52 protein-coding genes and 1 pseudogene (1 of these 53 running past the window's edge) are annotated in these 57,299 nt (G+C 62.5%); 19 read left to right on the plus strand and 34 right to left on the minus strand.

Features of this window, described 5'->3' with window-relative positions:
• The 4 genes from NOV72_RS32575 to NOV72_RS27420 all read right to left on the minus strand — a co-directional run.
• A partial coding sequence (locus NOV72_RS32575) for an FAD-binding protein (protein ID WP_146150052.1) occupies window positions 1-110 on the minus strand: 110 nt, incomplete at its 3' end.
• On the minus strand, window positions 107-652 hold the full coding sequence (locus NOV72_RS27410; RefSeq protein ID WP_106857672.1) for a DUF2889 domain-containing protein: 546 nt from the start codon (window positions 650-652) through the stop codon (window positions 107-109). The genes NOV72_RS32575 and NOV72_RS27410, both read right to left, overlap by 4 nt.
• Window positions 652-1,482 (minus strand): HpcH/HpaI aldolase/citrate lyase family protein, encoded by an 831-nt coding sequence (locus tag NOV72_RS27415; protein WP_106857673.1) that lies wholly within the window; start codon window positions 1,480-1,482, stop codon window positions 652-654. Before NOV72_RS27415 ends, NOV72_RS27410 begins: the two co-directional genes overlap by 1 nt.
• Before the next feature lie 34 nt (window positions 1,483-1,516).
• Entirely contained in the window at window positions 1,517-2,428 is a 912-nt protein-coding gene (locus tag NOV72_RS27420) for an HTD2 family dehydratase (RefSeq protein ID WP_106857674.1), read from the minus strand.
• A gap of 85 nt (window positions 2,429-2,513) precedes the next feature.
• On the opposite strand from NOV72_RS27420, the gene NOV72_RS27425 reads away from it, so the two are divergent.
• From NOV72_RS27425 to NOV72_RS27440, 3 genes are all read left to right on the plus strand, one after another.
• Complete coding sequence (locus NOV72_RS27425; RefSeq protein ID WP_181291172.1) at window positions 2,514-3,338, plus strand: SDR family NAD(P)-dependent oxidoreductase; 825 nt, start codon at window positions 2,514-2,516, stop codon at window positions 3,336-3,338.
• A 394-nt stretch (window positions 3,339-3,732) separates the two neighbouring features.
• Window positions 3,733-4,482: an electron transfer flavoprotein subunit beta/FixA family protein gene (locus tag NOV72_RS27435; protein WP_106857677.1), complete on the plus strand. Its 750-nt coding sequence runs from the start codon at window positions 3,733-3,735 to the stop codon at window positions 4,480-4,482.
• Window positions 4,483-4,498: 16 nt separating this feature from the next.
• A complete protein-coding gene (locus tag NOV72_RS27440) occupies window positions 4,499-5,443 on the plus strand; it encodes an electron transfer flavoprotein subunit alpha/FixB family protein (RefSeq protein ID WP_106857678.1) in 945 nt (314 codons plus the stop codon).
• Between the two features lie 40 nt (window positions 5,444-5,483).
• Here NOV72_RS27440 and NOV72_RS27445 read toward each other — a convergent pair whose 3' ends face one another.
• The 16 genes from NOV72_RS27445 to NOV72_RS27520 form a co-directional block, all read right to left on the minus strand.
• Complete coding sequence (locus NOV72_RS27445; protein WP_106857679.1) at window positions 5,484-6,035, minus strand: nuclear transport factor 2 family protein; 552 nt, start codon at window positions 6,033-6,035, stop codon at window positions 5,484-5,486.
• Between the two features lie 151 nt (window positions 6,036-6,186).
• On the minus strand, window positions 6,187-6,915 hold the full coding sequence (locus tag NOV72_RS27450) for a GntR family transcriptional regulator (protein WP_245933174.1): 729 nt from the start codon (window positions 6,913-6,915) through the stop codon (window positions 6,187-6,189).
• 110 nt (window positions 6,916-7,025) lie between these two features.
• Window positions 7,026-7,826 carry a GntR family transcriptional regulator gene (locus tag NOV72_RS27455; RefSeq protein ID WP_106857681.1) on the minus strand — a complete coding sequence of 267 codons (801 nt, stop codon included), beginning with the start codon at window positions 7,824-7,826 and terminating at the stop codon, window positions 7,026-7,028.
• A gap of 82 nt (window positions 7,827-7,908) precedes the next feature.
• On the minus strand, window positions 7,909-9,090 hold the full coding sequence (locus NOV72_RS27460) for a CaiB/BaiF CoA transferase family protein (protein ID WP_106857682.1): 1,182 nt from the start codon (window positions 9,088-9,090) through the stop codon (window positions 7,909-7,911).
• Between the two features lie 41 nt (window positions 9,091-9,131).
• Window positions 9,132-9,881, minus strand: coding sequence for an SDR family NAD(P)-dependent oxidoreductase (locus NOV72_RS27465; RefSeq protein ID WP_106857683.1), 750 nt, complete (start codon window positions 9,879-9,881; stop codon window positions 9,132-9,134).
• 78 nt (window positions 9,882-9,959) lie between these two features.
• The gene (locus tag NOV72_RS27470; RefSeq protein ID WP_106857684.1) at window positions 9,960-11,117 is read right to left on the minus strand and encodes a CaiB/BaiF CoA transferase family protein; all 1,158 of its coding nucleotides are present in this window, start codon (window positions 11,115-11,117) and stop codon (window positions 9,960-9,962) included.
• Between the two features lie 12 nt (window positions 11,118-11,129).
• Window positions 11,130-12,323: a CaiB/BaiF CoA transferase family protein gene (locus tag NOV72_RS27475; RefSeq protein ID WP_106857685.1), complete on the minus strand. Its 1,194-nt coding sequence runs from the start codon at window positions 12,321-12,323 to the stop codon at window positions 11,130-11,132.
• A gap of 70 nt (window positions 12,324-12,393) precedes the next feature.
• Window positions 12,394-14,046 (minus strand): acyl-CoA dehydrogenase family protein, encoded by a 1,653-nt coding sequence (locus NOV72_RS27480; protein WP_106857686.1) that lies wholly within the window; start codon window positions 14,044-14,046, stop codon window positions 12,394-12,396.
• Between the two features lie 18 nt (window positions 14,047-14,064).
• The gene (locus NOV72_RS27485; protein ID WP_106857687.1) at window positions 14,065-15,282 is read right to left on the minus strand and encodes a CoA transferase; all 1,218 of its coding nucleotides are present in this window, start codon (window positions 15,280-15,282) and stop codon (window positions 14,065-14,067) included.
• 58 nt (window positions 15,283-15,340) lie between these two features.
• Entirely contained in the window at window positions 15,341-16,129 is a 789-nt protein-coding gene (locus NOV72_RS27490) for an enoyl-CoA hydratase/isomerase family protein (RefSeq protein WP_106857688.1), read from the minus strand.
• 25 nt (window positions 16,130-16,154) lie between these two features.
• Complete coding sequence (locus NOV72_RS27495) at window positions 16,155-17,366, minus strand: acetyl-CoA C-acetyltransferase (protein ID WP_106857689.1); 1,212 nt, start codon at window positions 17,364-17,366, stop codon at window positions 16,155-16,157.
• Window positions 17,367-17,378: 12 nt separating this feature from the next.
• The gene (locus NOV72_RS27500; protein ID WP_106857690.1) at window positions 17,379-18,542 is read right to left on the minus strand and encodes an acyl-CoA dehydrogenase family protein; all 1,164 of its coding nucleotides are present in this window, start codon (window positions 18,540-18,542) and stop codon (window positions 17,379-17,381) included.
• Window positions 18,543-18,575: 33 nt separating this feature from the next.
• A complete protein-coding gene (locus tag NOV72_RS27505) occupies window positions 18,576-20,549 on the minus strand; it encodes an AMP-binding protein (protein WP_106857691.1) in 1,974 nt (657 codons plus the stop codon).
• A gap of 4 nt (window positions 20,550-20,553) precedes the next feature.
• Window positions 20,554-21,075: a MaoC family dehydratase gene (locus NOV72_RS27510; RefSeq protein ID WP_106857692.1), complete on the minus strand. Its 522-nt coding sequence runs from the start codon at window positions 21,073-21,075 to the stop codon at window positions 20,554-20,556.
• 30 nt (window positions 21,076-21,105) lie between these two features.
• Window positions 21,106-21,993: an HpcH/HpaI aldolase/citrate lyase family protein gene (locus NOV72_RS27515; protein ID WP_245933175.1), complete on the minus strand. Its 888-nt coding sequence runs from the start codon at window positions 21,991-21,993 to the stop codon at window positions 21,106-21,108.
• Window positions 21,994-22,070: 77 nt separating this feature from the next.
• The gene (locus NOV72_RS27520; protein WP_106857694.1) at window positions 22,071-22,853 is read right to left on the minus strand and encodes an SDR family oxidoreductase; all 783 of its coding nucleotides are present in this window, start codon (window positions 22,851-22,853) and stop codon (window positions 22,071-22,073) included.
• A gap of 385 nt (window positions 22,854-23,238) precedes the next feature.
• Between NOV72_RS27520 and NOV72_RS27525 the strand changes: the two genes are divergently transcribed.
• The 4 genes from NOV72_RS27525 to NOV72_RS27540 all read left to right on the plus strand — a co-directional run bounded on the left by NOV72_RS27525 (window position 23,239) and on the right by NOV72_RS27540 (window position 28,611).
• The gene (locus NOV72_RS27525; RefSeq protein ID WP_245933176.1) at window positions 23,239-24,546 is read left to right on the plus strand and encodes an MFS transporter; all 1,308 of its coding nucleotides are present in this window, start codon (window positions 23,239-23,241) and stop codon (window positions 24,544-24,546) included.
• A gap of 203 nt (window positions 24,547-24,749) precedes the next feature.
• Window positions 24,750-25,931 (plus strand): porin, encoded by a 1,182-nt coding sequence (locus NOV72_RS27530; protein ID WP_106857695.1) that lies wholly within the window; start codon window positions 24,750-24,752, stop codon window positions 25,929-25,931.
• A 68-nt stretch (window positions 25,932-25,999) separates the two neighbouring features.
• A complete protein-coding gene (locus tag NOV72_RS27535; protein WP_106857696.1) occupies window positions 26,000-27,022 on the plus strand; it encodes a zinc-dependent alcohol dehydrogenase family protein in 1,023 nt (340 codons plus the stop codon).
• Between the two features lie 89 nt (window positions 27,023-27,111).
• Window positions 27,112-28,611, plus strand: coding sequence for an aldehyde dehydrogenase family protein (locus NOV72_RS27540; RefSeq protein ID WP_106857697.1), 1,500 nt, complete (start codon window positions 27,112-27,114; stop codon window positions 28,609-28,611).
• Between the two features lie 46 nt (window positions 28,612-28,657).
• Here the strand turns inward: NOV72_RS27540 and NOV72_RS27545 are convergent, their stop codons facing one another.
• The 3 genes from NOV72_RS27545 to NOV72_RS27555 all read right to left on the minus strand — a co-directional run bounded on the left by NOV72_RS27545 (window position 28,658) and on the right by NOV72_RS27555 (window position 32,166).
• On the minus strand, window positions 28,658-29,818 hold the full coding sequence (locus NOV72_RS27545; RefSeq protein ID WP_181291173.1) for an MFS transporter: 1,161 nt from the start codon (window positions 29,816-29,818) through the stop codon (window positions 28,658-28,660).
• A 113-nt stretch (window positions 29,819-29,931) separates the two neighbouring features.
• Complete coding sequence (locus tag NOV72_RS27550) at window positions 29,932-31,317, minus strand: MmgE/PrpD family protein (RefSeq protein ID WP_106857699.1); 1,386 nt, start codon at window positions 31,315-31,317, stop codon at window positions 29,932-29,934.
• Between the two features lie 90 nt (window positions 31,318-31,407).
• The gene (locus NOV72_RS27555) at window positions 31,408-32,166 is read right to left on the minus strand and encodes an SDR family oxidoreductase (RefSeq protein WP_106857700.1); all 759 of its coding nucleotides are present in this window, start codon (window positions 32,164-32,166) and stop codon (window positions 31,408-31,410) included.
• 264 nt (window positions 32,167-32,430) lie between these two features.
• Here NOV72_RS27555 and NOV72_RS27560 point away from each other — a divergent pair, with 264 nt between their 5' ends.
• Window positions 32,431-33,723 (plus strand): MFS transporter, encoded by a 1,293-nt coding sequence (locus NOV72_RS27560; protein WP_245933177.1) that lies wholly within the window; start codon window positions 32,431-32,433, stop codon window positions 33,721-33,723.
• Between the two features lie 362 nt (window positions 33,724-34,085).
• On the opposite strand, the gene NOV72_RS27570 is transcribed toward NOV72_RS27560, so the two are convergent.
• Entirely contained in the window at window positions 34,086-34,565 is a 480-nt protein-coding gene (locus tag NOV72_RS27570; protein WP_245933183.1) for a hypothetical protein, read from the minus strand.
• On the opposite strand from NOV72_RS27570, the pseudogene NOV72_RS27575 reads away from it, so the two are divergent.
• Window positions 34,558-34,827: pseudogene (locus NOV72_RS27575) on the plus strand (Crp/Fnr family transcriptional regulator); the annotation flags it as partial. The gene NOV72_RS27570 and the pseudogene NOV72_RS27575 overlap by 8 nt on opposite strands.
• A gap of 177 nt (window positions 34,828-35,004) precedes the next feature.
• On the opposite strand, the gene NOV72_RS27580 reads toward NOV72_RS27575, so the two are convergent.
• Complete coding sequence (locus tag NOV72_RS27580; RefSeq protein ID WP_181291174.1) at window positions 35,005-36,276, minus strand: cytochrome-c peroxidase; 1,272 nt, start codon at window positions 36,274-36,276, stop codon at window positions 35,005-35,007.
• Between the two features lie 6 nt (window positions 36,277-36,282).
• Window positions 36,283-38,169, minus strand: coding sequence for an alkaline phosphatase family protein (locus tag NOV72_RS27585; protein WP_245933179.1), 1,887 nt, complete (start codon window positions 38,167-38,169; stop codon window positions 36,283-36,285).
• Window positions 38,170-38,482: 313 nt separating this feature from the next.
• Here NOV72_RS27585 and NOV72_RS27590 point away from each other — a divergent pair, with 313 nt between their 5' ends.
• Window positions 38,483-39,550: an ornithine cyclodeaminase gene (locus NOV72_RS27590; RefSeq protein ID WP_106857703.1), complete on the plus strand. Its 1,068-nt coding sequence runs from the start codon at window positions 38,483-38,485 to the stop codon at window positions 39,548-39,550.
• Between the two features lie 12 nt (window positions 39,551-39,562).
• Here the strand turns inward: NOV72_RS27590 and NOV72_RS27595 are convergent, their stop codons facing one another.
• From NOV72_RS27595 to NOV72_RS27620, 6 genes are all read right to left on the minus strand, one after another.
• Complete coding sequence (locus NOV72_RS27595; protein WP_106857704.1) at window positions 39,563-39,982, minus strand: Lrp/AsnC family transcriptional regulator; 420 nt, start codon at window positions 39,980-39,982, stop codon at window positions 39,563-39,565.
• 50 nt (window positions 39,983-40,032) lie between these two features.
• A complete protein-coding gene (locus tag NOV72_RS27600) occupies window positions 40,033-41,205 on the minus strand; it encodes a M20 aminoacylase family protein (RefSeq protein WP_106857705.1) in 1,173 nt (390 codons plus the stop codon).
• A 9-nt stretch (window positions 41,206-41,214) separates the two neighbouring features.
• Window positions 41,215-42,642, minus strand: a complete 1,428-nt coding sequence (locus tag NOV72_RS27605) for an amidase family protein (RefSeq protein ID WP_106857731.1) — start codon at window positions 42,640-42,642, stop codon at window positions 41,215-41,217.
• Between the two features lie 42 nt (window positions 42,643-42,684).
• Complete coding sequence (locus NOV72_RS27610; protein ID WP_106857706.1) at window positions 42,685-43,827, minus strand: porin; 1,143 nt, start codon at window positions 43,825-43,827, stop codon at window positions 42,685-42,687.
• A gap of 63 nt (window positions 43,828-43,890) precedes the next feature.
• Window positions 43,891-45,156 (minus strand): MFS transporter, encoded by a 1,266-nt coding sequence (locus tag NOV72_RS27615; protein WP_245933180.1) that lies wholly within the window; start codon window positions 45,154-45,156, stop codon window positions 43,891-43,893.
• Between the two features lie 216 nt (window positions 45,157-45,372).
• Window positions 45,373-46,461, minus strand: coding sequence for a LysR family transcriptional regulator (locus NOV72_RS27620; RefSeq protein ID WP_342753439.1), 1,089 nt, complete (start codon window positions 46,459-46,461; stop codon window positions 45,373-45,375).
• A 174-nt stretch (window positions 46,462-46,635) separates the two neighbouring features.
• Between NOV72_RS27620 and NOV72_RS27625 the strand changes: the two genes are divergently transcribed.
• The 5 genes from NOV72_RS27625 to NOV72_RS27645 all read left to right on the plus strand — a co-directional run bounded on the left by NOV72_RS27625 (window position 46,636) and on the right by NOV72_RS27645 (window position 52,295).
• A complete protein-coding gene (locus NOV72_RS27625; protein ID WP_216858897.1) occupies window positions 46,636-47,676 on the plus strand; it encodes a DUF1254 domain-containing protein in 1,041 nt (346 codons plus the stop codon).
• Window positions 47,677-47,917: 241 nt separating this feature from the next.
• Window positions 47,918-48,820, plus strand: coding sequence for a DUF3034 family protein (locus NOV72_RS27630; RefSeq protein ID WP_106857709.1), 903 nt, complete (start codon window positions 47,918-47,920; stop codon window positions 48,818-48,820).
• Window positions 48,821-48,822: 2 nt separating this feature from the next.
• Window positions 48,823-49,254, plus strand: a complete 432-nt coding sequence (locus NOV72_RS27635) for a group I truncated hemoglobin (protein ID WP_106857710.1) — start codon at window positions 48,823-48,825, stop codon at window positions 49,252-49,254.
• Between the two features lie 26 nt (window positions 49,255-49,280).
• A complete protein-coding gene (locus NOV72_RS27640) occupies window positions 49,281-49,883 on the plus strand; it encodes a methylamine utilization protein (protein WP_106857711.1) in 603 nt (200 codons plus the stop codon).
• 33 nt (window positions 49,884-49,916) lie between these two features.
• Window positions 49,917-52,295, plus strand: a complete 2,379-nt coding sequence (locus tag NOV72_RS27645) for a putative bifunctional diguanylate cyclase/phosphodiesterase (RefSeq protein ID WP_106857712.1) — start codon at window positions 49,917-49,919, stop codon at window positions 52,293-52,295.
• A gap of 97 nt (window positions 52,296-52,392) precedes the next feature.
• Here the strand turns inward: NOV72_RS27645 and NOV72_RS27650 are convergent, their stop codons facing one another.
• Window positions 52,393-53,178 carry an IclR family transcriptional regulator gene (locus tag NOV72_RS27650; RefSeq protein ID WP_106857733.1) on the minus strand — a complete coding sequence of 262 codons (786 nt, stop codon included), beginning with the start codon at window positions 53,176-53,178 and terminating at the stop codon, window positions 52,393-52,395.
• Between the two features lie 187 nt (window positions 53,179-53,365).
• On the opposite strand from NOV72_RS27650, the gene NOV72_RS27655 reads away from it, so the two are divergent.
• On the plus strand, window positions 53,366-54,649 hold the full coding sequence (locus tag NOV72_RS27655) for an MFS transporter (RefSeq protein WP_106857713.1): 1,284 nt from the start codon (window positions 53,366-53,368) through the stop codon (window positions 54,647-54,649).
• Window positions 54,650-54,653: 4 nt separating this feature from the next.
• The gene (locus NOV72_RS27660) at window positions 54,654-55,100 is read left to right on the plus strand and encodes a type II 3-dehydroquinate dehydratase (RefSeq protein ID WP_106857714.1); all 447 of its coding nucleotides are present in this window, start codon (window positions 54,654-54,656) and stop codon (window positions 55,098-55,100) included.
• Window positions 55,101-55,133: 33 nt separating this feature from the next.
• On the opposite strand, the gene NOV72_RS27665 is transcribed toward NOV72_RS27660, so the two are convergent.
• The gene (locus NOV72_RS27665) at window positions 55,134-55,676 is read right to left on the minus strand and encodes a carbonic anhydrase (protein WP_106857715.1); all 543 of its coding nucleotides are present in this window, start codon (window positions 55,674-55,676) and stop codon (window positions 55,134-55,136) included.
• Between the two features lie 302 nt (window positions 55,677-55,978).
• Between NOV72_RS27665 and NOV72_RS27670 the strand changes: the two genes are divergently transcribed.
• Complete coding sequence (locus tag NOV72_RS27670) at window positions 55,979-56,935, plus strand: GlxA family transcriptional regulator (RefSeq protein ID WP_106857716.1); 957 nt, start codon at window positions 55,979-55,981, stop codon at window positions 56,933-56,935.
• A gap of 89 nt (window positions 56,936-57,024) precedes the next feature.
• Window positions 57,025-57,299, plus strand: partial view of a CopG family transcriptional regulator gene (locus tag NOV72_RS27675; protein ID WP_106857717.1) — the 5' portion only. It continues 142 nt past the right edge of the window; 275 of the gene's 417 nt are visible here — the first part of the coding sequence; it begins with the start codon at window positions 57,025-57,027; its stop codon lies beyond the right edge, outside the window.

Raw genomic sequence — 57,299 nt, forward strand, 5'->3', positions numbered from 1 at the left:
TGCTTCAACCGGATGGCCGCCGACAAACCGGCCGGCCCGCCGCCGACGATGACGACGTCGTATTCCATCGATTCGCGTGTGTGGTGCGCTAAGGATCCGCTATTGCTCATCGAGTTGTCGCCCCGTCAAACCACGCTGGATAATGCGCCTTCACTAACGCCCCATCTTCGGCCCAGGCGTGGCAACCGCCGATCTGCAAAGGGCGTGTTTCGGCGTCGCGGTTCAGGTAAGGTGCCAGAGTCTGCACCGATCCCGCAGCCATTGCGCCCACCAATTCGGTCATGTGGCTGCATCCATTCACACCGCGAAAGCGCTCCCCGACGGCCCGTTTGAAACCGGCCCCCACGCGCAGTCCGACAAGTTGCTCATACCGATTCTTGATCGTGTCGCACACACCCGTATAAGGAAGCGCGTCCATTGCGACGTCGACGGCGAGAATCGTCAGCGATGAGTCGAGGGTCCAGCGCAATCTCATGCAATGCACGGCCTCTCCCGCTCTTCGCACGCTTGAAACAAGACCGAGATCATGGTCTTTCTCGTCGAGCAGGCTGGCTTCGATATCCCAGAGGCCGTCTTCCCGTCGATAACCTTCGACCTTGATCTGACGTGTATGCAGCCGTTCGCGCGCCACAGCGGATTCTTCGAGCGGCATTATCGATCTCCCCGAATGGTCGCAAGTATCTGTTCAGCCTTCAGCACGACCGGGCGATCCACCATCTTGCCATCCATGGAAACGACTGCATCGCGGGATTCAGCAACCACGGCGAGCACGCGCCTCGCCCAGTCGAGTTCCGCCGGAGAGGGTTCGAATACTTCGTTGACGATCGATACTTGCTTCGGGTGAATGCAGAGCTTGCCGGCGAATCCCCGGCGCTTGCTGTTGAGCGCGTCACGAACCAGGCGCTCCGAGTCATCGATCGCCGGCGTCACTCCGTCAATCGGCGCGCCGATGCCCGCGACTTTCGATGCCAGCACGAGCGACGCGCGGAAAGCATCGAGTTCTTCGGCGTCACCGTCGATATTCATATCGACCTGAAAATCGAGCGTGCCAAACAGCAGTCGCTTCACACCGGAGGTCGATGCGATTTCACGAATATTCGACATGCCCGCGGCCGTCTCGATCAGCGGATAGACGTCGATGTGCCTGCCGCCGCCACGCGTGACCTGTGCGATGTCATCGGCGGATTCGGTCTTCGGCAACACCATGCCCGCGATACCGGGCAGTTCTCGCAACGCGAGGTCGTCGGCAAACCACGGCGTTCCGATTCCGTTGACACGCAGCATCACCGGATGCCCGGCTGACGCCCAGGACGACACGACTGTACGGGCATGTTCCTTCGCACCCGGGGCGACGGCATCTTCAAGATCGACGATGACTGCGCGTGCGCCACTGCTCAGCGCCTTCCCGAATCGCTCGGGTCGATCACCCGGCACGAACAGAAGCGACGGGACACGCCCCTGATTCAATATTGGCATCAGCATTCCCCTTGATAAGCGCGAGACGTCGAAGTCTTCTTCACTCGACCTCGGCTTCCGCGCGCATGGTCAGCCAGCCTTCATCGTCCTTCGCCCAGAGTTCGACGCTCTTTCCGTCGACGCCGGGTTCGCCGCAAACCATGAACGCATGGCCAAGCAATGTCGGTCGAACCGCCCGGAACGAAAAGCTCTTTATCGCCAAGTTCGGCGTATTTCGCCTCACCAGGTCGAGTAGCAAAGTCGCGACTAGAGGGCCGTGAACCACCAGATTCGGATAGCCCTCTTCGGCTATCGCATAGTCCCTGTCGTAGTGAATGCGATGACTGTTGAAGGTCAATGCCGAGTAGCGGAACAACATCGTCTCCGTGGGAACGATTTCTCGCTGCCAGGCGCCGCCCGAAGGCGCAGCCGTCGGCGAAGGTTCCGGCGTCCCGGGCGCATACGCCTCCCGATACACGATGTCCTGCTCTTCCTCGATCGCGACGCCGCATTCATCAGTCACTCGATGCGTGACCGTCACGAATCCCAGACGGCCAGTTCGGCCTGACTTTTCCGTGATCTTTGTGATCTTCGAATCGCGGGACGCCGCCTTGCCGATCTCGAGCGAGCGGTGAAATTTGAGGCGCCCTCCCGCCCACATACGGCGCGGCAGTCCGAGGTCCGGAAGAAATGCGCCCTTCTTCGGATGCCCGTCAGTTCCCAGTCCATTCGTCGCCGTGATCGGCCAAAAGAAGGTCCAGTGCCACAGCTCCGGGAGCGGGTCTCCTGCCGCCGGTCGCGCGCCATCGTCCAGAGTCGCGGCGAGCGCCTCGGCTCGCGTCAGCGAAATATGGTCGGTCGATTCACTTGTTGCGCTCCACGCGCGGTCCAGATTGATTGCGCTCACCGCCTCTCCCACATGTCCAGTTGACTCTTCAAGGTTGCTCTTGAATTCGTGTTGCTTTTCATGCATTATGCATTATATTGGATGGACGTCAAGAATTCGGTTGAGAAGGCGTCGCCGCTTCACAATCCGACACCAATTTGAGGACGGAAGCATGAGCCAGCAGACGAACCATCAGGATCGAAAAAACGGGATCGAAGCGACCGAATCTCGGCCGTGGAATTTCGATAATTCCGTCGTGCCCGTCACGGGCGCGGCGTCCGGCATCGGCCTGTTTATCTGCCGGCGCTTGCGCTCGGCCGGTGCCCGGCCACTTCTGCTGGATATCGACGCGCAGAAACTCGCGGATGCCGTGAACGACATCTATCCGGAGCATGGCGATTCATCCCCAAGGCGTTACGGTTATGTGGTCGACACCGGAAACTCGGCCGATGTGGATGCCTGCTTCGACGCAATCCGGCGCGAGCACGGCGCGGTCACGCACGCCGTCGCAAACGCCGGCACGAGTCATGCCGCTCACGTGCTCGAAACGACGGACGATCAGTGGCATCGCGTCATGGACGTCAATCTGAACGGCGTTTTCTACTTCTGCCGAGCCGCAGCGCGCCACATGGTGCCCGCACGGCGCGGTGCAATCGTGACGACGGCGTCGATCGCCGGATTGCGCGCCAGGGAAGAGCGCGCCGCCTATGCGGCATCGAAGGGCGCTGTCGTCAATCTCACTCGCGCGCTGGCGCTTGATCTAGGACCGATGGGCGTACGAGTCAACGCGGTCGCGCCCGGCATCATCCAGACTCCGATGCAGAGCAACGCCTCGACGGCAGCCCTCGAACATTGCAAGGAAAGGACGGCACTCCGCCGCCTCGGGACGGCAGAAGAAGTCAGCAATGTAGTGCTCTTCCTGCTTTCTGATCTGGCGAGTTACGTCACTGGCGAAACGATTGTTATCGACGGGGGAATGACTGCCCGCTACAACTGACCTTGCCTGAGGCAACCCTTTCGCGCAGCACGGAGGAGAAACATGACTTGCGCCGCGATGTCACTTCGTCAGGTAGTCGAGCACTGGTTGGGGAGCTACCTTCCCCAGCAGATTCGTGTCGTTGAGTTCCGAAACCGGCGGGCGACGCATGAATGCTATGTGCGTGTGAGCACGATGAGATCGGCCGGTCCAGTCTCCTTGGCATTCTTTCGTCACGAGGACGGCGCCTGGCGAGTTTTCCCGCCGGGTAGAGAACGGCCCGCGATGAGCGTCTATGTGCTAAGCGCGTAGGAAACTTTGATTAAAACCGCGGGCAGCCGTCGATATATAAATAAGCATGACTAATTGAAGCACGATTACAGCAATGGTAATTGCAGTCCAAAAGGAGAAGCACTTGAAAGTCATCGTCCCAGTGAAGCGCGTAGTCGACTACAACGTCAAGGTGCGCGTGAAATCCGACGGCACCGGTGTCGATCTGTCGAACGTCAAGATGTCGATGAACCCGTTCGACGAAATCGCCGTCGAGGAAGCCGTGCGCCTGAAAGATGCGGGTATCGCCACCGAAGTGATCGCCGTGTCCTGCGGCGTGGCTCAATGCCAGGAGACGCTGCGCACCGCGCTTGCGATCGGTGCGGACCGGGCGTTTCTCATCGAGTCCAACGAAGACTTGCAGCCGCTTGCAGTCGCCAAGCTGCTCAAAGCCCTCGTCGAGAAGGAAGCGCCGCAGCTCGTCATTCTCGGAAAGCAGGCCATCGACGACGATTCGAATCAAACCGGGCAAATGCTCGCCGCACTCGCCGGCCTGCCGCAGGCTACGTTTGCTGCGAAGCTGAGCATCGCCGACGGTAAGGCCACGGTGACTCGCGAAATCGATGGTGGCGCGGAGACACTCACGCTCACCTTGCCCGCAGTCGTGACCACCGATCTGCGTCTCAATGAGCCGCGCTATGTGACGCTGCCCAACATCATGAAGGCAAAGAAGAAGCCCGTCGAAACTATCACGCCGCAAGATCTGGGTGTCGATGTTGTTCCGCGCCTGAAGACACTGAAAGTGTCGGAGCCAAGGAAGCGCGGCGCCGGCTCGCTGATGCCGGACGTCGCGACGCTGGTGGAAAAATTGAAGACTGAAGCGAAGGTTCTGTGAGCGAGGAGCGATAGAAATGACGATTCTGGTGATTGCCGAACACGACAACCTGTCGCTCAAGAGTGCGACGCTGAATACGCTTGCGGCCGCACATGAAGTCGCCGCCATGGTCGGTGCGGACATTCATGTTCTGGTGGCGGGACACAATGCACAGAGCGTAGTCGATGCGGCTTCAAAAATCGCGGTCGTGTCGCAAGTCCTGGCCGCGGATGCGCCCCACCTTTCCGAAGGGCTCGCCGAGAACGTGGAAGCGACCGTGCTGAACATGGCAAGAGACTATTCCCACATACTCATCCCGGCCACGGCGTACGGCAAAAATCTTGCTCCGCGAATCGCCGCAAGACTGGATGTGGCGCAGATTTCAGATATCACCGCCGTATGCACGAATGACACCTTCGAGCGGCCGATCTACGCCGGCAACGCGATCGCGACGGTTCAGTCGAACGACCCGATCAAGGTCATCACGGTCCGCTCGACGGGCTTCGACGCAGTCTCCCCGGTGGGCGGAAACGCGTCGATCGAAACGATCAGCGCGGCCGCCGATCGCGGCATTTCCGCGTTCGTGAGCCGTGAGGTCACGAAGCTCGACAGACCCGAGCTGACGAGTGCAAAAGTCATCGTCTCCGGCGGGCGGGGTCTTGGGAGCGGCGAGAACTATCAAAAAGTGCTCGAGCCCCTGGCCGACAAACTCGGTGCAGCGCTCGGCGCCTCCCGCGCGGCCGTGGACGCGGGCTATGTGCCGAATGACTATCAGGTTGGACAGACGGGCAAGATCGTGGCGCCCCAGCTTTACATGGCAGTCGGCATTTCGGGCGCGATTCAGCACCTCGCCGGGATGAAGGACAGCAAGCTTATCGTCGCGATCAACAAGGATCCTGAAGCGCCGATCTTTGGCGTGGCGGACTACGGATTGGTCGGTGATCTCTTTACGCTGGTGCCTGAACTGGTCACGGCACTTTGATAGCATGGCGGGCGATCTGACTTGCGGCAGTCCGCCCTTCCTATCGAAACAATTCAGCCCGGGCAACATGAATGGGATCCGAGCGATCCCGCATTCCCCATGAATCGCCGTCGTCTCTCATGCCGCCCCTCGCCACCGAGGTGAAACGTGAATCGATGACGACGATGCGGTTCGCGACCCGCCATTCTCCATTGCGTCGTTCGAAGCGGTCGACGTATCGCCCCCACGACTGCCGGCATAAGGCGTCGCCAGCCGCCAGATCTGCCGCTTCGCGTTCACTCGGTGCGCGCAGGCGACGACTCGCGTAGTAGGTTTCGACCAGCGCGAGGTCCGGGCCGGCAAATTCAACCAGAAAATTGCCAAGGAAATGCGTCGAATTGTCGACGCCGGCGAATCTCTCCTGCAGCCACGCAATCAGTCCGTCGACGTTTCCTTTGAAATCGACATGATCGTCGTAGGCGTCCGCATGATACGCAGAACGAAGCAATTCCCAGTCGCCTCTGTCGACGCCGCGAGCGTACCGGCACATCACGTCGTATATCGCGGCTTTGTCGACGAGTTGCTGGAGAGTCTGCTGAATGCCGTGTTCCATCTTGTCGTCGCCTCGCGTGTACGGGTCGCGCGGACAATGCTGTAGTCACGTCCGCTTCGAGTTGGAAGGTGAGCACTATCGACAGCAATCGAAGTGCACTTACCTCTATTATACACAATGCATTATTCTTCGGCCGAGGCGATATGACAACTCAGGAAAGCGCCTCGTCGCTCGCGCTGTCGTCGGCATTCGTGCTTTCGCTCCACATACCTCGGCGTTCCAGCATGGCGATCAAATGCTCACCGCCGCTGAGAATGTGGCGATGCATCAGCGAGCGCACCGCATTCTGGTCGCGCACGCGAATCGCGTTGATGATGATCGGGTGATAATCGACCGCGCCCTTCAACTGCCCCTCGATATTGGTGTAAAAGCGGTTCGGCAGTTGCTTCGCCAGACTGCCCAGCAGCAATGCGAGACGTGGAGACTTCGCGGCGAGATTGATCGAACGATGAAACTCGTGCCCCAGGCGCGTCACAAGCGCTTCGTCGCCAGAGGCGAATGCCTTCTGGTGCTCCGCTTCCAGCTTTTCCAGATGCGCGATATCGGCATCGGACATACGCGCCGCTGCGCGCGCCGCCAATTCGGCGCCGATCGTTGCCTGCGCCCAGAACATATCGAACAGATCGTCCTTGCCGAAGCTGTTGACGACGAAGCCGCGACGCGGAAGCAATCGCACGAACGACTCGCTTTGCAGCAGCAAGAGTCCCTCGCGTACCGGCGTGGTGCTGGTACCGAGCGACTTCGAGATGGCATCGATCCGAAGGAAGTCGCCCTGCTTCAATTTCCCCGAGATGATCTGTTCGCGCAGATGGGCTGCGACCGATTCAGAAAGTTGAAGCTTGTCTACGCTGGCGGCGGCGAGCGGCGGATCCGATTTCAAGGTTGCCTCTTTCGTATGGCGAAATTGTACATCGCGCATTATACGCGCGACGATCAGAGGCTGGATTTGAAATGCGTCGACGGTTCATCGCGGCCAGGCCGCATGGATCTTCATCCAGAGACTAGTGCGACGGGCACGTTGATCGCGGCCGATGCACTGTCCCACGCGCCCTGCCGTTCGAGCATCGTGATCAGGTGCTCGCCGCCGCTGATGATGTGCCGGAACATCAGCGAGCGCACCGCATCCTGATCCCGAACGCCGATGGCGTTGATGATGATCGGATGATATTCGATCGCGCCTTGCAACTGACCCTCGATGCTCGTGTAGAAGCGGTTCGGCAGTTGCTTCGCGAGGCTGCCGAGTTGCAGGGCCAGCCGGGGCGATTGCGCGGCGAGATTGATCGAACGATGAAATTCGTGTCCGAGTCGCGTCACAATATCTTTGTCGCCCGAAGCGAAAGCCCTCTGATGCTCGGCTTCCAGTTTCTCCAGGCGCGCGACATCCGCGTCGGACATTCGCACCGCCGCCCGCGCCGCCAATTCGGCCCCAATGGTCGCCTGCGCCCAGAACATGTCGAGCAAGTCGTCCTTGCTGAAGCTGTTGACCACGAAGCCCCGGCGCGGAAGCAGCCGCACGAACGACTCGCTTTGCAGCAGCAGAAGCCCCTCGCGCACAGGCGTGGTGCTCGTGCCGAGCGCCTTCGCAATGGCATCGATTCGAAGAAAGTCGCCCTGCTTCAGCTTCCCCGAAATGATCTGTTCGCGCAGGTGAGCGGCGACCGATTCCGAAAGCTGCATCTTTCCGAAGCCCTCTTCCCGGTGCGCATTGACCTGAGAAGCGGCCGCAGCAGACTCCGGCAAGCACCAGACGTTGCCGCCAGCCGCGGCTGCGCGTTCGATCGATTCGTTCATGCGTTGCGCTCCAGTGAAGGCGGGACTCTGCGTACTTCACATAATACACAACGCATAATATATTATCAAGCTTGAGCCGATCTCAAACCACGCCCTGCGCGCGCAATCGCGCGATATCGTCTGCCGAGTAGCCGATATCACCGAGCACCTCGTCGGTATGCTCCCCCGGCTGCGGTGGCCGTCGCCGGATGGTCGGTGGCGTGCGCGATAGCGCAACGGGTGACTTGATCAACGGCACGGGCTCACTCACGCCGGGGTAGTCCATCGGATGGAACGCTTCCGCTGCGCGAATGGCGTCGTCCTCGAGCGCCTCGCGGGGCGAATTCACGGGACTGGCCGGAATGCGCGCCTCCTCCAGCAGGGCAAGCGCTTCGGTGCGGGTCAACTGAGCACTCCATTCGTTCATCAGGCGGCTGAGGTATTCGCCGTGCTCGCCGCGTTGGGGATCACTCTGGAAGCGTTCGTCGTCCATCAACTCGGGCTTGCCGACCAGGCGCGTCCAGCGCTTGAACATGGCCGGCCCGATGACCTGCGCGATGAACCAGCCGTCCCTGGCGCGGAAAATGTCCGAAGGCGCGTAATGCGGCGCCCGATTGCGGGTCGCCTGACGGTCTACATGCAGCACCGCTTCCTCGATCAGACAACTGCTGGCGAAATTGAGGCTTGTCTGCAGCAGTGAGGCGCCTACTTCCTGTCCGTTTCCGCTCGACTTGCGCTCATACAGAGCCATCATCGTGCCGAGCGCGCACGAGAGCCCGGTGGCGAAGTCTACCGCCGGCACCATGAACTTCATCGGGTGATCGGGCAAGCCCGAAATATGGACGGCACCGCTGATGCACTGGCCGACACCATCGAAGCCGACCCGGTCACGCACCGCGGGCGCCGACCCGAATGCCGACGATGCGGTGAGAATGATGTCCTGCCTGATCGCGCGAAGGCTCTCATAGTCGAGGCCCAGCTTCGCCAGCGTGCGCGGCGGCATGTTGGCAATGACCACATCCGAACGGCGAATCAATTCGTGCAGCACTTCCTTGCCCTGCGGCGTATCGATCTCCAGGCTGATCGACCGCTTGTTGCGGTTGACCTGCAGGAACTGCGCGCCATCGCCCTGCTCGGAGACGGGCAGGATGTAGCGGTCCTCGCTGCCTCCTACCCGGTCGACGCGGATCACGTCGGCGCCGTAGTCAGCCAGTAACGCGGCGCAGAACGGCCCCGCAATGTAGCGGCCCAGATCGAGGACCTTGATGCCTTCAAGTACGCTCATGACTTTCCCGTCCAGTACATTGATCGGATGTCCGATTTAGATCAGCCGAATCGGCCACCCGTCACGTGCAGCACTTCGCCGCTGATGAAACTGGCGCGCTCGCTGGCCAGAAACGCGACTGCATCGGCAACGTCGTCCGGACTGCCGGGGCGCTTGACCGGCTGCATCGCCAGCGCGCGCTCCTTGATCGTCTCGTAGGTCGGGAGCGCCTGAATCATCTCCGTTTCCATGAAACCGGGCGCCACGCAGTTCACCGTGATCCCGTACTTGCCTTCCTCCATCGACAGCGCCTTCGCCATGCCGATCAACCCCGACTTGGCCGCCGAATAGTTGACCTGCGTCGGGTTGCCGAAGTGGGCCCGCGAACTGATGTTGATCACCCTGCCCCAACCCTGCTCGATCATGCCCGGCATGACAGCCCGCGTAGCGAGAAAAGCGCCCTTGAGCATCACGTCGATCACAAAATCCCACTCTTCCTCGCTCATCTTCACGAGGTACTTGTCGCGTGGCGCGCCCGCGTTGTTCACCAGGATATGGATGCTTCCGAACGTGGCGAGAGTCTCGTCGACGAGCCGCTGAACGTCCGCGGCCTTCGTGATGTCGCCTGTCACGCAATGGGCGATCAAACCTTCGTCGCGCAATGCCGCCGTGGTCTCGCGCGCGCGATCCGCCGTGATGTCATTGATCACCACGCTCGCCCCTTCCTGAGCCAGGCGTCTCGCGGTGGCTGCGCCAAGACCGCGCGCGGAGCCTGTGATGATCGCCACCTTCCCTTTCAAACCGAGATCCATATCCGTCCTTTCGTGTCGGCGCGGGCCAGCCCGCGCGTTGATCCGCAATACGATTTGCGCCACAGCGAAGCGGTTTGCTCAGATCGCGCCGACCCGAGCCAGCGTTTCGATATCCTCATCACTGAAGCCCGCTTCGAGCAGCAACTCCCGGTTGTGTTCACCCGGTTTCGGCGGCGGACGTCGGATGGCGGCTTCGCTTCGGCTGAATCGCGGCGCCGGCGCCGGCTGCAGGACACCGGCGCACTCCACGAAATTGCCGCGCGCCACCTGATGCGGATGCTGGCTCGCTTCCGCAAGCGACAGCACAGGAGAGACGCAGGTTTCCGTTCCCTCGAAGGCCGCGCACCACTCGTCGCGGCTGCGGGACTTGAACGCGCGGGCAAAGGCTTCCTTCATTCGCGGCCAGCCGGCGCGATCGTGCTGGTCCGCGAAATCCTCTTCGCGCAGCCCGAGCACCTTGAGGGTGTTGCGGTAGAAGGTGGCTTCAGTCGCGCCGACCGCGACATGACGCGCGTCGCTAGTCTCGTAGACCGCATACCAGGGCGCACCGGAATCCAGCCGGTTCGAGCCGCGCTCGTCTCTCCAGTAGCCTGCGCTGAATAGTCCGTAGATCATGGACATCAATGACGTCGCGCCGTCGATCATGGCTGCATCGATCACCTGACCGCGCCCGGACGACTTGCGCTCGTGCAGCGCACACAGGATTCCGAACGCCAGGTACAGGGCTCCGCCGCCGAAGTCGCCCACGAGATTCAACGGAATCGCGGGCAAACCGCCCTCCTGTCCCATCGCGTGCAGCGCGCCGCTGAGCGCGATGTAGTTCACGTCATGACCCGGCGCGGACGCGAGCGGGCCCGATTGTCCCCAGCCCGTCATGCGTCCGTAGATCAATTGCGGGTTGATGTCCAGGCAGACGTCGGGGCCGAGGCCCAGGCGTTCCATCGCGCCGGGCCGGAAACCCTCGATCAGCACATCGGCGCCGCGCAGCAGGCGCTTGACCACAGCGACCGCCTCGGGCTTCTTCAGGTCCAGCGCAAGCGATCGGCGGCCGCGAAACATCACGTCGAAGCGGCGTTCCACCGGCAGCCCGCTCTCCGACGCATGCTTGCGATCGATGCGGATCACGTCCGCGCCCATGTCCGCCAGCAGCATGCCGCAGAAGGGTCCCGGCCCGACGCCGCCGACTTCCACCACCTTCAGCCCGGTCAGCGGTCCCTGCGATGCGTTCTGAGTCATCGTGTCACCTCCTCAGACGATATCGCCCGCGGCGGCCACCACATCGCCCGCCGCGAGCAGCGCCTGAAGGTCGCGCCTAGTACACACTTCACTCAGGACTTCGAGCGTATGTTCACCGACGAAAGCGGCGTGATCGCTGCGCGTCGGCCTTGCGCCGTCGAAGCGCATGGGTGCGCGCAACATGGGCACGCCGTTGACTTCGGGCCCGAAGAGCTCCAGCCAGCGCGTTTGTTCATGCGCGACCACTTCGTGCATGGTGAGGACGGGCGCGAACGGTACGTCGGCTTCGGCCAGAAGCGTTTCCCACTCGGCGCGCGGGCGCTTGGCGAACGCCTCTCCCATGATCCGGACGAGTTCGACATAGTGCTCGGGCACCCGACGGTCGTCGTAGGTGATAAAGCGCGGATCGCTGATCAGATCCTCGCGGCCGATCACGCGCGCAAGCGCACGCCAGAACTTCTGCGAACTGGAAAGGTGCATCGTGATACTGCCGCCGTCGGCTGTGTCGAGGCAGAAGTTCTGCGCCTGCGGGTGCCGCGAGTCGCGCACGGGATCCTGTCCGGTCTCGAAGGCCAGCGTCATCGCATCGACGGTCAGCGTGGAAACCGCTTCCAGCAACGACGTCTCCACCAATACGCCTTTGCGGTCCGCGCTGCGCTCGCGGCCGACGAGAGCGGCGAGCACGCCCATCGTTGCGTTGATGCCGGTGATGAGATCGGCCATGCACGTCCCGGTGAGACGTCGGTGATCGGCATCGTTCATGATCGAGTAAATGCCGCCGATGCTTTGCCCGATGGTGTCGTACGCGGGCCGGTCCACCCAGGCGCCGCCGCTGCCGAAACCGGAAACCGAGGCATACACGAGACCCGGATTGATCGCGCGGCAAACGTCCTCGCCGAGCCCCAGCGCCGCCATTTTTCCAGGGCGCATGTTTTCGATCAATACGTCGAACTTCGGCAAGAGCGCCTTGACGAGTTCGACACCGGTCTTCGACTTCAGGTTGATCGCGACGCTCTTCTTGCCGCTGTTGTACTGAACGAAGTAGGGACTGCGATTTTCGTCGTCGCGGCGGAACGGCTCGCCCTCGGGCGGCTCGATCTTCACGACTTCGGCACCGAGGGACGCGAGGAACACGCCCGCATAAGGCGCCGCGATATACGCGCCGATCTCCAGAACCCGAATACCGGCGAGAGGCTGAGCTGTCATGACTGTCTCCGTGCGCCGGTGGAACCGGCAACTTGTTGTCGTCGAAAGTAAGGCGATCGGCTTTCCGGCGCTAACGCGCGCCTGCGAGCAAACCCCGGCCGATTACCTGCGCCTGGATCTCCGCCGCGCCTTCGAATATGTTCAGAATACGAGCATCACACAGCACGCGGCTGATCTCGAACTCGAGTGCGTAGCCGTTGCCGCCGTGAATCTGCAAGGCGTTGTCGGCATTGCTCCAGGCCACGCGCGCGGCGAGCAGCTTGGCCATGCCGGCCTCGACATCGCAGCGCATGCCCTTGTCCTTTTCCTCCGCCGCGAAGTGCGTGAGTTCGCGCACGAGCACCGTTTCGGCGACCATCATCGCGAGCTTGTCGGACACGCGCGGAAACTCCACGATGGGCGAACCGAACTGTTTGCGGTCATTCGCATAGCGCCAGCCGAGCTCGAAAGCGCGCCAGGCCACGCCGACCGCGCGCGCCGCCGTCTGGATCCGGGCGCCTTCGAAAGTTTGCATGAGCTGACGGAAACCCTGACCGGGCACGCCGCCCAGCAGCCCATCGGAGCCGATTTCGAATCCGTCGAACGCAATGTCGTACTCCTTCATCCCACGGTAGCCGAGCACCGGAATCTCGCCGCCGCTCATGCCCCGGACGGGAAACGGCTGGTCCTTCGTGCCACGCGGCTTCGGCGCGAGGAACATGCTCAGCCCGTTGTGGTCGGTCGAACCGGGTTCCGTGCGCGCCAGCAGCGTCATCAAGTCGCTGCGTGATGCGTGCGTGATCCAGGTCTTGTTGCCGTCGATGCGCCAGCCGCCGCCGGGGATAGATGTCGCACGCGTCCGCAGCGATCCGAGATCCGAGCCGGTGTCGGGCTCGGTGAACACCGCTGTCGGCAGCACTTTCCCGGAGGCGATCTTCGGCAGCCATTCCTCCTTCTGCGCCTCCGTGCCGCCGCAGTTGATGAGTTCGGCAGCGATCTCCGAGCGCGTCCCGAGGGAACCGGCGGCGATCCACGCCCGGCTCAGTTCCTCGGTCACGATGCACATGGCGCGCTTGCCCAAGCCCATTCCGCCGAAATCGGGCGAGATGCTGACGCCGAATACGCCCAGCTCGCCGAGTTGCGCGACGACTTCGTCGGGTATCAGAGCATCGGCGAGATGCCACGCGTGCGCGTGCGGCATGATCTCGTTGCCGGCGAAGCGGCGGAACTGGTCTCGGATCACATCCAGGTCTTCGTCGAATGCCGTTTCGGTGACGGAGCGCTCGGCGCGGAGCTCGTCGACCAGCGCGCGTCGCGTGTCGGAATCGGCAGCCCGGGCGATGAGCCAGTGCGCCGAGGTGTGGCCGGCAAGCGCCTGTGCCGCCCGTTCCAGCCCGAGTTCCGCCGGACGGAAGATCTCGTTCTGCGACATCGGGATGCCGCTCGTGATTTGCGCCAGATATTCGCCGACACCCAGCATCAGCACGAGTTCGTCGACGGCGCGCAGCTGATTCTGCGCGGCCAGCCGGGCGCCCCACTTCGCGGCGCTGCCAATCGCTCCGACGGTGGTGGCGACCCAGGCCAGCCCGTGCACGGCTCGCTGATGTTGCGTCAGCAGCCTGGCTTCGACACGGCCGGAAGGCGCACAACGCTGCTCGACAGCGCGCCGCGCCTCGGTGACGAACTCCCTGGCTGCTTCGGCGGCGCTGTGCAAATGCTGGATCAGCTTGGTGGATTCACTCACTTGTCTGCTTCCTCGAATTCAGTCGGTTGCAATGAGTCCCGCGTCGTGCATCTCGCCGATACACGCGGACGACAGCGACAGCACCTCGCTCAGAACCTGTTCCGTGTGCTCGCCAAGACGCGGGGCGCGGACCACGTCTTGCCGCTGTGCGCCATGAAAAGTGGCCGCCGCGCCCGGAGCGGGATAGCGCAGGCCACTAGGATGGTCGAGCATGGAAAAGAGCGGCGCGGCGGGCGACAGGCGCGGATCGTTCGCCAGCGCCGCGCGCAGCGTCTGGTACGTGCTCCACAACACGCCGTTCGCTTCGAAACGGTCGCGCACTTGCGCCAGCGAAAGCGCGCCGATCGCCTGTTCGAACAACGGGTACAGGACTCCCCGATGAACAAAGCGCTGCCCCTCGTCCGCGGTGAACGAAACGCCGAGCGAACGTTCCAGCGCGCTGGTCGCCTCTCGCAGATCGAGTGCCTTGACGAGGCCCGTCCACTGTCGACCCGTGATCGCCACGGCCATGACGCGCTCGCCGTCCGACGTCGTGAAGTCGCGGCCGAACGCGCCGAACAGCGCGTTACCGTGGCGCGGCCGGTCGCCTGCGGTCAGCACCTCGGCGATCTGTCCCAGATGGCCCAGCGAGGCCAGCGCCACATCGGAGAGCGGCACCGTCACCTCCTGACCTTCTCCGGTGCGCGTCCGGTGGCGCTCGGCGGCGAGCATCGCGAACGCGGCATACGCGCCGGACAGCAGATCCCAGGCCGGCAGCACGTGGTTCACCGGCTCCCCGCCGTTTGCCGGAGAACCGGTCATCGCCGGCAGGCCGACGGCGGCGTTGACGGTGTAATCCACGCCCGGCCCGCCGTCGCGCCAGCCCAGCACGCGCACCGTGACGAGATCCGCACGCGCCTTGCTGAGTTCGGCATGTCCCAGAAACCCCTTTTGCGGATAGTTCGTGACGAACAAACCCGCATCCGGCCCGGGCGCCGTAATCAGGTCCCTCGCGAGTTGCCGGCCCTCGGGCCGCGACAGATCGATTGCGACCGAACGCTTGCCCTTGTTCAGTCCTTCCCAATAGAGGCTGTGTCCTTCCGGCGTGACAGGCCAGCGCCCGAAGTCCATGCCGCCGCCGATCGGGTCGATGCGGATGACCTCCGCGCCGAGCTGATTCAGATGCAGACCGCACGAAGGGGCCGCGATAAACGAAGCACACTCGACGACGCGCAGCCCGTTCAGGATCGGATACATCTTCGCTTGTCCTCAGGTTGACCGATTCGGCAATGCACGAACAGCGTTCCGGTTGCCGTCACACGAACCTGGGCGCGCGCCGCTCACGATGCGATTTCACCCCTTCCTTCACTTCGGGGCCGCCGAAGCCGAGGAATTCCAGCGCCAGCGAAGCATCGAAGATCGGCATCTGCTGGCGATACCAGCTATTGAGCGAGTATTTGGTGAGACCGATCGCTTCCTGCGCGCCGTTGGCGAGGTCGTGCGCCGTTTCGCGCGCCACCTCGAGCAGCTTGTCGTCGTCGACGCACAGCGACACGAGACCGATGCGCTCGGCTTCCTCGCCCGACATAGGCTTGCAGGTCATGAGGTAGTACTTGGCTTTGGCCATGCCGCACAGCAGCGGCCACACCATCGACGCGTGATCGCCCGCCGCGACGCCCAGCCGCGTGTGGCCGTCGACGATTTTGGCGGTGCGCGCGGCGATCGAGATGTCCGCCATCATCGCGACGATCAGACCAGCGCCCACCGCCGGACCGTGGATCGCGGAGATCACCGGCGTCTTGCAGTTGATCATGTTCGACACCAGGTCGCGCGTCTCGTAGTACACACGCATGCGCGCCGCGTAGCCCTCGATCTGCTCCTCGACGAGGTCGAAGCTGCCGCCGGCGGAGAAGGCACGGCCCTCGCCGCGCACCAGCACGACGCGCGTGTCCGGGTCGCTATCCACCACGCTCCACACCTTGGGCAATTCGGCGTGGACCCGTGCGTCTACTGCGTTGAGATTGGGGCCATCGAAAATCATCTCGAGCACGCCGTCTTCGTGGCGTTCGAAACGCATCGGAAAGTCGTTGTAGCGGTCCAGCATGTCGGGTCTCCTGTGAAGATCGTTATCAGGCGAGGCGTTCGAACACCGCAGCGAGGCCCTGCCCGCCGCCGATGCACATCGTCTCCAGTGCGTAGCGGCCGCCGCGCCGATCCAGCTCGCGCAACATGGTGGCCAGAATCCGCACGCCGGTCGCGCCGACCGGATGGCCCAGCGAGATGCCGGAGCCGTTGACGTTCAGACGTTCGTAGTCCCCAGCCTCGAATTTGAGACCTGCCGTGCAGGCAAGCACCTGCGCAGCAAACGCCTCGTTCAACTCGATCAGGTCCATGTCCTTGAGCGCCAGTCCGCTGCGCTTCAGCGCCAGTTCGGTGGCGGGCACCGGTCCGATGCCCATGCGTTCCGGCTCGACGCCGGCAACCGCCCACGTCACCAGTCGGCCGAGCGGCCGCAAGCCCAGCGCCGCGGCTTTTTCCGGCGTGGTCACGATGCATGCCGCCGCACCGTCGTTCTGACCGCTCGCGTTGCCCGCGGTGACGGTCGATTCGGCATCGACGGAGAGCCGCACGGGCTTGAGCGATCCCAGGCTTTCCATCGTGGTCTCGGCGCGCGGATGTTCGTCGATCGCGAGCGACTGCGTGCCCTTGCGCGAATTCACCTGCACCGGAACGATCTCATCGGCGAAGCGCCCGCTCGTCTGCGCGGCGACCGCGTTCTGGTGAGAACGCTGGGCCAGTTCATCCTGCGACTGGCGAGACACCTTGTATTCGCGGCGCAGATTCTCGGCGGTTTCGAGCATGCCGCCCGCCACCGGATGATGCCTGCCGCCGGACGTGATGCGGCCTCGCGCGATGCGGTCCCAGAACGGTTGCGAATCGCCCTTCACGCCGAAGCGCGCGCCGAGGACGTAATGCTCGGACTGGCTCATGCTTTCGGCGCCGCCCGCGATCACCAGTTCGGCCGCGCCGGTCTGCACGCGCATCGCCGCGTCGATCACGGCCTGCAGACCGGACCCGCACCGCCGGTCGATCTGGAGCCCCGGCACATGCACGCCGAGACCCGCGTCGAGCGCGGCGACACGACCGATGGCCGGCGCCTCGCCGTTCGGATAACACTGACCGAAGATCACGTCGTCGACGTCGCCCGCCTTCAGGTTCGCGCGACGCACCAGTTCACGCAAGACGGTCTCGGCCAGTTGTGTCGCGGTCACATCCTTGAACATGCCGCCGTAGCGGCCTACCGGCGTGCGCAACGGCTCGCAAATCACTGCTTGCTTCATGACGAACTCCAGTCAATATGACTTCGGCAGTGCCAGAATCTTCTGGGACACGTAGTTCAGCACCATTTCCTGCGAGACCGGAGCGATCTTCAGCAGACGCGATTCGCGCCACAGACGTTCGATGTGATATTCCTTCGCATAGCAGAAGCCGCCGTGCGTTTGCATCGCGCGGTCACAGACCTCGAACGCGGCTTCGGTCGCCAGATACTTCGCGGCATTGGCTTCCGGGCCGCACGGCTTGCCTTCATCGAACAGGCGCGCGGCCTCGGTGGCGACCAGTTGCGACGCGTGGAGGCGAATCCACGAGTCCGCCAACGGGTGCGCCACCGCCTGGTTCTTGCCAATGGGGCGATCGAACACCACGCGCGAGTTCGCGTATTCCGTGGCCAGTTCCAGCGCGCGACGTCCGAGCCCGATCTGCTCGTACGCGACGACGATGCGCTCCGGATTGAGCCCCGAGAAGAGATAGGACATTCCCTTGCCCACTTCGCCGACCACGCGGTCGTCACCCACTTCCAGGTTCTCGATGAAGAGCTCGTTGGTATCGACGGCGTTGCGCGCGAGTTTCGGGATCGGCCGGGCATCGATGGCTTTGCGATCGAAGTCGCACAGGAACAGCGTGATGCCGTCCATGGGTCTTGCAGGGTCGCGCGGCGAGGTCCGGGCGACGAGCAGTACCAGGTGCGCGTTCTGCGCGTTGGTGATCCAGACCTTCTGGCCGTTGATGCGCCAGCCTCCATCGACCTTCTCGGCGCGCGTCGTGATGCGCGAGGTGTCGACACCCGCAGTCGGCTCCGTCAGGCCGAAGCACATGATCTTCTTGCCGGACGCGATGTCGGGCAGGAAGCGCTTCTTCATCTCTTCCGAGCCGTGATGGATGATGCAACCCGGCGGAAAGATGTAGAAGTGAATGGACGAGGCACCGTTGGCGCCGCCGAAATAGGCCACTTCCTGCAGCATCACCGAGGCGGCTTCGAGGCCGAGACCGAGCCCGCCATAGGCTTCCGGGATCATCGTGCCCAGCCAGCCGCCCTCGGCAAATGCCTGGATGAAGTCCCAGGGATACTGTTTCTCCTCGTCGTGCTTTCTCCAGTACTCGAGGTCGAAACGGGATGCGAGCGCATGAGCGGACTCGCGGATCATGTTCAGGTCGGTGACATCCATGGTCGTGGACATGGTTGGGTTTCCGGAAAAGTAGGTTCTGGAGGATCAGGCTGCCGAAGTCCGCGCCGGGATGTGTTCGAGCGGGGTGAGCGGATCGTGCGCGGAAAGATCGCCCAGCTTCTCGCCGAGATAACGGGCGCGGATCGCGCGACGCATGATCTTTCCGTTCCTGGTCTTGGGCAGGCCGCTCACCACGTGCACGCACGAAGGCGCCATGGCTTTGCCGAGCATCTTCGTGACCGCGGCCACGAGCGTTTCCGGTTGCGGCGGCGTCGCCGCATCGCGCGCCACGACGAAGGCCACGACTTGCTGGCCTTTCAGCTCGTCGGGCGCGCCGATCACCGCTGCTTCGGCGATGCCCGGCTGCGCCACCAGCGCCGATTCGATTTCCGCAGGACCCACCCGGCGGCCGCCGATCTTCAGCGTGTCGTCCGAACGGCCGTGAATGTGCCAGTAACCGTGCGCGTCGATGCTGGCCAGGTCGCCGTGCACCCAGGTGTCCGGCCAGCGGCTCCAGTAGGTATCGAGATAGCGTTCGTCGTCGCGCCAGAAGCCGTGCGTCATGCCCACCCAGGTGTTATGCACCGCGAGTTCGCCGATCTCCGAGGTCGGCCTGGCATCGGCGTCGAGCACGTCCACGTCCATGCCGGGCAGCGGCCCCGCGAAGGATGCCGGCGTCTGCGGCGCGATCGTGTAGCACGACAGGATCCCGCCCCCCGTCTCGGTTCCGCCCGAGTAGTTGAGAATCGGCAGACGCGAAGCTCCGACCGTGCCGAACAGCCAATGCCATGTGGGCTCGTCCCAGGCCTCGCCGGTGGAAGCGAAAGCGCGCAGGCTACTGAGGTCCGCTGCGGGGCGGCCGCCGTCGGAACGCGCGCGCAAGCCACGCGCCGCCGTGGGCGAGATGCCCAGCACTGTCAGGCGACGCCGCTCGACCAACGCCCACAGACGATCCGAAACAGGATGGTCCGGCAAACCTTCGACCATCACGATGCCCGCGCCGCACTGAAGGCCGCCGACGATCATGAGCGGCCCCAGCATCCAGCCCATGTCCGCGATCCAGCCGAGCGTGTCGCCGGCCTGCAGGTCGAAGGCGTAGCCGAAATCGACGGCGGACTTGAGCAGATAACCGATATGCGAATGGACGATGCCCTTGGGCAGTCCGGTGGTGCCCGACGTGTAGATGATGAGCAGCGGGTGATTCGGATCGAGCGCCTCGGGCGCCTCCGGATTTGCGTCATCGGGCAAGGGTGTCGCGACCTCGTGCCACCAGTGATCGCGGCCGGCGTTCATCGCGACGTGTTCGCCACTCGCGCGGATCACGACGAGATGCTGCACCGAGTGGGACAACGCGGCGGCCTCGTCGGCGATCGTCTTCATCGGGACGAGCTTGCCGCGTCGCGTGGTGCTGTCGACAGTGACCAGCACTTTCGCTTCCGCCGCCTGCAGACGCGTGGCCAGCGACTCGCTGCCGTAGCCCGAAAACGCCGGCACACCGATGGCGCCGATCTTCGCGCATGCCATGATGGTGACCGCCGCTTCCGGGACCGGCGGCATGAACAGCGCGACGCGATCTCCCTTACCCACGCCCAGGCGCCGCAAGCCTGCCGCGAAGCGGTCTACTTCGAGCTTCAACTCAGCGAACGTGAGACTGCGATGCTGGCCGGAGTCGCCTTCATAGACCACCGCCGTGCGTTGCGCCTGGACCGGATCGGCCGCGTGACGATCGACGCAACTCTCCACTACGTTGAGCGTGGCACCCTTGAACCACTGCGGAAATGACCGGCCTCGCGTTTCATCACGAACCCTCTCGACTTTGCCGCGCAGCGCAATGCCGAGATCCTCGGCCGCCGCCGGCCAGAACCATTCCGGCCGGTCCACGGACGCGCGGTGCAGTGCCTCGAGTGTCGAGAAACCCCAGCGCTTCATCGCGGCAGCGAGCCTGCTGCGCGCGAAATGCTCGACGCCGGGTCGCCATACGGCGGCCTGATCGTCCCCAAATGTTGCGCGGCCTTTCATGAGATCAGGCCTCCTCGACGGCGGTGTCCCGGGATGCTTCGGCATCGGCCTTGATCCTGGCCTGCAGCGCCTCGTAATCGGCCCGCTTGAGCATCAGGCCGGCACGCTTGCATTCGCACACGATCTCGTTGCGCTGGTTGTATCCCGTGTGGCGAAACCAGACGACGCCCGAATCGGAGCGCTTTTTCGACTCGCGGCGATCCAGCACTTCGGTGACCACGTGAATCGTGTCGCCGTGGAACACGGGCTTGGGAAACTTGATCTCGTCGTAACCCAGATTACCGAGCGTCGTGCCGATCGTCGTGTCGATGACGATCACACCGTTCACGAGCGCCAGCAGGAACATGCTGTTCACGAGCCGCTGTCCGAAGATGGAGTTCTTCGAATATTCCGCATCGATGTGCAGCGGCGCGCAGTTGTAGGTCAACGCGGAGAAAAGCGTGTTGTCCATCTCCGTCACGGTGCGTCGAATGGGGTGCTCGATCTTGAGTCCCGGGACGAGATCTTCAAAGCAAAGGCCGGCCATCGTGTGTCTCCTTATATGTGCGCGTTGAAATCAGGAAGCGTCCCGGGTCAGCGCGCGGTGCAGTTCGAGCACCTGACGCGCCGTCTTGACGTGCGCGTAATCGATATGCTGTCCTTCGTAAAGGACGGCCGCATTGCCCTCCGACTCGGCTTTCTCAAACGTGTCGATCATGCCCTGATAGAAGACGACATCCTGTTCGGACGGCGAAAAGACTTCGTTCGCCACGGCGATATGCGACGGGTGGATCATCACCATCGTGGTGAAGCCGAGCTGACGGTTCTGCAACGCGAAAGAGCGCGCGCCTTCCGGGTCCTTCAGGTCCTGCCACAAGCCAACCCACGAAGACTGCCGACCCGATGCCCGCACCGCCAGCAATGCGCGACTGCGCAGATACAAGGTTTCGTGTCCTGCGGGCGTGAACTGGAAACCGATCGAACGCGAAACGTCCGCGTCCTTGGCTGTCCCGGCGAACAAGGTGGCGACCCGCGGCGACGCGTCCAGGATCTCTTCGCACCGCGAGTAGGCCTGCGCGGTCTCCAGCGAGACGACAATTTCGACGGTTCCGGGTGCGACGCCGTTCTTGCGTTCGAAGTGCGTGATGAGCGCGTCGCACGCGACGATGTCGCGTGGACCGTAATTTTTAGGCAGCAACACGCCATCGAGACCGGGGATGACGATTCGTGCCAGGTCGTCGCCGGTCATCCCGGTCTCCAGCGCATTGAGACGCACATAGACGCCGATCTTGCGCCCGCCCGCGGCAAGCCTGCCGATGGACTGAGCAACGATCTCGCGCGCCTCGTCTTTCATGGCGAGGGGAACCGCGTCCTCGAGATCGAGGATGACGCCGTCGGCCCCGGCGGCCACGGCCTTCTCCGGCCAACCTTCCTTGTGACCGGGAACAAACAGAACGGAACGCATCGGCCGCATTTGAGATCCTCGCATCAATCGTGTTTGACTGATTAAAATAATACACAATGCATTATCGATGGTCAAGCTCACAGCGTGGTGGCGTAACCTCCGTCGACTGGCAAGACAGCGCCGGTGACATAGGAGCCTGCCTTCGAAGCGAGATAAATCGCCGCGCCCGCCATATCCGAATCACCCGTGAGCCGCTTGAGCGGGATCGGCTCGGTCATGCTCTCCAGACCCTTGCGTTCGAGCGTACCGGCCAGCATCTTGCTCGGGAACATGCCCGGTGCGATCACGTTGGCGGTGATATGGCGCGGCGCGAGCTGCGCAGCGAGATGGCGCGTGAGTTGGTGCAAGGCGGCTTTGCTGCTGCTGTAGGCATAGGTTTCGTGCCCGGGAATATGAAAGGCATCGATCGAGCCGACATTGATGATGCGTGCGGGATCGTCCGCACTTCCGCCCGCCTCGAGCAGCGGCAACAACTCCTTCACCAGGAAGAATGTTCCCTTCACGTTCAGGTCGAATACCTTGTCCCAGCCGGACTCCGGATATTCGGCAATCGGCGCGGCCCACAATGCGCCTGCGTTGTTGACCATCACGTTCAGCGACTTGACCCGCTGGCCCAGCTCGGCGGCGAAGCGCTTGCGATCATCGTCCTTGGCGATATCGCAGCCAAGCGCCGTGCAGTCGCCGAACTGCTGCAACTCATCTGCAAGGACCGCGCAGCTTTGAAGGTCGCGCGAGCATATGGTGACCCTTGCACCCGCTCTCACGAAAGCTTCCGTAATTGCGCGGCCAATGCCGCGGCTACCGCCTGTGACCAGCACGTTTTTGCCAGCCACGCCGAAGAGTTCATTGATTACGTCCATCTTTCACTGCGCTCCCTAAGTCTCGGATTGGCGCCATCTGCGTCCGCTACATCGACTCGATGTCGATGTCGGCCGTCAAAGCCCCCTTCTCAGGCGCTTGAGAAGAGGTCTCAGATATTATGCATGATATTTTTCGAGGTAGCTCAGGGTCGGTGGCTTCGGAAAGTACTCGGGGGCGCGTCACAAAGTTCGCCCTGGACGCCATGGCGCGCCCGTTGGGCGGCGCCTGCCGTCTGAAATGACGGGTCCGAGGAGCCGTGTGCAACCGAGTTACGCTGATTCATAGGCGTAAACGCCTACGACTCTGCAACACATAATGCATTATGCTTTGTATAAACAACTTCGACTTTGTTTGCCCGCTTTCTATCGGAGACAAGGAGACACGATGTCAACACAAGCCGTTGCTGTAAATGGCGCCATGAGCATGAGCGGGAAGGCGATCTTCTATACGGTGCTCGGTAACGCGCTCGAGTGGATCGACTTTGCAAGCTATGCCTACTTCGCAACCGTCATCGCGCACCAGTTTTTCCCGACTCAGGATCGGTCGATGGCGCTGATCAGCACCTTTGCCGTCTTCGGCGTGGGACTGATCGCCCGACCGCTTGGCGCGATCTTTTTCGGACGTCTCGGTGACGTACAGGGTCGCAGGACGGCTCTGATGGTAGCCATGCCGCTGATGGGACTGGGCACCTTGCTCATCGGATTGATGCCGACCTATGAACAAGTGGGGATTGCGGCACCCGTTTGCCTGGTCTTGTGCCGGCTCTTGCAGGGCTTCTCCGCGGGCGGCGAAGCCGGCAACGCTATTACTTTCCTGATCGAATGGGCTCCGCCGAACCGACGCGCGCTCTACGCCTGTCTTCAGCAAGCGAGCGGCGTGTTCGGCACGGTGTTCGGCTCTGCTGTGGCGGCCGTGTTGGCCACCACGATGAGTCATGATGCCCTCGAGAGCTATGGCTGGCGCATCCTCTTCATCGTGGGCGGCGGCGTGATCGCACCGCTCGGCTTCTATCTGCGCGCAAAGATCGATGAGACACCCGCCTTCGTCGAGCAATCGCACGCTGACAAGGTCTCAGGACGCGGACATTCGACGAACGCACGTTCAGTATGGCTGTCCTGCGCCCGGGCGATCGGCATGACCATGGTCTGGGTCGCGTCGTACTATGTTTTCCTCTCCTATCTGCCCGCCTTTCTGTCATCCCACGCGCGGATCCCGAGCAGCGTCGCGCTTTGGGTGAACACCGTCGGACTGTTGAGCATGGCGACGTCGATCGTACTGTCAGCGGTCATCTCGGACATCGTCGGTCGCAAGCCGCTCCTCATTATCGTTGCCTTCGCTTTTATCCTGATCCCTTACCCGCTCTTCAAGCTTTTCCTCAGCGGCGCCTCGTTCCCTCTGCTGGTCGTGACGCTAGCCTGCGTGGGCGCGCTCGTCGGCGTGTTTGCAGGCGTGTTCCCGGCAACGATGGCGGAAATGTTTCCCACCCATTTACGCTCCGGCAGCGTTTCATTCGCATTCGGTCTTGCAACCGCGATATTCGGCGGATTCGGATCACTCGTTTCCGAGGCTCTGATTAAATTCACCGGCTCGCATCTGGCACCGAGCGCTTATGTGATTCTCTCGGCGATTATCTCGCTTCCGATCATTCTGTCCTTGCGGGAAACGGCTCATCAACCGCTCAAGCAATCCTGAATAAATCAGAACGGGTTCGACTGCCCACTCGTTTCCGCTGAAGCGTTCGAACGCGCTCGTTGTCACCGTTTGAACCAGCAGTTCGTCGCATCTTCACCGACTTCGCTCGAGAAGCGCCTCCGCTGGAGGCCGCTTCCGATGTTCTCTGCCCATTTCACACGAACCAAGCCGATACACGTCAATAAATCGATGGAGACTCCTCTATGAAAAAGCATGCAATTGCAGGTGTGTTTCTTGGCCTGACCGGCGGACTTGCGTTTGCACAGAGCAGCGTGACGCTCTACGGAATTCTTGACGAGGGATTCAATTTCAACAATAACGCGGACGGGCACCGCCAATATTATCTTGCGAGTGGCGTCCTGCAAGGAAGCCGCTTCGGACTTCGCGGCACCGAAAATCTCGGCGGCGGCCTGTCTGCCATTTTCGTGATCGAGAACGGTTACGACGTGAATACCGGAAAGCTTGGGCAAGGCGGACTGATGTTCGGACGCCAGGCCTACGTCGGGTTGTCCAGCCCATTCGGAACGATGACCCTCGGCCGGCAATATGACTCCGTGGTCGATTACGTCGGGCCGCTCGGCGCAGGCGAACAATGGGGAGGCACCTACGTCGCGCACCCGAGCGATACCGATAACCTCAACAATACGAACCGGACCAACAACGCCATCAAACTCACCAGCGCACGATATGGCGGATTTCAGTTTGGCGGCACCTACACCCTGGGCGGCGTCGCCGGAAATGTGAGCCGCAATCAAATCTGGTCTCTCGGCGCGGGTTACTCGAACGGTCCGCTGCTACTGGGCGCCGGCTATCTCAACGTCCGCAATCCCAATACATCTTTCTATGGCGCCGGCGGCACCGTTGCTGCCACGGTGAACGGCGTGCCGGGTTCCAATTTCGGTGTATCGCCCATCATTTCCGCTTACCCGTCCGCGCATACTGAACAGGTGATTGCGGTCGGAGGCGCATACGGTATCGGCGCCGCGACCATCGGGGCGGTCTATTCGAACGTGAAATACATGTCGCTTGGTGACAGGACGTCGGGTCCCGTCCCCGCGGGCGGTATCAGCGGCACCGCAACCTTCAACAACGCCGAACTGAACTTCAAGTATCAGATCACACCGGCGCTTCTGGCTGGTGCGTCGTATGTCTATACGCGAAATAGCGGCGCAAATGGAATGGAAAGCGCGACGTACAACCAGGGTTCCATCGGCCTCGACTATTTCTTGTCGAAACGGACCGACGTCTACGCGACCGGCACCTTCCAGAAGGCCAGCGGCACAGATTCCACCGGAAAAGCCGCGGTCGCGTCGATCAATGGAGTCACGCCTTCTGTTTCCGATCGACAAGTGGTCATTCGAGTCGCAATGCGGCACAAGTTCTGAAAACGTGAAGACGTGATCATCGAGCGCGGCCCCGTTCGGCGGCGCCCGTATGCAAGGAGGATCAAGGAATGCGTGGCGTGATATTTCGCGGTGACTGCACGCTCGAACTCGAAAACTTTCCCGACCCGACACCCGGACCGGGAGAGGTGGTTCTGGAAATCAAGGCGTCCGGCATGTGCGGCAGCGACCTGCATGTATACCGAAGCCCGCGTGTCGAATCGACAAGGCCCGTGATCGCGGGACATGAACCCTGCGGCGTCGTGGTCGCGACGGGCCCGGGAGTCGTGAGTCCTTATGCCCGCGTCGGCTCGCGCGTCATGGTCCATCACTATCGCGGATGCGCGGCTTGCGAAGACTGCCGCTCGGGCTGGCCGCAGATGTGCCACGCGGTACCCGTGACGGTGTATGGCAGCGATGCGCATGGCGCGCATGCGCCCTACATGAAGGTGGCGGCGGACACGCTCGTACCTCTCGACGATCGCCTCAGCTTCGCGGCGGGCGCTGCTATCTCCTGCGGAACCGGGACTGCGTGGGGAGCGTTCGAACGCATGGGACTGACTGGACGAGACACGCTCGCGGTGTTTGGTCAGGGGCCAGTCGGTCTGTCGGCCACGCTGCTCGCCAAGGCGCAGGGCGCGCGCGTCATCGCGCTCGATATCGACGAGAACCGGCGCGCGAGCGCGAAGGCCTTTGGCGCAGATCACGTGCTGAATCCTCGCGACTGCAACGTAATCGATGCCGTCCGGGAACTCACTGCGGGCCGAGGGGCCACCATGACACTGGAAACCTCCGGCGCAACCGCCGCCGCTGAAGATGCCATGACCTGTGTCCGCCCATGGGGAACGGTCTGTCTGGTCGGTATCGGTGCCGAGATCAGGTTCTCCCTTGCGAAGATGCTGCGCAGCCAGCTACGGATATTGCCGTCCTGGACCATGTCGATCATGGCTCAAAAAGCTTGCGCTGACTTCAGCGTCGAACGGAATGTCGATCTGGACTCACTCTTCACGGATCGCTGGACCCTCGATCAGGCTGAAGAGGCGTACACGAAATTCAACCTGCAGAGCGGCGGCAAGGGTGTTTTTCTCATGTAGCCGGCCAGAACACGCATTCGGCCCGGCGCCCCACACGTACTACGTGTCCGCCCGCCACACCGCAATTGATCAAACAAACGGAGACTCTTATGGATCGGCAGACGTCGGCGGCGCCGCTCAACGAATCCACCAGCCGGTTCCTTTCGCGGGGCCAGCATGGGCTTCTTGTCGACGGTCAGATGGGACCGGGTTCATCGAACCGGACCTTCGACACCCTCAACCCTTCGACGGGCGAAGTCCTGGCGCGCCTTGCCGAAGGAGACGATTCGGACATCGACCGTGCCGTCCGCGTGGCCCGCGCCGCGTTCGAGGGAGCGTGGAGCCACTGGACGCCGTATGAACGCCAGGCTCTTCTTTACCGCGCGCACGACATCATCGACAGGAATTTCGACGAACTGGCGCAGATCGAATCACTGGACATGGGCGCGCCCATTTCCCGGACTCGCGCCGCCAAGGGTGCGTTGCTCAAGATGATTCTCTTCTTTGCCTCGCAGAGCGGGAATATCAGCGGCCAAACCTTGCAGAACGGATTGCCCGGCGAAGTGGTCACGATGTCGATGAAGGCGCCGGTCGGCGTGATCGGCGGAATCATTCCGTGGAACGGCCCGCTGGTCGGGCAATGGTGGCTGCTCGGCGCCGTGCTCGCCAGCGGCTGCACGGCCGTGCTCAAGCCCGCCGAGGATGCGTCGCTGAGCGTGCTGCGCACCGTCGAGTTGCTGCACGAAGCAGGTTTGCCCGCTGGAGTCCTGAATGTGGTGACCGGAACCGGCAGCGTCGCCGGCGCAGCGCTCGCGCGTCATCCGGATGTCGATCGCATTGCATTCACCGGATCGACCGCGACCGGGCGCAAGATCATCGAAGCTTCGGCGGTCAATATCAAGAAGCTTCAGCTCGAACTCGGCGGAAAGTCACCGGACATCGTGTTCACCGATGCGGACCTCACCAAGGCAGTGCCCGGAGCAGCGATGGGCGTGTTCGCGAACTCGGGACAGATTTGCTTTGCGGGTACACGCGTCTTCGTCGAACGATCCATCGTCGATGAATTCGCATCGCGCGTGGCTCATTTTGCGCGCGGGATCAAGATCGGCCGCAGCATGGACCCCGATGCGCAACTGGGGCCGTTGATCTCCCGTCGGCAACTCGATCGCGTGATGTCTTATATCGACATTGGTTCTAGCGAGGGCGCGCGTCTCGTATGCGGCGGAGAACGACTTGATGGCGCCCTCTCCGATGGATACTTCGTTACGCCTACAGTTTTCAGTGACGTCGACAACGAAATGCGTATTGCGCAGGAAGAGATCTTTGGTCCCGTGATGTCCATTATCCCGTTCGACACGGTCGAGGAAGCGATCGCCCTCGGCAACCAGACCGAGTACGGTCTGGGCGGCGCGGTCTGGACTCAGGACATTTCAAGAGCGCTGAAGGTAGTCCGGAGAATTCACACGGGCGTGATGTGGGTCAATTGTTATGGCCTCATCGATCCGCTCGTTGGCTTCGGTGGCACAAAGCATAGTGGGTATGGGGCGAAGGGTGGCGTCGCCCATCTCGACAATTACCTTTACTCGAAGAGCGTCTACATCAATACGTAGGTTTGCGGGGCCGCAACCAACGGACGCTCTCCGCCTTGCCGGCCTGCTAAGACGCGGAGAACGCCTTCAAGGACAACAAGAATCCGACGATGGACATGCAGGACAGCATCCATATCGCCGAGCCATAGTCGTCAAGCCACTGGGTCCCGAGTAGAAAGCAGGCAACGCCCGTGAGCGCGCCTGCAAAGGAAAACACGAACGCGCCTGCAATGGCTCGCGCCGCATCCCCTCCCGGCGCGAGGCGCACGATTTCGCTCACGAACACACCGTTCCAGCCAGCGGCCACGAAGCCGAGCACGGCCAGGAAAAAGTAGATCAGCGCGATCGGCCAGTCGGGCCGCACGAAAGGAAGCGCGAGCAGCATCGCCACGGCAACGCCGACGGCAAGCGACAGGGCAAGCGCGCCCGACTTGATCGCGTCGGCCGTCAGCCCCCACGCGAATCGGCCGCAGAACCCACCCGCGTTGAAGCACGACAGGCCGATGCCTGCAGCCACAAGGCTGAGCCCGGTGTGCCTGACGAGCATCGGCACGAGATAGGTCGTCAGAACAAGTTGTACTCCGGCAAACACCGCACCCGCCAGGCACGTGTACTTGAGCGCCGTAACATCGAGGATCAGGCTGATGTCGCCGGCCATTCGGCCTCCGTGTCGCGCGCTATGCTTCTCCGAGATGGGAAACCAGTCACGCGTTACTTCGAGCAAGAGCACGCCGGCGATACTCAGAGCGGCGATCGCCAGCAACGCGCGCTGCCATCCGACAAGAACGGTCAGAAACGGCGCGAGAACTCCGGCAATCACACCACCTATCGGAACAGCGGACTGCTTGATCGAGAAAAGCACGGCCCGCCGTCCGGGTGGAGCAGCCCCCTCCAGCATCGCGCCGGTGGCGGGATTCGCGAGGCCATAGGAAACGCCAAGCAGCGCCGATGCGACCACGGTCACCGCAACGGACGGGATTGCAGCGAACCCAAGTCCCAGCCCCGACCCTGCCAGACTCAGTCGCGTCGCACGCACGATACCGATGCGCGCGACGAGCGATCCGGAGAACATCGACGAGATCATCGCCGCGAAATAGACGACCAGCACCTGCCCGCCGACGAGCGACTCGCGCACGCCGAGCCCGTGCGCCATCGCGGGCGCCATCGCAGGAATCGCGAAGACTTCCACCATCGCGAACGTGTGCAGGGTCGTCGAGAGCGTGAGCACGGCCGATGTCCGTCTGCGCGGCGAGGCCGCGCAAGCATTGTCGGCGTGAACACGTTCACTCATCGCCGTGCACGCGACTTATCGAGCCGCACGCTTTTGCGAAAGCATCGATCCTAGCCACGCTGAAGCAGCGCGGTTACCTCTCGTATCGGCATGTCGGGCGGATGACGATCGATAACGTCAAACAATGCTTCGGCCTGTGATTTGGATATCACGTCCGTGGTCAACTCGGTCAGCTTTGCGGCGAACTGACTTGCAGTGAACGGTCTGGTCGGGCTGCCCGTGGCGCGCTCCTGAAAGATGTGCTCGGAACTGCCGTCCCGGTAGCGAACAGTCACATCAGCCACGAAGAAGCGATACTTCTCGTCGAGTTCGGGCGACACGGTAAGCCTGATCAGTTGCGCGAAACGGATGACCTCGGACTGAGGCGACAGGTCGAGCTTCTTCTCCAGAAAGTCTCGATGCGTCCGATAGCCGTTGCCCATCGACAACGCGGAAAGCGCCATCTGCACAGGAAGCGAATACTGAAGTTCCTCGATATTGCGCGGCGCATAGATGTGTGCATTCCGAGTGCCGACGATCGCATCCGTCATCGTCTGGATTCTCGCGTCCACGCCGGTGATTTCGTGCACCCGTTCCCTGACCCGCGCCATCGTTTCGATATAGGCATGATTGGCCGCGCAGCAGCAGTACGCCTTGAACGACATCTGCTCGACTTGCAGCGGCGCGTCGAGCGCGAAATCATCGATCGCTTCGTCACCGACCGCTTTCCGAATGAACGTGCGGTAAAGACCACGATCTCCCGTCAGAAAACGTCGCGGCCCCGTCACTCCCGCGAGCGCCAGTTCGACGGACTCGATCCCATTGCGCACAGCGAGGCCTGCATGGGCGCGTTTGATCGAGCCGCCGGTAGACGCGTATTCGGTCGTGCCGCTTGCGTGGCTCAAAGCGATGGAGAGCGCATTGAACGTCTGCTCCGCGTTCAGCCCGTATAACTTCGCAGCGGTCGCCGCGGCGCCGAAGTTGGCGAGTACCGAATGCGGCTGCCAGCCGGCATTGAGGAGATCGGGCGAACCAAGCCGACCGATACGCACATACGTCTCGTATCCGGCCAGAAGGGCCACCGTCACTTCCTCGAGCGTCGCGCCCACCTCCTCGCCGACCGCAAAAGCAGTCGGCACGACGCAACATCCGGGATGCGCATTGCCCGCGAAATCGTCGTATTCGAAGCCGTGCCCGTAGGCCGCATTGATATAGGCGGCATCGGCAGGCGCGGCCTTGAATGTCTCCGCGACGATCGTCGCCGTCCCGGGACGCGGATTGCGAAATTTGCGCACTTGTCTGGACCATGGCAGTTGCGATGCGCCGATCTGAATCGCAAGCTGATCCTTGACCAGTCTCTTTACCGCTTCCCGCGCGTCGTCGTTGATGTGACGGGAATCGAAGTCGACGACGAACCGCGCGACCGCCTCTTCAAGAGTCTTGATGTCATCTGCCATAAAGCTGTCCATGCTCCTCGAAAACGATTGATCCGGCATTCTCGTATTGCCTCCTCGCACCATGCAGGCGAGTAGCCCCACTGAACATCCTCAACAGAACGAGCGCGTCGCGCCGCCATCGACCTGAATCACCTGTCCACTGATGAAGCCGGCATGCTCCGAGGCGAGAAAGGCAACGGTGGCCGCGAGCTCTTGCGGTGTTCCCGCCCGCTTCATTGGTACTTCCTGAATGCGCCGCTCCAGATTGTGGTAAGCCGCGAATGTCGGCGTGATCACCGTAGCCGGGGCTACCGCGTTGACCGTCACGCCGCGCTCCGCGACTTCCATCGCGAGATGCTTCAACGCCGCCTGCACACCCGCGCGAAACACGGTGGAGATCGCGTGCCTCGGCATCGGCTGTTTTACGCTGGCCGATGTGATGGCAACGATGCGCCCCCACCCGCTCTCCGTCATGAGCGGCGCAAGCTTGCGCAGCACAAGCAAGGCCCCATGAAGCTGCTGCAGATAGCCCGTGTTCCACCGTTCGGGATCGTTCTCGTCGAGAAAGTCGCGCATCGGACTCGGCGGCCGTGGTGTGTTGACGATCAGGATTTGCGCACCACCCAGTCTCAGCGACTCATCTACGAGCGCGTCGACGTCCGGCTCGCTGGTGATGTCGCCAGCGCGACTGAATACATTGACGCCATATTCCCGCTGCAACGTTTCGCTAGATCTCGCGAGCCGCTGTGCGTCGCGCGCGAACATGATCAGCTCGGCGCCTTCAGCGGCGAGCGCCTGACAAATCGCGTAGCCAAGTCCCGCGCTTCCTCCGATCACGATGGCGCGCTTTCCCCGAATGCCGAGATCCATGCGCGAGCTCCTCCTTCCCGGTGAGTCGTGTTGCTTTACTCTAGTTTATACATTATGCATTATGGAGGCAAGATGGTTTTCTCGGCAATCGTCGGGAACCCATGACGAGCCACCGAGAATAATTTGCGATTATTCGATCAAAAAAATATCGAAATGGGTAGGTTTTACCTTGCTGCGATGCAATCCACGCGTTCTTCACAAAAAGCTTGCTACCGCGACAGCTTCGAATTACGATGCATAATATATTATACAACGGAGGAAGACATGTCTGCATTGCCGTTGCAAGCGAATGGCGCCGCGATCAACATGGCGAAGAAGGCCGCCTTCTCGACCGTCGTCGGGAATGCGCTGGAATGGTTCGATTTCGCCAGCTATGCGTTCTTTGCCACCATCATTTCCCGTCAGTTTTTTCCTCCAGGTGACGCCGCAACCGCTCTCATAGGAACGTTCGCGGTCTTTGGCATCGGATTGGTTGCGCGCCCTCTCGGGGCAGTCCTGTTCGGTCGCTTGGGCGACGTCAAAGGACGCAAGCTCGCCCTGTTGATCGCCATGCCGATGATGGGTTTCGGCACACTGATGATCGGACTCCTGCCAACGTATGCCAGCATCGGAATTGCCGCGCCGATTTTGCTGGTGGTCTGCCGCCTGTTGCAGGGATTCTCGGCCGGCGGCGAGGTTGGCAATGCAATCGCTTTTCTCATCGAGTGGTCGCCGCCAAGAAAGCGCGCTCTGTATAGCAGCCTGCAACAGGCCAGTGCAGTCGGCGGAACCTTGATTGGTTCTCTCATTGCCGCATCGCTCTCCAGCATGATGAACCATGACCTGCTCCAAAGCTGGGGATGGAGAATTCCGTTTCTGATTGGTGGACTCGTGATCGCGCCGCTGGGCTTCTACTTGCGTTCGAAGGTCGAGGAGACACCCTTTTTTGCGGACGAAGGCCCGAACAGCAAAGTATCGACTTCTGCAGAGCACCCGGCCTGGGTTCTCTGTGCCAAAACGGTCGGCATCTCGACGGTTTGGGTCGTCTCCTTTTATGTCTTTCTGATCTACGTTCCGGCTTATCTCTCGGTGCATGGCCATATTCACAACGCCAACGCCCTTTGGATCAACACTGCAGGCCTGCTTGTCATGGTGATCAGCATCGTGCTGTCCGCCATCGTTTCCGATGTTGTCGGGAGGAAGCCGCTGCTTCTCTTCTCATCCATTTGCGTTCTCGTCTTTTCGTACCCGTTGTTCGTCTTGTTCGCAAACAGCACTTCGGTCTTTACCGTCTTCCTCGGGATTGTTCTGTGCGGAGGATTGGCAGGGATCTTTGCCGGCACCTGTCCTGCAGCCATGGCGGAAATGTTTCCGACCCGACTGCGAACGACCGGCGTGTCGATCGGATTCGGCCTCTCGACTGCGATCTTCGGTGGATTCGCATCGCTCATCTCGGAGACACTGATCAAGGTAACGGGATCGCAACTCTCCCCAAGCTTCTTCGTGATGTGTACTGCAATTATTTCCCTCGCAGTTATCTTCTCACTCAAGGAAACGGCGCACGATCCGCTCAAGTAGCAAAGAAGATAAGGAAGCGGAAACAGACGCCACGCCCGCGAAATCTCGAGTTCGCGGGCAACTGCGGCGCACGTCGAAACACACTGCCTTGACAGCGCCTGGCAAACGACGCTTGGCCGTAAACGTGATGACGTGCCCGCTATCATCAGTCATACGCCCATAAGCAGTCCCGTCGGGTCCATGGCGGTAGTGCCACACAAGCTTTATCGCAGTGTCGTTCGCTTCCGAGCCGTAACTCTGGAACAGTACTTTCGACATCGGCGCGGGCGCGTGGCTGAGCAGATTCTCGCCGGTTCCATCGCTTGCGCTTGTTCTTCACGAAGACCGCGTACACGCCGGCTACGGTGAAAACAAAGCAGCTCTTACCGTTCTTCAGCGCTTGTGGCTCGCCTCCACACGCCTTCCAGCATCGCAGGCACCCATTGCTCGGCCGGGCAGCGACTCCATGTGTCGGCAAGGAAAATCATCGATTCGTCACCACTCGTCTGCCGAGCCTTCTCCAGTTCCAACAACAGCAGCGTACCCGCCGAGTAGGGGCAGCCACCGACCGTTCCACTCGATGTCGCTTGACGAAGGACCACGCCCGGCGCGAAAAGGCAGCGATGGCTGGCCATCTCGGGCGTGAGTGTCTGCCGCACCGAGACGTCGAGATAAAGACTACGCATTTGATTCAGGCCTTTTACGACATTGTGTATTGCCACGCTGACCGCGTGGACGCCTGCAAGGTCTCCACCGACCATCGACGCGAGTAACGCCTTGGCGCGTGTCACCTTGCCGGTTACTTGCCAGGCCAGATTACGCAGCGTATTACCCGGCGCAAGCGACGAAAACAACGAAGGCATGATTCTGTTGCCCGCCGCTCAACGCCTGGCCAGTCGCTTATTGCTGATCGCGGGTGGCTACGGCGGAATGGATGCCGAGCGGAGCAGGATAAAGCTTTCGCAAGACACCCTGGCTTCAATGGTTTCGCTGACACGGCAGACGACGAACCAGTTGCTCAAGAACCTCGAGAGCCAGGGTATCGTCGAGCTGAAATTCGGGGAGATCGTTATTCTTGATTTTGATCGCCTGCATGCTGCCAGTGTCGAAGTTCCTGGTCCTTGAGACGCAAATCAGGATGCCCAGACCCGACTGACGAAGGCGCGCCAGAGTTTGTGTCCGTCAGACATCGCATACCGGTCGCTTGCGGATCGACATTGACTGTCCCTTCATGCCCGCCCCCCGAACTCGCCAGTCGAACTATCGACTGCCCGATGACAAGCACGGAGGACGAGCACGCGGTCAATGCGTCGAGAGCTTCGGGACCGGCCTTGCATCGCTGTCATTCAACGTATCGAGAAACGCGATCACGTCTTGTATATCGGCGTCCGACCAGACCGGTTTGCCGCCCTTGTGATTCGTCATCGGCGCGGTGCGCGTGTCGACATTGCTTTGATACTTCACGGGAAGATCGTCGAACCGCTGCTTGCCGCCCGGATGCGGATACCACTTCGATGGATTGGTGTCACGTTGCACGTAGAAGCGCAGCGCATCTTCCAGCGAGTGGAACCGGCCATTGTGAAAGAACACCTGACGCGTGGACGTGTTGCGCAACGTGGGTGTCCGGAACATGCCGCAATACCACTTGTTCTCCGTCTTGTCGGCGCGGACCGGGCCGCATAGACCCATGTCGTAGTAGTCCGGGTTTGCGTTGGTGGGAATCTCCTCGTTGCGCGGCACGCCGAGCGTCTGGAAGTTGTAGTCGGTCAGCACCGGATGGGCGCCGGCCGCACCCTTGTCGACCAGGTGACACGATGCGCAGTTGCCCCGATCAGGATCGTTGAATAGCGCAAAGCCGCGCGACTCCTGTTCGGTGAACTCGGCCTTGCCGTCCAGCACGCGATCGAACTTGCTATCGAAGGGCTGGAAGCTGGGATCGTCGAACTGGAAACGTTCGAGCGCCTTGCCCAGCGCCGCAAGCGTGTCGCCGGGGCGCGAGAAGACATCGTCGCCGAAGACTTCGCGAAAGCGCGCCGCATAAGCGCTCTTGCTCAGCTTGAGCGCCACGTCGGCTGCATCCGTGTTGGCCATTTCGTCGGGATTCAGCAACGGAAACGCCGCCTGATCCGCGGGACGGTCGAAGCGTCCGTCCCACGCGTAGCCGCCGGATGGCATGTTGTCGCCGTCCTCCAGACGCTCCTTGAAGCTGCTGGCATACGTGTGCGTCCAGATCGGCACACGGCGCAGATAGCGCAGCGAAGGCACCGCGCGCGTGCCGTAATGCTTCATGTCGATACCGCCCAGTTGCACGGCGAGGCCGTTGGGCGGGCCGTACGCATGTTCGGGGCTATGGCAGCTCGCGCAAGACTGTTTGCCGGACGCGGAGAGCGAAGGGTCGAAGAACGCGAGCTTGCCGAGCGCCGCCATGTCCTTGTCGGAAGGCGTGGCAGAGGCGTGGGCGGTGGCGGGAACGCTGACTGCATCGTCCTGCTGCCCGCATGCCGTCAGAAGAAAACTCGCGATCAAAAAAAGGGCCGCCCCCCGGGCGGTCCCTTTAGCACAGTGAAAGAACATCAGTTTTTACTGGTTGAAGATATCGGAACCGAAGGTCACCAGCTTCGCATCGTTCGCATAGCCGAGATATTCCGGAATGCCGAAGCGGTCCTCCAGGCTCTTGAGCAACGCGTAGTGGTTGTAGCCCGTATCGGTCGTCGTCCCGCCCTTGATGAACGGCGAGAGCAGCAGCGCACCGGTGCGATCGCCGCCGACGCCGTCGTAGTGCATGCCGATTTTGATCTGCTTGACCGTCGAGGGCAGCGACGCCGTGTTGATGCCGAGCGACGATGCATACATGATCGGCAGCGTGGAGAGGATCTGGTCGTCGGGACGCTTGACGTTCGGACCCGTCTGCTGCGAGCAGCACGATGCGCCCGGCAGATTGATCGTGAGATTCAACTGCGAATAGTCGGTGCTGAAAGTCGTCGTCATGGGCGAACTGGCCGCATTCGATTCATCGAAGTTGATGATGATCAGTCCGTCCTGCTGGTACGCCGCCGAAGCCTGGATGATGGGAATCCACTTCTTCAGGAACGCGTCGATCGACGTCAGGCCGCCGGGCGCGCCGGTCTTGCAGCCCTTGCCCGCGGCACCGGTGCCGTCGCCGTCGTGGCCGTCATCGCACAGATTGGGCGTGATGAACACGAGGTTCGGCGTGGTGTCGATGGACTTCAGGTCGTTCTGCAGGTTGTCGTCCAGATTGACGACGTGCTGGTCGCAGTAGTTCAGGTCGTCGGTGACCGAATGGAAATACACGAACGGATTGTGGCGCGTCGCATAGGCATCGGCCTTGACATCGCCGGATGCGGAGCCTGCCTGCGCGGACTGCGTGCCATCGACCGCCTTGGTCACGTCCGCGCCCGCGAGCTTGGCGGTGCGCGTCGGGAAGCTGCATGCCTTCGTGCCGTCGCGGTTCAGGTCGTTGCCCATGTCGCCCATGTAGCCCTTCCAGGCGAACTTGGCGTTGTCGAGCTGGTTGCCGAGCGTCTTGACGCGTGCCGGATACACGCAGCCACCGCCGGCGTGACCGTTCGCATCGGTGCCGGCCTTGAGCACCTTGGGATTGGCGCTGTCGTTGCCCGCATCGACGATATCGGACCACAGGCTGAAGCAGTCGGTCTCGGTATCGATGGTCGAAGGCTGGCCGCTCACCATCGAGATGTAGTTGTCGAGACTCACGTGGCCGGTGCCGTAGTAGTTGGTCAGCAACGCGCCTTGCGGGGCGAGCGACTTCAGATACGGGTCCTGGCCGCTGGCCGCCGCGGTCGTGCCGAAAGACTCCTCGTAGTTCTTGTTCTCCATCGTGATCACGAACACGTGACGCACCGCCTTCGAACTCACGACCGTCTTGATGTAGGTGTCGCTCGCCGCCTTCACGCTGGCGAGACTCGTGTCGCTGTTGAAGTCGCCCAGCAGCTTGTCCGCCGGGACGTTGCCGTATTTCGCGGCAAGCGTCGTCCTGGCGTCGTCCAGCGCCGCGCCGCCCGCGACCAGTTGAGCCACTTGCGTGGTGATGGCGCTCACGGTGCCCGTCGCCCCTTTGGGCGCGAGGAAGAACGCGCCGGCGCCGAACTTCGTCCCCATGTCGTTGCCGTCGACATCGTTCTCGCGGGCACCGGTCAGATCGGCGACGACGTTTTTCCAGCCGCCGCTGCTCTTGTCGCCGATGGAATAGTTGCCCTTGGCGTCGCTCGTCGCGGACGGTTCGCCGCTGTCGCACTTGCCGTTGTCGTTGAGGTCGAGACAGACCTTGGCGTTCTGGATATAGCTGCCGAGTACGCGGCCCGAAACCTGCGGCGTGTCGTCGTCATGCCCGCCACAGCCGGCCAGGGCCGTCGCCAGCGCCATGCCCGCGAAAAGGGCGAACACACTCTTGTGCGGCTTCGAATTCTTGTTTTTGAGGTACGTCAAGTTGGGGATCCCCGTTGCTTGCCGGGCAGGAAGCGTATTAACTTTCCTTACCCGATGTTTCGGTTTGTTGCGGCAGCGCGGAGCATAGGGCAATTGCATGGCAATTCGGTTACAGTCGCGCTGGCCAATCGGACGCGGCGATATATTCGGAATATTCGGTCGGCGATATGTGCGCGTGACCTATCCGATTCATCTGGAAGAATCCACGGTGCACATTGCTCAATCGACTTGCCAAACTGCGCACTCTGCCGCCTATTGAGCGACGTGCCTTCTTGGGAAACTACTCTCTGTCAAACAGCCAGGAGTGTTCTCCATGTCGTCCTTCCTACCCCCTACGCTTCACCTCGAAGCCGCCGACGTCGTCCAGATCGTTCAGCGCATCGGCCTTTCCCGCTGCATCGCGGGCATCGCGGATCGCATCGAACGCGATTTCCGTCGCTGGCCCGAGTTCGACAAAAGCGCACGCGTCGCCTGCCATTCGCGCGACGGCGTGATCGAACTGATGCCCATTGCCGACGACCGCGAGTTCGCGTTCAAGTACGTCAACGGGCATCCGAAGAACACGCAGGCGGGCCTGCCCACGGTGATGGCTTTCGGCGTGCTCGCCGACGTCGACACCGGCGCGCCGCGCCTTCTGTCGGAACTGACGCTCACCACCGCGATCCGCACGGCCGCCATGTCCGCCCTCGCCGCGCGCGCGCTCGCGCGGCCGGAATGCCGCGTGATGGCGCTGATCGGCAACGGCGCACAAAGCGAATTCCAGGCGATCGCGTTCCGCGACCTGCTCGGCATCCGCACCGTCCGCGTCTACGACGTCGATCCTTCCGCGACCGCCAAGCTCTTCGCGAATCTCGCGGAGCAAGGCATCGAAGTGATCGTCTGCCGGAGTGCCGGGGAAGCGGCGCAAGGCGCGGACATCGTGACGACCGTCACCGCCGACAAGGTCAACGCGACCATCCTCACGACCGATATGGTCACCGCGGGCATGCACGTGAACGCGGTCGGAGGCGATTGTCCCGGCAAGACCGAACTTCATGCCGACGTGCTCGAACGCGCGGCCGTGTTCGTCGAGTACGCGCCGCAGACGCGCATCGAAGGGGATATCCAGCAGATGGCGCCGGACTTTCCGGTAACGGAACTGTGGGAAGTGCTGTCGAAGAAGGCGCCGGGACGCACGAGCGAGTCGCAGGTCACGGTGTTCGATTCGGTCGGCTTCGCGCTCGAAGATTATTCGGCGCTGACCTTCATCCGCGACATGGCGATGGAGCTTGGCATTGGAAGGAAAATCGAACTGGTGCCCGCACTGGACAATCCGAAGAATCTCTTCGGCCTGCTCGAAGCGCGGCCGGCGCACGCGGCAATCGAAGCGGCGATTGCCTGAAGCGGCGCGCCGCTAGCGATAACTCTTCAGCAGGATGCTCGTTTCCGTATGGCGGATGCCCTTGATCAGCCGCACGCGTTCGAGCACCTGCGACAGCTCCGCGGGCGAGCGCGCGCGCAGTTCCGCCCAGAGATCCCAGCGCCCGTTGGTGTCGTGCAAGGCGATGGCGGCGGGCTCGCCCAGCAAGCTCGCGATCACTTCATGTGTGCGGTTGCCGTCGACCTGCACGCCCATCCACGCGCGAATGTGCTCCGGTTCCGCTTCGGGCCGCAACTGGAGCGTATAGCCGACGATCACCCGTTCGTCTTCCAGCTTGCGCAGCCGGGCCGTGACCGTCGCGCGCGCGATGCCGAGCCTGGCGGCGAGCGTCGCGACGGAGGTGCGCGCATCGGCGCGCAGGAAAGTAATGAGCTTCGTGTCGATATCGTCCATGATGCATGTGCAAACGGGCAGTCACCCTGCCCGTTCTTCATTCAATGAGGTCAGTCTCTCAGGTAGCGCTCGGCCAGCAGCGCCCAGTACGCGCCGCCCGCGATCACGTTGTCGTCGTCGAAATCGTAGCCGGGGTTGTGCACCATGCAGCCGCCCTTGCCCGCGCCGTTGCCGATCAGCAAATAGCTTCCCGGACAATGTTCGAGCATCACGGCGAAGTCCTCGCTGCCCGTCAGCGCTTCTCCGTGCGCAATGACCCGCTCCGCGCCGAGCAGCGCGATGCCGGTCTCGCGTGCGAACGCGGTTTCCGCCGCCGTGTTGACGAGCACCGGATAGTCGCGCCGGTACTGCACGTCGGCATGAACGCCGAAACTCCGCGCCTGCATCTCGACGAGCGCACGAATGCGCGTTTCGAGCAGATCGCGCACGTCGCGGTCGAGCGCGCGCACGCTGAGTTCCAGGCGCGCGCTGTCGGGAATCACGTTGTTCGCGCGGCCTGCGGCGAGCGCGCCCACGGTGACGACGGCCGTCATGCGCGGATCGACGTTGCGCGAGACCACGGTCTGCAACGCCATGACGATGCTCGCAGCAGCGACGACCGGATCGGTCGCGCGATGCGGCATCGCGCCGTGACCGCCGCGTCCGGTGAGCGTGATGCTGACGTCGTCGCTCGATGCCATCATCGCGCCTTCGCGGAATACGAGACACCCTTGTTCGATGCCCGGCATGTTGTGCATCGCGAAGACGGCATCGCAGGGAAAGCGCTCGAAAAGGCCCTCCTCGATCATGATCTTCGCGCCGCCCGGATGCTCTTCGGCCGGCTGAAAAATCAGATGCAGCGTGCCGGAGAATTCGCCGCGTTCCGCGAGATAGCGCGCGGCGGCGAGGAGCATGGCCGTGTGTCCGTCATGGCCGCAAGCATGCATGACGCCGTCGTGAACGCTTTGCCACGGACGGCCGGTCGCTTCGCGGATCGGCAGTGCGTCGAGGTCGGCGCGCAGGCCGAGACGCCTGCGCCCCGCGCCGCGCGTGAGCGTCGCGACCACGCCTGTCTTCGCGATGCCGCGATGCACCTCGTAGCCCCATTCGCCCAGGCGCTCTGCGACCAGCGCCGAGGTGCGCGTCTCTTCGAGACCGAGTTCCGGATGACGATGAATATCGCGCCGAAGCGCAATGAATTCGTCCGCGTAGCCGCTCATCGATTCGAGAATCGGATGTGTCATCGCCGGCTCTCAGAACGCGAAGGGCATGCGCGCCCGCTGCTCGATCGCCTCGCCCGCCGCCAGGCACAGGTCTTCGCGAAACGCGCCCGACACGAGCTGCACGCCCACCGGCACGCCATCATGCAATCCGGTCGGCACGCTCAGGCCCGGCAGGTTCAGCGCGGCGATCAGCTTGAGCGGCAGTTGCGCATCGAGAATGCGCGACATGGTCTCCGGTCCTTCCCGGTCCATGCCCCACGTGAACGGCAGTTCGAGCGAGGTCGGCATCAGCACGAGCGGATAGCGTTCGAGGAACGCGTTCCAGCGGCGGCGCAGGCGGTCGCGCCGCGCGAAGCCCTGAATGTAGCGTTCGAGCGATGTCTGTCCGCCAAAGCGGGCCAGCATCGATCGCAGCGCATCGCGCGCGCCGTCGTCGCCGTATTCGTCGACGGTCTGCGCGAATCCGGTCTCTATTTCGGTCATCGCGATCGTCATCCAGATGTCGAAGCCTTCGCGCATGTCGGGCGGCGACGCGGGCTCGACCACGTAGCCGGCTTCTTCGAGCCAGCGCGCCGCGCGCCGCAGCGCGTCGCACACTTCGGGCGATATCGGCACGCCTTCGATCGTATCGACCAGGGCCACACGCATCGGGCCGTCGATCGCGGGACCCGTCAGCGGCGCGGGCACCCAGTTCGGGTCGCGCGTATCTCGCGCCGACATCGCTTCGAGGCTCAGTTGCACGTCGCGCACCGAACGCGCGATCGGCCCCTGCACCGCGTAGAACTGCGCGGCAAACGTGCGCAGCTCGCCCGAACTCGGCGTGTACGACGGAACGCGCCCCGCCGTGGGGCGCAGTCCGGCGACCCCGCATGCATACGCCGGATAGCGCACCGAACCCGCGAGATCGTTGCCGTGCGCGACCGGACACATGCCCGCCGCCACCGCCGCCGACGCGCCGCCCGACGATCCGCCCGGCGTGATGTCGTCGCGCCACGGATTGAGCGTGCGGCCGTGCAGCGCGTTCTCCGTGAACCAGCGCATCGAGAATGCGGGCGTGTTCGTGCGGCCGACGATCACCGCGCCCGCATCGAGCAGGTTCGCCGTGACCGGGCTATGCGTCTGCGCGATCAGATCGCGCTTCGCGACGACGCCGTGCGTGGTCGGCTCGCCCGTCACATCGACGTTGCACTTGATCGTCACCGGCACACCGTGAAGCGGACCGAGCGGCACGCCTGCGGCACGCAGCGCATCGGCTTCGTCCGCCGCGCGCAAAGCCGCTTCGCGACTGACGTGCGTCAGCGCGTTGATGTGCGGATTCACGGCGTCGATGCGCTGCAGGCAGCTCGTCACCGCCTCGCGGCTCGAGATCGCGCCATTGGCGATCGCAGTCGCCACCTGCCACGCGTGCCAGCGCCAGATGTCCGCCGGCAGTGTCGCGGTCTCGATACCTTCTTGCATGTTTCCCATCGTTGAAGTCCTCAATGAAACAGAAGCCGCACATCAGAAAAGATGCCGGACGCCGATGCGCGACACGAATTGCCGGTTGGTCGACGAAGGCGCGGTCAGCGCGATCGACGCCACCGTGCCCGCGCCGCTCGCCTTTTGCGCGTCCAGATCGATATAGACGTCCGTGCGTTTCGAGAGCAGATAGTCGAGGCCCGCCGTCGCCGTGTACCAGCGCGACGCCTCGAAGCGGTCGAAGGAGAGCTTCGCCGCGAGCACGATATCGGGGCGCACGTGCCAGTCGCCGCCGACATGCAGCACCTGATCGGTCGATGCGCGGCCCGCCAGTTCGAGACGCGTGTTCGTGTAGAGCGCGAGCGCGTTCACGCTGGCGAACGCATAGGACACGCCGACGCCGAGGATGCGCTGCTTGTCGACGAACAACAGCGCGGTCGGCGTCACGCGCTGGCCCAGCACCGTCGGTGCTCCGAGCAGGCCGGCGAAGGTCGGCGCCTGATTGATGTCGGTGAGCACGACGGCCGCCGAAAACGGACCGTAGCTGTATTGCACGTTCGCGCTGATCGCGCGGCCGAGATTCGTCGACGACGCGCCGGCGTTCTGCCCGAACGCGTACATCGCGCCCGCCTTGAAACCCGCGACGACGGGCGTCGAATACTGCACCGAATTGTTCAGGCGCTCGCCCGACACGCGATCGAAGTCCGCGTTCTGCACGCCGTACAGGCCGCAGTTCAGGCAAGGCAGATAGCGTTCGAGCAGCACCGTGAAGTCGTACTGCCGGCCCAGCGTGATCTCGCCCAGGGTTCGCTGACCGAGGCCCACATAGGCCTGTTTGCCGAACATCAGGCCGCCCTGTCCGAGCGCGCCCGTGTTCGCATTGAAGCCGTTTTCGAGCTTGAAGAAAGCGCGCATGCCGCCGCCGAGATCCTCCGATCCCAGAAAGCCGAGGGCGTTGGCCTTATTGACGCCATCCTGCATTTTCACGACCGAATGGCCGCCGTAGTTATTGACATAGGTGATGCCGTTGTCGATGCTGCCGAACAGCGTCACCGACGACTGCGCGTGCACCTGATGCGCGATGCCGGACATTAAAAGCAGTGCTGCGATATGACGTCTCACAGAAACGGTCTCCGGTGTTTTGATCGAGGGCGTTCGGAATCGCGGGCGCAGGCGCGCCCGCATCGGGCGGCCATGACGCCGCCGAGTTGTTTGCAGAGAAACGAATGGATGAGCCGGACGCGGCGCTCAGGCGTGCTGCTGCGCCTCGTGGATGTCCGCGCGTCGCTGCGTCATCGCCAGCACGCCGAGCGTGCCGAGCACCACGCTCGCGGCGATGTACCACGCCGGCGCGAGCCGGTCTCCGGTAACGCGCGTCAGCCACGCGTTGATGAGCGGCGCGAGTCCGCCGAAGCACATCGCGCCGACGTTGTAGACGATCGCCATGCCCGTCGAGCGGATCTGCACCGGAAAGGCTTCGGCCAGCGCCGCGGCGGACGGCCCCCAGAAGAAGCTCATGAGCATCGCGCTGACCAGTTCGAAGCGGATCAGGTTCATCGTGCTCGGCGCATTGACGAGCGATGCGAGCAGCGGCCAGGCCAGCACGCCGTAGGCGAGCATCGCGGGCGCCATCACGCGGCGGCGTCCGTAACGATCCGCGAGCATGCCGGTGAACGGACACATCACGAGCAGGACCAGCGCCCCGGCGAGCATGCCGAGTTGTCCCGCGCTCGGATCGAGCCCGAGCTGGCCGCCGGCGAAGAGCGGAATGTAGATGAGCCCGACATACGACGAAGTCGTGCACACGGCGACGATCCCGAGCGTGCCGAGCAGTTCGCGCGGAAAACGCTGCACGATCTGGAGCAGCGAGAGACGCTCGGCGCGCACATGGCGGCGCTGTTCGATCAGCGCGACGAATTCGGGCGATTCATCGACGCGCGAACGAATGTAGTAGCCGACCGGCCCGATCAGCGCGCCGAAGAGGAACGGCAAACGCCAGCCCCAGCTATCGAGCGAAGCGGGCGTGAGATTGTGCAGCAGCAGATACGCGACCGCGCCGCCGAGCGCGAACGAAAGCGCCTGGGAACAGGCCTGAAAGCTGCCGATCAGGTTGCGCCGTCCACGCGGCGCGTATTCGAGCAGCATGGCGGTGGCGCTCGCGAACTCGCCGCCGGCCGAGAATCCCTGCAACATGCGCGCACCGACGACGATCACCGACGCCGCGATGCCGATGCTCGCGAACGACGGCGTGATTCCGATCAGCAACGTGCCGACCGACATCATCATGATGATCGCCGAGAGCGCGGCCTTGCGTCCGGCGCGATCGGCATAGATGCCCATCAGCACGCCGCCGACCGGCCGCACGATGAACGCGAGGCCGAACGATGCGAAGGCGACCAGCATCGTCGCCGTGCCGCTTTGCGGCGGGAACATGAGCCGCGAGATGATGATCGAGAAACTGCTGTAGATGCCGAAATCGAACCATTCGAGGCCGTTTCCGATGACCGAGGACACGATCGCGCGGCGACGGGCGCGGGTATCGATCGACGGGCCTGAAGTCGTGTCTTGCCTTGCCGCTTGTGTTGCCATTTTCGCCCCGTGACAGGTAGTCGAGAGGATTCGCGCCGTGTGCGGCGTCAAACCGTTGTCACGATCGTAGAGCGGCGTCTCTCCGGCTCCTAGCCAACGAAACAATTTGGCGTCAAGTTTTGCTTTACACCCACGCGCCGGTTACTCCGTCCCGACGAATTCGACCGAACTCATCATCCGCCTGATGGACGGCTCCGCGCTTTGCCGACAGGCCTTCGCGGCTTCGATGAAGCATTCGATCATCAATTGCGCCGCCGTGCTGGGCGTGTCGCCGCGCCGCATGATGAGGCTCGTCGTCATTTCGGGCAGTTCGTCCTGAATCGGAAGCGCGATCATCCGTGAGCGCATCAGCGGCGACTCGACGAGCGGCCACGGACATACCGTGAGCATGTCGCTGCCTTCCATCATCGCGATGGAAACGAGCGTGGAACGCGCATAGTGAACCTGGCTCGCCGCCAGCGCCACGCCATATCGTTTGAGCATGGTGCTGTGGCGCTGCTCATGCGCATCTTCGCGCATCGTCATGACCCAGTTCTGGCCTTCCAGGTCGCGCAGCGAGGTCGCTCTCTCCAGCGGATGGCCGATGCGCGCGACGATGGCGAGGCCGCAACTGAACAGATCGCGCGAGACGAAGCTGGCGGCGAGCACCTTCGGCGCGGCGAGACCGATGGAGAAGTCGAGCGAGCCGTCGCGCAGCCCTTCGTGCGAGGTGCCGATGGCTTCGGTCACATCGAGCCGCACGTCCGCGCGCATACGCTGGAATTCGCCGAGCGCGCTCGGCAGGATGGTCTGCGATACCCACGGCGTCACGCCGATCGTCACCGCGCCGCCGGTCAGCCCCTGTATCTGCTCGATCTCTTCTTCGGCACGTTCGACCTGCGCGAGGATCAGCCGGGCGTGGGCGAGCAACCGGCGCCCTGCGTAAGTCAACAGCACGCCCTGCGGCTGACGCGAGAAAAGCGGCGCGCCCGTATGCCGCTCGAGTTCGCGCAGCGCGAGGCTGACGGCAGTCGCGGACAGCCCCAGATGTTCAGATGCCGCACGCATGCTGCCCTTCTCGGCAACATGGATGAAGCAGCGTAGATGTTGAAATTTCATTGTGTTCCGAAACGTATCGATCCCCGTGACCGATTTCGGGGCGGCCATTTCAGTGGCCTTGGACAAGCACTCGACAAAGCCAGGCCCGTGCAACCGGATCGCCTTTCGTGCGAGCGCGCTCGACGCCAACATGACGATTAGAACAGAATGCCGCACTCAGAACGGCTGTTTATCGAGCGGGCCGGGAGGCGAGGCCGCGCCAGCGACAACACCATAACAATGCTATTTTCGTTCGTGGATTCTCGCTGGGCTGTCGGATCCTGTTTGATCCGCGGGCAGCGTGGTTCGCAACCAGGAGTGCCGCCGATGATTGCCCGACGTTTCGTGCCGGTGATGCTGTTTATGCTCGTCATGGCGTTTCATGTCGGATCGAGTCCGGCCGCCACCGGGACCGTCGTGACACGGTCGACTTATATTCGCGCAGAGACGGACCGTACCTTCTACAACGTCTCGCAGCTCGCGGGCGGCGTGAACCGCTTCTATCACTACCGGAGTATCACGCCGCTGGACAAGCAGTCGGTGGTCCGGATGAACAAGGACACGCTTTATTCCGGCGCGGTCGTGGATACGTCGAAAGGCGCCACGCTGACGGTCCCCGATATGCCGCCCGGCCGCTATTTTTCGGTGCTGATGATCGACAACGATCACTACAGTCCGGGCGTCATCTACACGCCGGGCGTCCATAAGCTGCCGCGAGACACGAAGTATCTGTTCCTCGCGGTGCGAATCCAGTTGCTGCACCCCGATGATCCTGCCGACATTGCGCTGGTCAACGCCCTGCAGGACGGCTTCGTCATCAACGCACAGCGCGCGGACCCGTTTCCCAAGCCCAAATGGGATACGAAATCGTTGAACGCACTCACCGAGCGCTACAACCGCGAGTTCGCGAAATTCAAACAGTATCCCGACGGCTCGATGGCGCCGCGCGGCAAAGCTGACGAGCGCATCCGCCATCTCGCCGCGGCCGGCGCCTGGGGACTGTTTCCGACGCGCGACGCCGTGTACATCAACTACAACGGCGGACAATCAGCCGATCAATGTTATTGCGCCACGTATTCGATTCCCGAGAACAAGGCGTTCTGGTCCATTACCGTGTACGGCGCAGACGGATACATGAAGAGCGCGAACAGCATACTCAACGGAATCAATGCCAGGCCCAACCCGGACGGTACCGTCACCGCGCATTTCGGTTCCGAGGCCCAATGTGGAAACGTGGCCAATCGGCTGGACACCACCGAGGGCTGGAATTTCCTGATGCGTATCTATCGCCCGGGCGAGTCCGTGGTCGATCGGAGTTATCGGCTTCCGGATGCCGTCGCGTGCAAACCGCAGCAGGCGTTGCAATGATGCGCGGGTCGTTCATGAACGGAATCGACGCGCGAGCAAACGTTTGCGACTTTATGTTTCGAATCGACGCATCTCAGGCCGCAACGCCCTTCGCGTAGCGAACGACCGTCAAGTAAGTTCCGAATCTGCCGTATACAAACGCAGGGGCGCGTGCTGCGGGCATGCCGCCGTCCCGGCGCGGGAATCGCCGCGCCAGGAAACACGTGACCACGGAAACCGCTACCTGAGACTGTTCACTGCAATGCGTTTGAATCGCCTGACCGCGAGCCTCGCCGGCATCGTTTCGGCTGTGCTCGTCTCATTTCCCTCCGGCGCATCCGCCGATGAACCGCCCGCCGTGCCTCCGACGGGCGGCAAGCTGCTGCTCACCGGCGGCGTATCGGAAGTTGAAGGCGCGGCCGGCGGCGGCCTCACCCCGTGGGCTGTGATCGGTGGCTACGGCACCGCGCAGCAAATGGGCGCGGATGTCCACGGCACCTACATCCACACGCAGGACTACGCACTCGGCACGTATGGCGTGACGGTGGGCGTCGCGAATCGCGTCGAATTGTCCCTCGCGCGACAGACCTTCGACACGCGCGATGTCGGCGCGCAGCTCGGACTGGGCGAGAACTTCAAGTTCAATCAGGACATCTTCGGCGTGAAAGTGCGCGTGCTCGGGGACGCGGTGCTCGATCAGGACACCTGGATTCCGCAGCTCGCCGTGGGCATCCAGTTCAAGCACAACGAACAGGGAGACATCGTGAAAGCGGTCGGCGCGGCCAGCAACTCCGGCACCGACTTCTATATTTCCGCGACCAAGCTGCTGCTCGCGCAAAGTCTCTTGCTGAACGGCACGCTGCGTTTCACCAAGGCAAACCAGTTCGGCCTTCTCGGTTTCGGCGGCGACAGGTCTAACGCGTACAAGCCGGAGTTCGAATCGTCGGTGGCGTATCTGGTATCGAAGAGCGTCGCGATCGGCGCCGAATATCGCATGAAGCCGAACAACCTGTCCTTCGCGCGCGAACAGGCCGCCTACGACGCGTTCGTCGCCTGGGCGCCGAACAAGCATGTCTCGCTGACGCTCGCGTACGTCTCGCTCGGCGACATCGCGACCGTCAAGAATCAGCGGGGCATTTACGCCTCGCTGCAGGCAGGATTCTGATCATGAAGAAGATTTGCTATGCCGCGCTCGCGGTCCTCATGCTTGCGTCGTGCGCGGACTTCAAGGCCCATGCCGACGAAACGCTGTACCAGCAGTTCGGCGAGAAGGAAGGTCTGACGAAGATCGTCAACGACATGTACGACAACGTGCTTTCCGACCCGCGTACTGCGCCGTATTTCGAGGACGCGCCGGTCAAGCGTATCAAGGTGCTTCTGGTCGAGCAGTTCTGCGTCGCGCTCGACGGCCCGTGCACCTACACCGGACGCTCGATGAAACGCGCGCACGAAGGCCACGCCATCGACCGGGCTGCGTTCAACGCGCTCGTCGAGGATCTGCAACTGGCGATGGACAAGAACGGCGTGCCGTTCCGCGCGCAGAACCAGCTCCTTGCGAAGCTCGCGCCTTTGTACCGCGACATTCAGGATCGTCCGTAAGAACCCATTCGAAGAACCCAATAGTCATGCGCATTCTTTATCCTTTCCTCGTGGCCTTTGCATTGACGGCAACGTTCGCGCATGCGGCCAACGTCAGCGTGCAGGTCGTCGATCAGGCCGGCGCGCCGGTGCAGGACGCCATCGTCTATGCCGTGCCGGTGGGCGGCAAGCTCCCCGCGGCGAAACCCGTCCCCGCGATGATCGATCAGATCAAGCGCCGCTTCGTGCCGATGGTTTCCGTCGTGCAGACGGGCGCGTCGGTGACGTTCCCGAACAAGGACAACATCGAGCACGACGTCTATTCGTTTTCGCCAGCCAAGCGCTTCGAGTTGAACCTTTACCACGGCATTCCCGCGAACCCGGTGATTTTCGACAAGCCGGGTCTGGTCGTGATGGGTTGCAATATTCACGACACGATGGTCGCGTACCTGCTGATCGTGGATACGCCCTACTTCGCCAAGACCGATGCCAACGGCGCGGCGACGATCGCGGCTTTGCCTGCCGATTCGTACAAGGTCGTCGCGTGGCATTTTCGCTTGACGGACCCGAACGCGCAGCCCACGCAAAAGATCGCCGCGCACGCCGACAGCGCCGCGAAGTTCACGCTTCAACTGAAGGCTCCCGAATAGGAACTCAACGAGGAACTCACAGAACCCATCGCCATGTTCCTTCATAGCCTGCGTGCGCGCATCGCGCTCGTTTTCATTGTCCTGCTGCTTGTCGCGCAGGCTGCCGCCTATCTGGTCATCAACTCGGTGATTGTGAAGAACGCATATCGCGGGGCCGAGGAGCAACTCACCGTCGCCGAACGTGTGTTCGGGCAAGTGCTGCGCAGCAACAGCGAACAACTGACGCAGGCGGCAAGCGTCGCGGCGGCGGACTTCGGTTTCCGTCAGGCGGTCGCCACGCATGACAGCAAGACGGTCGCGTCTGCGCTCAAGAATCACGGCGACCGCATTCACGCGGACATCGTCATGCTCGTCGATCTCGACGGCAAGCTGATCGCGGACAGCCACGACGCCGGCCATGACGGCACCGAGTTTCCATTTCCTAACCTCATCAGGACTGTCGCGCGCAAGGGCGACGCATCGTCGTTCGGGATGATCGGCGGACATGCGTATCAGCTCGTCGCGGTGCCGGTGAAGGCGCCCATCACGATCGCGTGGGTCGTGATGGGCTTCGTCATCGACGATGCGCTCGCACGCGAGATGAGCATGCTCACGTCGCTTGATGTGTCCTTCGTCACGTTCGATCGCGACGGCAAATGGGGCGTGCTCGCAAGCTCGCTTCCCGATGCACAGCGCGCCTCGCTGAACGATCAGGGGCAACTCGCCGATGCAGGCTTCGTTACGCGTGTTGTGCGACTGCATTCGGAAGGGCGCACGGTCGCGGTCCTGCTCGAGCGATCGCTGAATGAAGCGCTCGAACCGTATCGCCGGCTGCAGTCGGCGCTCCTGCTCATCACGATTCTTGGCGTGATCGTGTCCGCGATCGGCAGCGTGTTTACGGCGCGTTCGGTCACGCGGCCCATTGCGGCGCTCGCGCAGTTTTCGAAACGCATCGGCCAGGGCGACTATGTCGAGCCGATTGAAATTCGTCAGCATGACGAAATAGGTCAGCTCGCGCAGGCCTTCAATCAGATGCAGGAAGGCATCCAGGAGCGCGAGCAGCGCATCACCGAACTCGCGTATATGGATCGCCTGACGGGTCTGCCGAACCGTGCGCTCTTCAGCGATCGTCTGCAACATGCCATCGCATCGGCGATGCGCGGCGGCACGCCGCTTGCCGTGATGATGATGGATCTCGACCGCTTCAAATACGTGAACGACACGCTCGGGCACCCGATCGGCGACATGTTGCTGCGCGAGGTCGCCCAGCGTTTGCGTTCGGTGCTGCAGCGGCAGACCGATACGGTCGCGCGTCTCGGCGGCGACGAATTCGCCGTGCTGCTTCCTACCGACAATCTCGAAGGGGCGCGTCTCATTGCCACGCGCATGCTGCGCGCGCTCGAGCAGCCGATCACGATCGAAGGCCAGCTCGTCGACGTGGGCGCGAGCATCGGCATCGTCACGTTCCCCGACAACGGCACCGATATGAATGTGCTGTTGCGCCGCGCGGACATCGCGATGTACGTGGCGAAGCGATCGAATCTCGGTTTCGCGCTCTACGACGAAAAGCACGACCAGAACAGCGCCGAGCGTCTCTCGTTGATGAGCGAGTTGCGCCAGGCCGTCGAGCACGATCAGCTCACGCTCTACTATCAGCCGAAGGTCGATCTCGAAACGCATCGCGTGAAATATGTCGAGGCGCTGGTGCGCTGGGATCATCCGACGCGCGGTTTCGTAGCGCCGGACCAGTTCATTCCGTTCGCGGAACAGACGGGTTACATCAAGGCGATTTCGCGCTGGGTCGCGGACAAGGCCATCGCGCAGTGCGCCGAATGGCATGCGCACGGCATCGATCTGGCCGTGTCCGTGAACGTGTCGGCGCGCGAGCTCATTCAGTCGACGTTGCCGGAAACGTTCCAGACGCTGCTCGACAAGCACGGCGTGTCGCCGGAGTACATCTGGATCGAGATCACCGAAAGCGCGATCATGGACGACCCGAATCACGCGATAGAAACACTCGATCGTCTGCATGCGTTGGGAATTCGCCTGTCGATCGATGATTTCGGCACGGGATATTCGTCACTGTCGTATTTGAAGCGCATGCCGGTGGATGAACTCAAGATCGACAAGTCCTTCGTGTTGGGTATGGTGAATCATAAGGATGACGAAACTATCGTTCGCTCGACGATCGACCTCGGCCATAACATGGGACTGAAAGTGGTGGCCGAAGGCGTCGAAGACGAGGAATTGATGCTGCGGCTCAAGGCATTGCGCTGTGATCTGGCGCAAGGCTATCACCTGAGCCGGCCGTTGCCGCCTGCAAAGCTCGAGTTGTGGCTGAAGGGATGGGAAGTGCAGCGGACCTCGACGCCGGATCGGCGTCTGATTCCCGACGACTCCGAAGGCGTGCTTTCATCCCAAGGTTCCAGTTGAATTCGGCGAATCAAAACGCGAGCCGCTCGCACCACTGAGTTGGGCGCGGGTGGCCGGCTGCCGAAGATCGCCGTTCGAGCTTCGTGCTCGCCCCTGCTCATCCTTTGCCGAGCGGTGGCCGGGTGGGAAATCCAGCCATGTTGCTCAACTGCGCCAGTTCATTGGCTGCCTCGCGCAGCAGCGCCGAATGCTCGTGAATCTTCTCGACCGTCAGCCGCACGCGCGGACCCGCCAGGCTGATCACGCCGACGCAACGCGAGCCGCTGACCACGGGCGTCGCGACCGCCGACATGCGCGGCGCGAAGACCTCGTCGATCATCGCGTAGCCGCGCACACGCGCGGCGTGCAGGAAACCCAGAAGTGCTTTCAGCGTCGTCGGCGCGTTGGGGCCGAATTCGTTCGGCTGGCCGAAGCCCTGCTTCAGGACGAGCGCCGCCGCTTGTTCGTCGGACATCGTCATGAGCCATGCGTGTCCGGTCGACGTGCAGGACAGCCGTGCTGCCTGCCCCATGTCGGGATCGTAACGAAAGCCGGTGCGCTGCCCGTCCGCCTTCCCCACCCAGATGATCGCTTCACCGTCCACCAGCGACAGCCGCGCCAGCTCCCCGGTGCGCGCCGCGACGCGTTCGATGATCGGCTGAGCGATATCCGCGATACCGGTCAGGCTCAGAAACTCCAGACCGTTCGACGTCATGCGCATGGTCAGGATGTAGCGGCTGTGATCGGTCAGTTGCCTCACATAACCGCTTTCGACGAGTTCGCCGAGCACGCGATGGCACGAACTGCGCGGCATGCCGAGCGCCTCCGCGATCTCAACCAGCCCCGCGCCTTCGCCCTGCGACGCGAGGAAATCGAGCACTCTCAGGCCGTTCTTGAGCGACATCGCGTGTTGATTTTCGTGATATGAAACGCAGTTCCGGTGCGGAACGCGGCGCTTTTGCAGCGCAAACAATAGCACCTGTTCGCCGCCAGAAGCGAACGTTGCAACATACCGGAAACCAGGAGACATCATGTCAGTCATCGCTGACCCAAACATTGCCGCGGGCGAACGATCCGCACAGGCTCACCTGATGGCGCGTCGCGCGGTGGCGGGCGCTACCGTCGGCACGGCGCTGGAATGGTTCGACTTCGCGCTGTACGGCGTGGTCGCAGCCACGATCTTTCCGAAGCTGTTTTTCCCGTCGCTCGATCCGACCGCCTCGCTGCTCGCGTCGCTGGCGAGCTTCTGGGCGGGGCTGGCCGCGCGTCCGCTCGGCGCGGTGATCTGCGGCATGCTCGGCGATCGCTGGGGACGCCGCAACCTGATGCTCGTCACGGTTTCGGTGATGGGCGCGTCGTCGTTCCTGATGGGGCTGCTGCCCACTTACCAGCAGGTCGGCATACTCGCGCCGACGTTGCTGGTCTCGCTGCGCATCGTTCAGGGTTTCGCGCTCGGCGGGGAATCGACGGGCGCGCAACTGATGGCGGTCGAACACGCGTCCGCGACGAAGCGCGGGCTGTATTCGGGGCTGCTCGGCATTTGCTCGCCGCTCAGCCAGATCCTCGCCAATTTCGCGCTCTTTGCGCTGTCCGGCCTGCTTTCGGCCGACGACTTCGAATCGTTCGGATGGAGAATCCCGTTCCTCGCGAGTTTCGTGCTCGTGCTGCTGGGCATCTATATCCGCATGAAGGTGAGCGAGACGCCGGCCTTCGAGGCGCTCAAGAAGAAAGGCGAAGGTGCGCGCGCCGCGAATCCGCTCGGCGTCGTTTTCAAGTTTCACTGGCGCACCGCGCTGCGCCTGACGCTGTTCTTCTGCGGCCCGGCTGCGCTGTTCTACCTGATCGTGGTGTTCTCGCTCAGCTATCTGACGAAGAACCTCGGCGTGCCCAAACAGACCGGCTTCATGCTGCTGATGGTCGCCAATGTCTGCGCCATCGCGGGCGCGCTGGCAGGCGGCTATCTGAGCGACCGGATCGGGCGTAAAGGCGCGTTGATGATCGGCTCGTTCTGCACGCTGGTCTGCTGCCTGATCTACTTTCCGATCCTCAACCAGCACTCGACCGCCATGACGATGGCCGTGATGGGCGCCTTCCTCGGCTTCACGCAATTCCAGAGCGGCATCCAGCCGGTGTGGTTCGCCGAATCCTTCCCGACCGAAGCGCGCTACACGGGGTCCGCACTGTCGTACTCGGGCGCCAACCTGCTCACCGGCGGGCCGATGCCGATCGTCGCCGTGGCGCTGCTCAATGCCTTTCATGGCTCACCGTGGGCGATCGTCGCCGTGTGCGGCTCGCTGAACCTGCTCTCCTTCCTCATGATCGCGACGTCGCGGGAAACCAAAGATACGGCCCTCGAACGTAGCGCTACACATTGAAACCATGACTCGCAAACTGTATATCCTCAATGGCTCCAACCTGAACATGCTGGGCGCACGGGAGCCGCACATCTACGGTCATACGACGCTGAAGGACATCGAACAGAACTGTCTCGCGCTGGCCGAAGAGCTCAAGTTCGATTGCGTGTTTCGTCAGACCAACAGCGAAAGCCAGCTGATCGACTGGATTCAGGAAGCGTTTTTGCAGGACGCGGCGCTGATTATCAACCCGGCCGGCTTTTCGTTCGGGCGGATCCCGGTGCTCGACGCGGTCAAGCTGATCGGCCGGCCGGTGGTGGAAGTGCATATCACGAACATTCACCGGCGCTCCGAGGAATACCGTCACTCGACAATCTCGGTGGCGGCGACCGCGGTGATCTGCGGGGCTGGCGCGAACGGCTACTTGCTGGCAATCCGCGCGGCTGACGATCTTTGGGGCGATCAAAGATGAACCTGCCGCTCGCGCGCAACTTAGCGTCGCCGTTCAGGCTGCGGGCGCGCGCAGCGGCGCGGCAGGAACGACCGTCTTGACTCGACCGGTTTTGACGTCGTAGACCAGCCCGGACACGATCAGGCTGTCCGGCAGTTCCGTGTTCGCCTTGAGCGCCGCAATGTCGAGCGCGACCGCTTCGTACGGCTCCGTCACGGCGAGTTCGTCGAGCGCATCCGTTTCGACGTCGAGATGCTTGGCCAACAAGGCCGGCGCATGCTTGTAGCAACCGATGATGCCGCAGTCCGTGTGCTGGAGCAGAACCAGTTTGCGAGCGCCCTCCGGACGTCCCGCCGCTTTCGCGACGACGGCCAGCACGGCCAGCGTTTCGAGCAACGACTTGTTGACCCGGCCGCCGACGTTGCGAATCACCGCCGCTTCGCCTTGCTTCAGGCCGAGCACGTGCGCCGGGTCCACGCGCGGATCGACGCAGCCGACAATCACCGTTCCTGTCGACGGCATCATCTTGAGTTCCGACGAGAAAGCCGTTTCTGCGAACCCGGCGTTGCGCTCGAGCATGACATCGTTGAAGTCCATTCTGCTCACTCCCAGGTGGTTGGGCGAAGTCGCCCGGTTGATCTTCAGGCAGAGCGTTCCAGGTCCGCAGGCGGACGGGCGGCTGCGGACCGGGTGTTTTTCGACTTGTCGTCGCTCCACAGCGGTGGAAGAAGTGCCTGTACCATAACGCTGCGAGCCACTGGCATGTATGTCGTTGTTGCCACCATTCGTGCCATCCGCCGCTTGCGCGCGGATACTCTTTATTCAGCTCATTAGCTGGCAACACGACCGGGATCGCGCCTGTTCGGGCCGCGTCCGGAACAGGGAAAGCAGGAGCGGATATGCACCGGATCGGCTTCATCGTGCCGCAGCGATTCCAGTTGATGAGCCTGGCCGCGCTCACCGCGTTCGAACTTGCGAACATGACTCCGGAAGGCCCGTGCTACGACATTCGTCTGCTGTCCGTACACGGCGGTCCCGTCGAATCCTCTAGCGGAATGACGCTGCAAACCACGGCATTCGGAGAGACGGCTTTCGACACGGTCATCGTGGGCTCGGTCACCGAGATGAAGATTCCGCCCTTCGACCCGGCCCTGATTGCATTGGTGAAAAAGACCGCGAAGGCGTCGAGGCGCGTTGCCTCCATCTGCAGCGGCGCGTTCGTTCTTGCCGAAGCGGGCCTGCTGAACGGCCGGCGCGCGACGATGCATTGGGCGCATGCGTCCGAATTCAGAGCACGTTTCCCCGACGTGATGACGGAAGAGGACAGGATCTTCATCAACGACGGTCCGATCTGGACCTCCGCGGGCATGACGGCCGGTATCGACCTTGCGTTGGCGCTGCTCGATAACGATCTCGGTCCCGATGTCGCGAAGCGGGTCGCGAAACTCCTCGTCATGAATCAGCGACGGCTGGGCGGGCAACTGCAACACTCGGCCCTGCTCGAGATGACACCGAAGTCAGACCGGATCGAATCGGTGCTCGCGTACATACGGCGCAATCTGCGCAATCCGCTCACCATCGACGAACTCGCGGATGTCGCCAACCTCAGCCCCCGGCAATTCAGCCGGGCGTTTCTGGCCGAAACGGGTCAATCGCCGGCGAAAGCCGTCGAGCACCTTCGGCTGGAAGCGGCGCGATTCATGATCGAGCAGGGCCGGCATACGATCAACGTCGTGGCGCAGGAGACGGGCTTCGCGGGCAGGGAGCGCATGCGTCGCGCGTTCGTTCGAACCTATGGCGTGTCCGCCGATGTCCTGCGCAGGAACGCCAGACGCGACATCCCTGCCGAAGCCTGAAGCTCGCAACGGGATTCTTTCGTTGACGCCCTCTTGAAATCAGCCTATAACCATCCATATGGATGGTATCAGGAAGGTAAGAGGATTATATGGCGAAAGAACCTGTCGATCGCTCGCGGGGCAGCGAGACGGAAAAAATCACGATCAATCTGGGCCCGGTCGATCTGGGTCAGATCGATCTGCTCGTGGAAGAAGGCTTTTACTCGAACCGGACGGACCTCATCCGGACGGCGATCCGCAATCAGTTGTCGATACATGCGCCGGTGGTCAAGGACACCGTGACGCGACGCGAACTGGTGCTCGGGCTCCAGTACTTTTCGAAGCAGGACCTCGAAGCCACGCGCGCGGCCAATCAGCGGCTCAA

Source organism: Caballeronia novacaledonica (assembly GCF_900258035.1).
In the GTDB taxonomy this organism is placed as follows: Bacteria; Pseudomonadota; Gammaproteobacteria; order Burkholderiales; family Burkholderiaceae; genus Caballeronia; species Caballeronia novacaledonica.

Excerpts from the sequence above, each read along its gene's own strand:
- NOV72_RS27555 (WP_106857700.1), bottom strand. The coding sequence starts at position 32,166 with ATGGATCTCGGCATTCGGGGAAAGCGCGCCATCGTGATCGGAGGAAGC.
- NOV72_RS27410 (WP_106857672.1), bottom strand. The coding sequence starts at position 652 with ATGCCGCTCGAAGAATCCGCTGTGGCGCGCGAACGGCTGCATACACGT.
- NOV72_RS27425 (WP_181291172.1), top strand. The coding sequence starts at position 2,514 with ATGAGCCAGCAGACGAACCATCAGGATCGAAAAAACGGGATCGAAGCG.
- NOV72_RS27580 (WP_181291174.1), bottom strand. The coding sequence starts at position 36,276 with ATGTTCTTTCACTGTGCTAAAGGGACCGCCCGGGGGGCGGCCCTTTTT.
- NOV72_RS27570 (WP_245933183.1), bottom strand. The coding sequence starts at position 34,565 with ATGCCTTCGTTGTTTTCGTCGCTTGCGCCGGGTAATACGCTGCGTAAT.
- NOV72_RS27525 (WP_245933176.1), top strand. The coding sequence starts at position 23,239 with ATGTCAACACAAGCCGTTGCTGTAAATGGCGCCATGAGCATGAGCGGG.
- NOV72_RS27465 (WP_106857683.1), bottom strand. The coding sequence starts at position 9,881 with ATGGATCTCGGTTTGAAAGGGAAGGTGGCGATCATCACAGGCTCCGCG.
- NOV72_RS27520 (WP_106857694.1), bottom strand. The coding sequence starts at position 22,853 with ATGGACGTAATCAATGAACTCTTCGGCGTGGCTGGCAAAAACGTGCTG.
- NOV72_RS27595 (WP_106857704.1), bottom strand. The coding sequence starts at position 39,982 with ATGGACGATATCGACACGAAGCTCATTACTTTCCTGCGCGCCGATGCG.
- NOV72_RS27590 (WP_106857703.1), top strand. The coding sequence starts at position 38,483 with ATGTCGTCCTTCCTACCCCCTACGCTTCACCTCGAAGCCGCCGACGTC.
- NOV72_RS27535 (WP_106857696.1), top strand. The coding sequence starts at position 26,000 with ATGCGTGGCGTGATATTTCGCGGTGACTGCACGCTCGAACTCGAAAAC.
- NOV72_RS27655 (WP_106857713.1), top strand. The coding sequence starts at position 53,366 with ATGGCGCGTCGCGCGGTGGCGGGCGCTACCGTCGGCACGGCGCTGGAA.
- NOV72_RS27500 (WP_106857690.1), bottom strand. The coding sequence starts at position 18,542 with ATGTCCACGACCATGGATGTCACCGACCTGAACATGATCCGCGAGTCC.
- NOV72_RS27670 (WP_106857716.1), top strand. The coding sequence starts at position 55,979 with ATGCACCGGATCGGCTTCATCGTGCCGCAGCGATTCCAGTTGATGAGC.
- NOV72_RS27510 (WP_106857692.1), bottom strand. The coding sequence starts at position 21,075 with ATGGCCGGCCTTTGCTTTGAAGATCTCGTCCCGGGACTCAAGATCGAG.
- NOV72_RS27515 (WP_245933175.1), bottom strand. The coding sequence starts at position 21,993 with ATGCGTTCCGTTCTGTTTGTTCCCGGTCACAAGGAAGGTTGGCCGGAG.
- NOV72_RS27470 (WP_106857684.1), bottom strand. The coding sequence starts at position 11,117 with ATGACTCAGAACGCATCGCAGGGACCGCTGACCGGGCTGAAGGTGGTG.
- NOV72_RS27610 (WP_106857706.1), bottom strand. The coding sequence starts at position 43,827 with ATGCGGGCGCGCCTGCGCCCGCGATTCCGAACGCCCTCGATCAAAACA.
- NOV72_RS27605 (WP_106857731.1), bottom strand. The coding sequence starts at position 42,642 with ATGCAAGAAGGTATCGAGACCGCGACACTGCCGGCGGACATCTGGCGC.
- NOV72_RS27600 (WP_106857705.1), bottom strand. The coding sequence starts at position 41,205 with ATGACACATCCGATTCTCGAATCGATGAGCGGCTACGCGGACGAATTC.
- NOV72_RS27550 (WP_106857699.1), bottom strand. The coding sequence starts at position 31,317 with ATGGCAGATGACATCAAGACTCTTGAAGAGGCGGTCGCGCGGTTCGTC.
- NOV72_RS27440 (WP_106857678.1), top strand. The coding sequence starts at position 4,499 with ATGACGATTCTGGTGATTGCCGAACACGACAACCTGTCGCTCAAGAGT.
- NOV72_RS27495 (WP_106857689.1), bottom strand. The coding sequence starts at position 17,366 with ATGAAGCAAGCAGTGATTTGCGAGCCGTTGCGCACGCCGGTAGGCCGC.
- NOV72_RS27460 (WP_106857682.1), bottom strand. The coding sequence starts at position 9,090 with ATGAGCGTACTTGAAGGCATCAAGGTCCTCGATCTGGGCCGCTACATT.
- NOV72_RS27560 (WP_245933177.1), top strand. The coding sequence starts at position 32,431 with ATGTCTGCATTGCCGTTGCAAGCGAATGGCGCCGCGATCAACATGGCG.
- NOV72_RS27530 (WP_106857695.1), top strand. The coding sequence starts at position 24,750 with ATGAAAAAGCATGCAATTGCAGGTGTGTTTCTTGGCCTGACCGGCGGA.
- NOV72_RS27415 (WP_106857673.1), bottom strand. The coding sequence starts at position 1,482 with ATGCTGATGCCAATATTGAATCAGGGGCGTGTCCCGTCGCTTCTGTTC.
- NOV72_RS27625 (WP_216858897.1), top strand. The coding sequence starts at position 46,636 with ATGATTGCCCGACGTTTCGTGCCGGTGATGCTGTTTATGCTCGTCATG.
- NOV72_RS27490 (WP_106857688.1), bottom strand. The coding sequence starts at position 16,129 with ATGCTGGACCGCTACAACGACTTTCCGATGCGTTTCGAACGCCACGAA.
- NOV72_RS27620 (WP_342753439.1), bottom strand. The coding sequence starts at position 46,461 with ATGTTGGCGTCGAGCGCGCTCGCACGAAAGGCGATCCGGTTGCACGGG.
- NOV72_RS27445 (WP_106857679.1), bottom strand. The coding sequence starts at position 6,035 with ATGGAACACGGCATTCAGCAGACTCTCCAGCAACTCGTCGACAAAGCC.
- NOV72_RS27420 (WP_106857674.1), bottom strand. The coding sequence starts at position 2,428 with ATGCATGAAAAGCAACACGAATTCAAGAGCAACCTTGAAGAGTCAACT.
- NOV72_RS27485 (WP_106857687.1), bottom strand. The coding sequence starts at position 15,282 with ATGTATCCGATCCTGAACGGGCTGCGCGTCGTCGAGTGTGCTTCGTTT.
- NOV72_RS27645 (WP_106857712.1), top strand. The coding sequence starts at position 49,917 with ATGTTCCTTCATAGCCTGCGTGCGCGCATCGCGCTCGTTTTCATTGTC.
- NOV72_RS27630 (WP_106857709.1), top strand. The coding sequence starts at position 47,918 with ATGCGTTTGAATCGCCTGACCGCGAGCCTCGCCGGCATCGTTTCGGCT.
- NOV72_RS27660 (WP_106857714.1), top strand. The coding sequence starts at position 54,654 with ATGACTCGCAAACTGTATATCCTCAATGGCTCCAACCTGAACATGCTG.
- NOV72_RS27505 (WP_106857691.1), bottom strand. The coding sequence starts at position 20,549 with ATGAAAGGCCGCGCAACATTTGGGGACGATCAGGCCGCCGTATGGCGA.
- NOV72_RS27650 (WP_106857733.1), bottom strand. The coding sequence starts at position 53,178 with ATGTCGCTCAAGAACGGCCTGAGAGTGCTCGATTTCCTCGCGTCGCAG.
- NOV72_RS27475 (WP_106857685.1), bottom strand. The coding sequence starts at position 12,323 with ATGACAGCTCAGCCTCTCGCCGGTATTCGGGTTCTGGAGATCGGCGCG.
- NOV72_RS27455 (WP_106857681.1), bottom strand. The coding sequence starts at position 7,826 with ATGAACGAATCGATCGAACGCGCAGCCGCGGCTGGCGGCAACGTCTGG.
- NOV72_RS27540 (WP_106857697.1), top strand. The coding sequence starts at position 27,112 with ATGGATCGGCAGACGTCGGCGGCGCCGCTCAACGAATCCACCAGCCGG.
- NOV72_RS27635 (WP_106857710.1), top strand. The coding sequence starts at position 48,823 with ATGAAGAAGATTTGCTATGCCGCGCTCGCGGTCCTCATGCTTGCGTCG.
- NOV72_RS27665 (WP_106857715.1), bottom strand. The coding sequence starts at position 55,676 with ATGGACTTCAACGATGTCATGCTCGAGCGCAACGCCGGGTTCGCAGAA.
- NOV72_RS27640 (WP_106857711.1), top strand. The coding sequence starts at position 49,281 with ATGCGCATTCTTTATCCTTTCCTCGTGGCCTTTGCATTGACGGCAACG.